This is a genomic window from Frankia sp. AgPm24, from assembly GCF_023243055.1.
GTDB lineage: Bacteria > Actinomycetota > Actinomycetes > Frankiales > Frankiaceae > Frankia > Frankia umida.
This window is the reverse complement of sequence record NZ_JALKFW010000003.1, coordinates 115,344-158,965: the sequence shown is the minus strand read 5'-3', so window position 1 is coordinate 158,965 and position 43,622 is coordinate 115,344. Positions and strand designations below refer to the sequence as shown.

The window sequence follows — 43,622 nt, the reverse complement described above, 5'->3', positions numbered from 1 at the left end:
CGCCCAGCCCCACCCGAACCGCCAGCCCCACCCGAACAGCCAGCCTCCGGTTCGGCCCGCGTCGCAGTCCTCCCCGGCGACACCCAGGTCGGCATCGCAGCCCGCGACACCGAGATCGAAACCAGCCGCCGCCCCACCACCGGCACCGGCGGCACCGGCACCGGCAGCACCGCCTCGGCCGTCGCCGGCAGCGCCGACACCGCCGCGGCCACCCACGCCCGCGCGACGAAGCGCGCTCGATCTGGGCGACGACGAGGCACCACCGTCCGTCCGGCAGGGGTCAGCGCACCCGGGGGCGGGGCGCTCCGCGCTTGATCTGGGGGGACCCACGGCCACGCGTGACGGCGGGGGCCCCTCGTCGAACGGGCAGGGGCCGCCCGGACGTCAGGGGGGCGACGGGCTCGGGCGCGGTTGCGCGGAACCGGGCCCGGCGGGTGGGGACTCCGGGGCAGGCGAGCCGTTCTCACCCACGGCCCGGGTCGGGGCGCACTCGTCGCGCCACCGTCAGCGCATCGAGCGGGTCGCCGCGCTGGACGACGACCATCCGGCCACCATCTGGACCGCGGCGAACCGGGGCACCGGTGCCATGACCGTCACACTGCGCTGGTCGGCGCTGACCACCCGCAGCGGACTTCCCCGGCCCAGCAACCTCCACCTGGGATGTCTGTGGCAGGCCGGGTCCGGTGCGGCGGGCGGGGCGTCCGGTGTGCTGCAGGAACTGGACGGGCTGGTCAGCGCGCCCGGGCGGGGAGCGCGCCGGCAGGTGCTGCGGCTGGGGCGACGCGACGAACGGGACGGGCAGACGCTGTTCGTCGATCTGGCCTCGCTGCCCACGTTCCACCGGTTCTTCGTGTACGCCTACGGTCTGCGCGGGGTGCCGCCGTGGGCGCAGCTACGGGCCGAACTGGACGTCCGCGCCGCGTCCGGCGAGCGGTTGACGGTGCGTCTGGGCGCGGCACCCGACGATGCGCCGCTGTGCGTGGTCGCGTCCTTCCACATCGTCGAGGACGATCTGGTCATCCGGCGGGAGAACGACTTCGATCCGCGCACCCAGGCCGAGGCCGCGGCCCGCTACGGCTGGGACCTCGAGTGGGGACCGACCGGCACGACCCTGGTCACCACCGGCTGAACCGCCCCAGCGGCTGAGCCCGCCCCACCGGCCGGGCCGGCTCCGGTGGAGACGACCGTCACCCGTGCGGCAGTCGTCCGTGGGGGGCGCGACGTTTCACCACGGGTCGCCATGGTCAAGGATTCCCTCATGCCCGCGACCTGGCGACAGCGCCGACGCACGCGTAGCTCCACCACGGCCACCGAGACCATCCCCGCCCAGCAGATCGCGCCGACGTCGGCATCGGCCCCCACGGCCGGAGCCGACCCCAGCGTCAGCGGTGTCGACGTCAGCGTCAGCGGTGTCGACGTCAGCGTCAGCGGTGTCGACGTCAGCGGCCAGGCGGGTGGCGCCACGTCCGGGCCAGGGGCGTCCGGTGACGCGACGATGCCGCAGCGGCCCTCGCAGCTGCGGTTCCGGTCGTGGTTCGCGGTGCTGCGGCGGACCGTGCGGGAGTTCCGCCATGACGAACTACCCGACCGCGCCGCCGCCCTCACCTACTACGGCGTGCTGGCGATCTTCCCGGCGCTGCTGGTGCTGGTGTCGATGGTCGGGCTGGTCGGTGACGACGAGGCCGACCGGATTCTGACCAACGTGCAACAGCTCGCGCCGGGTTCGGCCCGTGACGTCCTGCGCGACGCCGTCACCAACCTGCGCGACAGCCCCGGCACCGGCAGTGTGCTCGCCATCGTCGGTCTGGTCGGGGCGCTGTGGTCGGCGTCCAGTTACATCGCGGCGTTCATCCGGGCGGCGAACGTGGTCTACGACATGACCGAGGGACGTCCCGTCTGGAAGGTCGTGCCGCTGCGGCTGGCCGTGACCATCGCACTCGTCGTTCTGCTCGGGGCGAGTGCGGCCATCGTCGTGCTCTCCGGCGGGGCCGCCGAACGGATCGGGGCGATCCTCGGGGTGGACGTCGGCTCCCTGCACGCCTGGTCGTATGCGAAGTGGCCGGTGCTCGTGGTGCTGATGGGCATCACGATCGCGCTGCTGTACTGGTCGACGCCGAACGTACGGGTGCCGGGCTTTCGCTGGCTGACCCCGGGCAGCGTCCTCGCCGTGGTGCTCTGGCTCGCCGCGTCCGCCGGTTTCGCCGTATACGTGGCGAACTTCGGCTCGTACAACAAGACCTACGGCACCCTGGCCGGCGTCATCGTCTTCCTGGTCTGGCTGTGGCTGTCGAACCTGTCGATCCTGCTCGGCCTCGAGTTCGACGCGGAGATCGCCCGGGAACGCGCCCTGCTCGGCGGCCTGCCCTCGGACGCCGAACCCTACGCCGAGCCCCGCGACACCCGCGCCTGGAAACGCCGCCGCCCGCGCGGTGGCACCCCGTACCCGGCAGCCGCCGCCCGCCACACCGACGGCGGGTAGACCCAGAGCGGTTCTCGTGGATCACGGCGGCGTCCCGTCATGGCAGCCGGGACCGCGCCGGGACCGCCTCCTCGGCCTGGGCGTGCGACCAGGCGACGAGCAGGCGCTCGACGGTCAGGGGGACGGCGAACTGGCTGGCGGCGGTGCGCAGGGCGGCGTCGTGGGCGTCGCGGGAGAAGTCGGCGATGGCGTCGGCGACGAGGAACGGCGCGATGTCGCCCATGAACGCCTCACAGGCGCTGGCGTTGATGCCGATGTGCGCGTAGACGCCGCAGATCACGAGCTGGTCGCGGCCGGCGTCGGCAAGGAGGTCGGCCAGACCCGTGCGGTGGAAGGCGCTGTACCGATGCTTGGCAAGCACCCTGTCCCCGGGAGCGGGGGTGAGGTCGGCGACGACCGACTCGTTGCCGGCGCGCAGGCCAGGGCCCCAGAAGTCCCACAGCAGGCCGCGCCGCGCGGGCGGGACGTCCGGCGGCTGGGCGGTGTAGATGACCGGAACGTCCAGGGCGTTCGCGGCGGCGCGCAATCGGACGATGTTCGCCAGTAGCTCTCGCGTCGGGGACTGCCCGGCGGGATAGATCCGCAGGAAGTGCTCCTGCATGTCGTGGATGAGCAGGGCGCAGCGAGCCGGCTGGGGCGTCCAGTCAACCCGGCTGGCGGGCAGTTCGGGCTCGGTGGGCATCGGGTAGGCGCTCACGGCGGGCAGGCCCATCGGGCAGGTGCTCCTTGGATCGGCGTGCGTGGTGGAGGTGGGGACGAGAAGGTCAGGGCGTCAGGGTGGGCGCGGCGGTGGGAGTGGGCGCGGCGGCGAGCTGACGGGTCAGGGCGGCACGCAGCTCCGCACGGCTGATCTTGCCGACGGCGGTGTGGGGGAACTGGTCGACGATCTGGAAACGGTCGGGCAGCTTGTAGTCGGCCAGGCCCCGCATCCGCAGAAAACCCCGCAGCCGTGGCCCGTCCGGCGGCGGTTCCCCGGAATCAGCTGAGGCGCCAGAAGCACCAGCGGCACCAGCGGCACCAGCGGCACCAGCGGCCGGGACGACGAACGCGCAGACCCGTTCGCCGAGGTAGGGGTCGGGCATGGCGACGACGACGGCGTCGTGGACCCGCGGGTGGGCGAGCAGGTGGTTCTCCACCTCCTCCGCGGCGATCTTCTCGCCGCCCCGGTTGATCTGGTCCTTGGCCCGACCCTCGACGACCAGGTGGCCGGTGGGGGTCAGGCGGACGATGTCGCCGGTGCGGTAGTAGCCGTCGGCGGTGAAGGCCCGACGGTTGTGCTCGGCGGCGCGGTAGTAGCCGCGGATCGTGTACGGGCCGCGGGTGAGCAGATGGCCGGTCTCGCCCGGTGCGACGTCGACGTCGTCGTCGTCGACCACCCGGATCTCGTCGTCGGGGCTGATCGGACGCCCCTGGGTGGTGTGGACGATCTCGTCGGGGTCGTCGTCACGGGTGTAGTTGACCAGGCCTTCGGCCATCCCGAACACCTGCTGCAGGCGGGCGCCGAGTTCGTCCGGTACCCGAAGGGCGAGCGTCTCGGACAGCTTCGCGCCACCGACCTGGATGGTGCGCAGGCTGGTCAGATCGTGGCGGGTGGTGGCCGCCGACCGCAGCCAGGCGCCGACCAGCGGCGGCACCAGCGCGGTGAGGGTGACGCCGTGCTCGTCGATCAGCGGAAAGGCCGTGTCGGGACTGGGGTGGGTGGCCATCACGACGCGGGCGCCGGCATCGAGCACTCCGAGCAGGCCGGGTGAGCTCAGCGGGAAGTTGTGCGCCACGGGCAGCACGGCCAGGTACACGCTGTCCGGGGTCAGCCCGCAGATCCGAGCGCTTTCCCGGACGCTGTACAGGTAGTCGTCGTGGGTCCGGGGGATCAGTTTCGGCAGCCCGGTACTGCCGCCGGAGACCTGCAGCAACGCGACGTCGGACGGCTCGGGGTCGGGCAGCGCGCGCACCGGCCGGTACAGCTCGTCGAGGGCGACGGCGCCCGAGGGAAGCGCCGATGCGGCCGCGGTCATGGTCGTGGCGGTGGCGGTGGCGATGACGAGGTGCTGGAGGCTGTCGACGACGTCACGCACGCGTGCGGCCAGGGCCGCGTGGTCGAACCCGGCGTGCTGGTCGATGGTGATCAGGGCGGTCGCCTCGGTGACCGACGCGAAGTGGGTGAGTTCGCTGGCGCGGTGTCCGGGCAGGGCGAACACGGGAATCGCGTCGAGGCGGAACAACGCGAAGCAGACCGCCGCGAACTCGGCGATGTTCGGGAGTGCGACGACCACCCGGTCGCGCGGGCGCAGGCCGAGTTCGAGCAGGCCGGCGGCCAGCCGGTCGGCGCGGGCGTCCAGGTCGGCGTAGGTCCAGCGCCGGTCGCCGCAGATCAGGGCGACGGCGTCGCCGTGGGCCGCGGCGCGGGCCCGCAGCATCGCACCGAAGGTCTGCCCGGCCCAGTACCCGGCCGCCCGGTAACGCGCGGCGAACTCCGCGGGCCAGCCGACCGCCCCGTCCAGCATCACAGGTCCTCTCCCAGTCCGGCGGCGGCGCCGATCGTGCGCAGCTTCGCCGAGGTCTCGGCCAGTTCGGCACTCGGATCCGACGCGGCGACGATTCCGGCCCCGGCGTACACGGACATCGCGCCGTCCTCGGTGATCTGGGCACAGCGGATCGCCAGTGCCCACTCTCCGTCGCCGGACGCGTCGCACCAGCCGACGAGCCCGGTGTAGCAGCCGCGGTCGAACGGTTCGAGCTCGCCGATCACCCGGCGGGCGGTCGTGGTCGGCCAGCCGCACACCGCCGGGGTGGGATGCACCGCCGCGGCCAGCCGCAGCGCGGACACGTCCGGGTCGGCGAGCCAGCCACTGATCCGGGTGGACAGATGCCACATCGTCGCGGTGCGGATCAGGCTCGGTGCCGCCGGCACGTCGAGGCCCAGGCAGAACGGGCGGAGCCGCTCGGCGATCGCACGCACGACGAGGGCATGTTCGTAGGCGTCCTTGCTCGAGGCGAGCAGCGCCGCCGCACGACGGCGGTCCTCGACCGGATCGGGGCTGCGCGCCGCGGAGCCGGCCAGCGGGTTGCTGACGACCAGCGGTCCGCGCCGCGACAGCAGCAGCTCGGGGCTGGCCCCGACCAGGGTGGATCCCGGCGCCTGGAACGCCGATGCACCGGCGACCGGCCCGGTCTCGGCGCCGAAGAGGTAGGCATGCGGGTCGCGGGCGGCCAGCCGGCGCAGCAGGTGCACCGCGTCGACCGGGCCCGGCACCCGCAGCACGCGGGCGAGCACGACCTTGTCGAGCTCGCCGGCGCGTATCCGTTCGACGGCGCGGGCGACGCCGTCGGCATAGTCGGCCGGGTTGGGCAGCGACCGGGCGGGCCGGGCTCCGCCCCCACCCGGCACCGCCGCGGGGAGGGCGACGGGCCCGCGCGCGGCGGCGTTCGGGCCGGATTCCTGGATGCGGGCGGGGACGACCAGGTGGCCAGGGCGGTCGGAGTCGAAGGGCAGCACCCCGACCGCGACGACCGGCCGGGGTGTGCCGGGCACGCCGGCCCCGTCGACCTGGTCGAGGGTGTGCAGGGCGGCAAGCTCGGCGCGCAGGCCCGCGGCGGCCTCGCCCCAGGGGCCCGTGGCCACGGTCGCGGCCGTGCCCTCGGCGAGCAGGGTGCCGCGGTCGGAGGCGAAGTAGAACGATCGCCCAGGTCGATAGTCGGCCAGCAGGTCCGCGGATTCGGTCAGCAGCGGGAGCAACGGGGCCTCCTTGGACGTGGCGCACAGCTCACGTGCGGTGGACGGGTCACGCGCGCAGGGTCGCCCCGCCGTCCACGTACAGGTCATGCAGGACCACGTGGCGGGAGCGCTCGGAGAGCAGGAACAGCACGGCGTCGGCGACGTCGTGCGGGTCGGCGACCCGCCCCAGCGGGATCCCGGTGCGGTAGTCGGCCAGGGATCCGGTGATCACGCCGCGGACGCCGTCGTCGCCGGGCCAGGCCGCCCGGCCCATCGCCGTGTCGGTGGAGCCGGGGCTGACCACGTTGCAGCGGATGCCCAACGGCCCGAGTTCCAGGCCCAGGCACCGGGTGAAGTGGGCGGCGGCGGCCTTGGACGCGGCGTAGGCGGCCATGTCGCGCCGCGGGACGCCGGCGGCGTTCGACGCGATGGTGACGATCGAGCCGCGTCGGCGCGGCGCCATCCGGGCGGCCACCGCCTGGCTGAGGTGGAAGACCCCGGTGGCGTTGACCGTGAACACCTCCGCCCAGTCCGCGGCGGAGGTCGCGCAGACCGGCCCGGTGCGCAGCACGCCGGCTCCGTTGACCAGGGCGTCGATGGGACCGATGGTGCGCTCGATCCAGTCGATCAGTTCGGCGACGGCGGCCTGGGCGCCGACGTCGAGGCAACGGGTGGTGACGTCGAGCCCGTCCGCCCGGTACACCGTGGCAAGCCGTTCGAGGCGGGCCTGGTCACGGTCGACGGCGACGACCCGCGCACCGGCATGGGCCATCTGCTCGACCACTGCGGCTCCGATCCCCCCGGCAGCCCCACTGACGACGGCTACTCCCACGTCAAGATCAAGGATCTGGCGCGGGCCGGCAGTGCTCATTCCCACACACCCCTTCCGTTCATAAGGTTAAGTTAACCTAAATCAATGGGAGGAAAAAACAAGAAATAGAAGGGAAAAGGAGTAACAGAAAAAGGAGAAACGGAACGTGGCGCCTGCGCTTGGGTCAGCCACGATGCGCCCGCCATTCCCGCGACAGCAGCCAGACGAGATACAGGCCGCCCACCGATGCCGTGGCCACCCCGACCGGCAGCTGGGTGGGCGCGAACGCCCGTTGCGCCACGAGATCGCTGACGGCAAGCACGAATGCACCCATCAGTGCCGCCGACACCAGACCGGGACCGGTGGTGCGGGTCAGGCGGCGAGCGAGCTGCGGCGCGGCCAGCGCGACGAACCCGATCGTGCCGGAGGCGGCCGTCGCGACCCCGGTGAGCCCGACCCCGACGAGCACGAGCACGATCCGGGTCCGTTCCACCCGCACGCCGAGCGCCGCCGCAGGCTCATCGCCCATCTCCATCATCCGCAGCGGTCGTGCCAGCGCGAGGGCCACCGGCAGCAGCACGACGAGGGCCAGGGCGACCGGGCGGACCTGCTCCCAGCCCCGCCCGTTGAGGCTGCCGACCAGCCAGACGGTCGCCGCCACCGCCTGCTCCTGTTCGGCGCGGGCCAGCAGGTAGGCGGTGATCCCCGCGAGCGTGGCGCTCACGCCGATGCCCACGAGCACCAGCCGGTAGCCCTGCCCCCCAGCCCCGCCGCCCGGCCCGCGCCCCAGCGCAAGCAGGTAGACGACCAGGGCGGTCACCAACCCGCCGACGATGGCGGCGACCGCGGTCAGGTCGGCCCCGGCCCCGAACAGCAGAATCGCGATCACCGCGGCGGTGGCCGCCCCGTTGGTGAATCCGATGATGTCGGGGCTGCCCAGCGGGTTACGCGACAGGCTCTGGAAGATCCCACCGGCCACCCCGAGCGACGCGCCGACGAGCAGCCCGCACACCGCCCGCGGCAGGCGCAGGCGCTCGACGATGAAGCTGGCGCCCGGTGGCCCGTCGCCGAGCAGCGTCTCGATCACCTCGCGCGGGGAGAGTGTGTAGTCGCCGGTGCCGATGGCGAGCACCCCGACCCCGAGTACGCCGACTCCCAGCAGCCCGCAGACGACGACCGCCCGCACGTCCACCCGCATCGCCACCGACCGCCCGAGACGCAGCGGCATCACGACCTTTCCCGGCATCACTGCCTTTCCCGGCGTCACTGCCTTTCCCGGCATCACAGTGGCACCACCCGACGACGACGGACCAGGTAGACGAACACCGGCGCCCCGATCAGCTGGGTGACGATACCGACCTCCAGTTCCCCGGGACGGGCGACGACCCGACCGAGAATGTCCGCCACCAGCAGCAGCACCGGTGCGAGCACCACCGAGTAGGCCAGGATCCAGCGCTGGTCGGGCCCGCTGAACGCCCGCACCACATGCGGCACGACCAGCCCGACGAACACCAGCGGACCCGCGGCCGCCGTGGCGGCGCCGCACAGCAGCGTCACCACGAGTGCGGCCAGCACCCGGGTACGGGCCAACGACGCGCCGAGCGCCCGTCCGCTGTCGTCCCCGATCTCCAGCGCGTTCAACGGCCGGCCGAGCGGCACCCCCAGCAGCAGCCCGAGCAGCAGAAACGGCGCCAACTGGACGAGCACCGCATGCTCGCGGCCGGCCAGCGACCCGATTGACCAGAACCGGAACAGGTCGAAGGTGTCGGAGTCGAGCAGGACCAGCGCCTGGATGTAACCGACCAGCCCGGCGCTCAGCGCCGTACCGGCGAGGGCGAGGCGTGCCGGGTCCGCGGTGCTGCGGCCGGCCAGGCCCAGCAGGTAGACCAGCGAGGATGCCACGGCGGCACCGAGGAACGCGAACCACACGTAGCTGATCGGGCTGGTCAGCCCGAGCAGTCCCGAGGCGGTGACGATCGCCGCTGCCGCGCCCGCGTTCGCGCCGAGGATGCCGGGGTCGGCCAGCGGGTTACGGGTCAGCGCCTGCATCAGCGCACCGGCGACCCCGAGCGCCGCGCCGACGAGCACACCCAGCACCGTGCGGGGCAGCCGCTGGTCCCACAACGCCAGCGAGTCGAAGGAGTCGTCCCGGTGCAGCAGGACATGGATGACCGTGCCCAGCGACATCTGCCGGGCGCCGATCGTCACGCTGGCGACGACCGTCACCGCCAGCAGCACGCCGGCGAACGCGAGCCCCGCCGGCCTGCCGAACCGGCCAGGTCCGCGGCCCGGTCCGGATCCGCGACCGGACCGGGCCGCGGGAGCCGCAGTCGGGAGCCGGGGTTCGACGACGGTGCCCACCGCGGTGCTGTCGGTGCTCATGGCGCGTCACTCGTGGCTGCGCGCATCCGCGTCGCCGGGGGTCTCATGCCGCCGCCTCGGTCCGTAGCGCGGCGAGGATGCCCGCGCGCACCTGCGCGGCCTGGTCCACCAGGTAGAAATGGCCGCCGGGGAACGTCGTCAACGCGAAGGCGCCGCGGGTCACGCCGGCCCAGCCGATCATCTGCTCCGGCGGGGCGGCGCGGTCCGCGAGCCCTGCCATCGCGTGCACCGGCGCGGTCAGCGCGCCGTCCACGACCGGTGCGGCGCCCTCGACCAGCCGCAGGTCGGCACGCATCACCGCAACCATCCGGGCCCGCAGCTCCGGGTGGTCGAGCACCGCGGCGTCGGTACCGCCGAGGTCACGCACCAACTCGACGAGCTCGGCGTCGGATCGCTGGTGCAGGGTGTGGGAGACCTGCCAGCCGGGCGCCGGACGACCGGAGACGATCAGGGCGCGCAGGTCCGCCGGTTGCGCCAGCCGCCGGGCGACCTCATAGGCGACCAGTGCCCCCATGCTGTGGCCGAACAGGGCCAGCGGCCCCGGTGGCAACAGCGGCACCACCTCGTCGACCAGCGCCGCCATCGTCGCCGGCATGTTCTCCAGTACCCGGTTCTCCCGCCCCGGGTACTGGGCGAGCACGACCTCGACGCCGCCCTCGACATCGCCGTCGAGCTCGGCCAGCCACCGGTAGAACGTGGCGCCGCCCCCGGCATGCCCGAAGCAGACCAGACGAAGGTCCGCCTCCGGACGTGGCCGCGGGCGGCGCCACCAGCGCGACGTCATGCGCCGGCGCCCCCGTCGGCCACGTCAGGGTCGGCCTCGTGGTGATCGAGGTTGACGGTGCCGGCCTTCCAGTAGCCGTCGATGTCGGTGTGGTCGGGGTGGATACCGAGCTCGTTGCGGACGTGGCGACGGATGGGTCGCAACGTGCCGGCCTCCCCCGCGAACCAGACGAACCCGTCACCGGCCGGCGGGACGAACGCCCGCACGGCCCGCTCCAGCACGTCACTGCGCCCCGGCGCCACCCCGGCCCGGTGCAACCAGGTCAGCGACACGTCGGCCACCGAGTCGATCTTCTGCTCGTCCTCGGCATCGGCGACCTCGACGAACGCCGTGACCGGGACACCGGCGGGCAGGGACTCCAACCAGCGGGCCAGGGCCGGCAGCCCGGTCTCGTCGGCGCCGAGCAGATACCAGTCGTAGTCGAACGGGACGATCAGCGAACCACGCGGACCGACGATGCCGATCCGGTCGCCCGGCGCCGCCGCGGCCGCCCACTGCGCCGCGGCGCCGCCGACGTGCAGGACGAAGTCCAGGTCGAGCTCGCCCGCCTCCGGCCGGTGCGCCCGCACCGTGTAGTCCCGCATGATCGGCTGCGGCCGGTCGGGAGGCGTCGGCTCCATGCCGTCGTCCCCGAAGACCGGCAGCACCGGCTCGCCGTCCCCACCCGGGACCGGCAGGCAGACCTTCACGTGGTCGCCGGGGGCTGCCTGCTGGAAGCCGGCCAGGTCGGAGCCCCCCAGCGTGATCCGGGCCGTACGTGGCGTGACTCGTGCCACCCGCCGGACCTCCAGTACCCGTGGCACCAGCTCGTACCAGCGGGCGGTGGTCTCGTGCGCCATGTGAACCTCCGCGATCCTGCGGTCAGCGAACGTCGAAATTGCGATCATCGGGATCTGGATCGGTCAGGACAGCTTGGTCAGGGCCTCGTCGATCTGGCCGAGGATCAGGCCTGCGCCCTCGTAGCTGTACTGGTAGCCGTACTGGATCGGGTAGACGTGCCCGGCCTTCACCGCGGGCAGGTTCGCCCAGGCGGGGTTGTCCAGCAGCGCGGACGTGCCCTGGTCGGGCTTGCCGTCCTGACCGACGCCGTAGAACAGCACGGAGACGTCCGCCAGCTTGGAGATCTCCTCCAGCGACAGCCGCACGCCGCGTGCCTCCCGTTCACCGGAGGCCACCGACGAGAAACGCAGCCCCGCCTTCTCCATGAACAGACCCGGCCAGGACACCGGGGAGTTCGCGACGAAGCCGTCGGGACCGCCCTCGACATAGGCGAAGGTGTTGTTCGCCAGCACGCCCGCGTGCTCGGCGCGAATGGACGTCGCCTGGGCCTCGTACTCCTTGGCGCGGGCCGTGACCTCGCTGGACTTCCCGACCGCGTCGGCGATCTTCGGCAGCACGGCGAGGATCTCCGCCGGGGTCTCCGCCACGAAGAACGCTGTCGGCGCGATCTGGCGCAGCCGCTCGTAGCCGAAGTCCTCCGCGCGACGCTGGGTGCTGACGATGAGGTCGGGGCGCAGCTGGGCGACCTGCTCGTAGTTGATCTCGGTTTCGCTGGCGCCGACCACCGGGATCTTCTGGACCTTCGCCCATTCGTCGGCCGGATAGTCGCCGTCGTACTCCTGCAGCGTGCCGACGGGGGTCACACCGAGGTCGAGCAGCAGGGCGGTCGAGTACAGCAGCGAGACGACCCGGGTGGGCTTCGCCGGCACCTCGACCGAGCCCTTGTCCGTCGTGATCGTGCGGGTGCTGCCGCCGGCCTGCGGTGACGCGCCGCCGTCCGAGCCGTCCGAGCCACAGGCGCTCAGCAGGGCGAGCAGAGCGGCGGTGACGACCGCGAGGATCCGGCCCGCGCTGCCCCTGCGCCTGGCGCCGGCTCGCGGGGTGCCAACCAGGGCGCCGACACGGTGGTTTCGCATATTTCAGTCCTGTTCGGGGTGAAAGATCACCCAGTCGCAGACGAGAAAAATCTTAAGATTGCCTGAGTTAAGTATGGTTAACCTAAATTGTCAACCGGTACCTGTTGTGTCTCATCTCGTGGTCACAGGTCGTGGTCACAGGTCGTCGACCTCGCCGTGGCTCCAGTAGCCGGCGAACTCGACGTCGTCACGGGCGAAGCCGCGCACGTCCAGCAGATGCCGTCGGATCGCCCGGACCGCCGCGGACTCCGCCGCGACCCAGGCATAGCCCCGGCCGGCGGGAAGGTCGGCGGCGCGCACCGCGTCGAGCAGCAGGGTGCTGCGCCCGGCCGGGATGCCGTCGCGGTGCAGCCAGCGCAGGTCGACCTCGCCCGCACTCGGCAGCGGCTGCTCCTCTGCGGCGTCGGCGACCTCGACGAGGACCAGCGCGCGCCCCCCGGATGGGAGCCCGGCCAGGATCGGCGCAATCGCCGGCAACGCCGTCTCGTCGGCGACCAGCAGCTGCCAGTCGTCGTCCGGCCGCGGGTAGTAGGTGCCCACCGGCCCGTACAGGCCGATGACGTCACCCGGCCGGGCCTGCTGGGCCCACTGCGACCCCGGGCCCTCGCCGTGTACGACGAAGTCCAGGTCGATCTCCTGGTGTTCCGGTCGGTGCGCGCGCACGGTGTAGAGCCGCATCGCCGGCCGGACGTCGTCCGCCAGGGCCCGCAGCGCCGGATACCAGTCGGAACCGACCGGCACCACGGCGCGGCGCTGCCCCGAGGGGGGCAGGAACACCTTCACGTGCTGGTCGGGCAGATCGGGTCGGAACCGGGCGAGCTGCGCCCCGCCGACGGTGACCCGTACCGTGCGGGGCGTCACCTGCCGCACCGCACGCACCTCGACCGCCGGGAACTGCCAGTCCGGCCAGTCCCGCTCGTCGGCCAGGTCAGGATGTGGCCGGCGCACGCTGGACATCCGTTCTCACCTCGGTTCCCTCGTTCTGGATGGCGCCGGCGTGCAGCCGCACCAGGCGCGGCAGGCGGGCCACGGTGGACGGGCGGTGGGCGACCACGATCAGCGTTCGGTCGGCACGCAGTTCGGCCAGGGCGGTCTCGAGGCGGGCCGCGGTGGCCTCGTCCAGATGGGCGGTGGCCTCGTCCAGGACGAGCACCGCCGGGTCGACCAACGCGGCGCGGACCAGTCCGATCAGCTGCCGTTCGCCGGCGGAGAGACGCTCGCCGCGGGCGCCGAGATCGGTGTCGAGGCCCCCCGGCTGCTCGTCCACCCAGTCGGTCAGGCCCAGCGCGGTGACCGCCCGCTCGATCTCGGCGCGCGGTGCGCCCCCGGGTACCAGGGCGAGGTTGTCGGCGAGGGTGCCGGCAACGACGTGCACCTCCTGCGGCACCAGCACGATGTGCCGGCGCAGCGTGGCGGGCGCGAGGGTGCGCAGATCGACGCCCGCGTAGCGGACCGTCCCGCCGTCCGGTGTGTACAGGCCGGTAAGCAGCTTGACCAGGGTGGTCTTGCCGGAGCCGGTGGCGCCGACAAGACCGGCCCGGTCGCCGGCCGGGAAGGCGGCCTCGATCCGGTGCAGGACCTCGACGCCCGCCACATAGTGGTAGGTCAGCCCGTCCGCCCGCAGCTCCCCGCGGCGCGGCAGCTCGATCGGCGCGGGATCCGTCGCTGCGGCGGGGCCGGTGGCCGCGAGCAGGTCGAGCAGGCGGGCCAGGCCCGTGCGGGCATCCTCGGCGTCACCGACAAGCCGGCTGGCCTGGTCGAAGGTCTCGAACAGGGTGCGCCCGGCGAGGATGAAGACCACGACGGTGCCGACGCCGACCCGGTCCTCGGCGACCAGCCAGCCGCCGAGCGCGAGCAGCGCGGCCAGCGCCAGCCCCTCGATGATCAGGATGCCGGCGACCCGGCTCTCCACGACGACGACCCGCCGCGCGGCCGCGACCACGGCGGCGTTCTCCCGGTCGAACCGCCGCGACCACCGGCCCAGACCACCGGTGGCCCGCAGGGTCTCACCGGCGCCGAGGGTCTCGGCGAACGTCCCGGCGACCGTCGCCTCGGCGGCGGCCTGCCCGCCGAACGCCGGCCCTGCCGCGTTCCGGAACGAGCGCATCAGCAGCACCGCGGGCGGCAGGAACAGCACGACCAGTGCCGCGGTCAGCAGCGGGGAGTAGATCAGGAGCAGGACCAGCGTGAACACGCCGGTGATGACCGCGGTGAGCAGGTCGGGCAGGCTCGAGCGGACGAAGGCGGCGAGATCGGCGACCTCGCCGGTGGCCCGGCGCAGCAGCACACCGGTGCGGTGTGCCTCCAGGAAGCGCAGCGGCGCCCGGCCGAGCCCGTCGACGACCTGTTCGCGCAGCTCCCGCACGATCCGCTCACCGGCGAGGATCAGCCGCAGCTCGCTGCTGCGCGCCAGCCAGGTCTGGCCGAGGACCACCAGCAGCAGCGCGACGGCGGCGACGGCGAGGCCGTGCCGATCGCCGCGAGTCAGCGCGTCGGTGGCCGTTCCAATGATCGGCGCGATCGCCACCAGGGTGGCGGCGTCGGCGAAGCTGAGCGCGAGTGCGACGCCCACCACCCGCCGGTGCGGCCGCAGGTACGGCCAGACCCGGCGTAGCAGATGCTCGGTCGCCGGCTCGTCTGAGAGCAGTGCCAGCTCAGCCACAGGCCACCTCCACGGCTTCCACGACGGCCAGGTCGACCACCCGGTCGGCAGCCGCAAGGACCGCCTCCCGGTGTGTCACCCAGACCACCGCCGGATGGTCCGTCGTACCCGGCACGTGCAGTGCCCGGACCGCGGCGAGGACCCGCCGCTCGGTGTCCGGGTCCAGCGCGGAGCTCACGTCGTCGAGCAGCAGCACCGACGGGACGCCGACCAGGCCCCGGGCCAGCGCGAGGCGCTGACGCTGCCCGCCGGACAGCGACCCACCGCCCTCGGCGATCTCGGTGTCGTGGCCGTCGGGCAGGGCGGCGAGTTCGGTGTCGAGGGCGGCGGCGACGCAGGCGGCCTGCTCGGCGTCGGGTGCGGGGTCACGGCCCAGCCGTAGGTTCTCCGTCACGGTGCCGGAGAGCAGCACCGGGCGTTGCGGCACCAGACCGATCCGGGCCGACACCTGGTCGACGGCGGCGGTGCGCAGGTCGACGTCGCCGTAGCGCACGCTGCCGGCATCCGGGTCGTCCCAGCGGGCGAGCAGCCGCAGCAGGGTCGACTTGCCGCTGCCGATCGGGCCGGTGACGGCGACGAACTCCCCCGGCGCGACCGTGAAGTCCAGGTTGTGCAGCACGTCCCGATCACCGTGGCGGACGGTGACGCCGTGCAGCGTCAGGGGGGCCGGGCCGGTGGGCAGCGGGATCGGCTGCGCCGGGTCGGTGACCCGGGGCAGCAACGCGAGCACCTCCACCAGCCGGCTCGCGGCGGCGCCGGCGTCACCCCGGTTCACCAGCCGTTCGACGACCACCCGCAGCGCCAGGGTGAGCGTGGTCATCCAGGTGACGAACGCGACGAGACCGCCGACAGTGAGCCGCCCGTCAAGAACGGCCAGCCCGCCCACCCACACGCCGGCGACGACGGTGAGTCGCGGCACCGCGGGACCGAGCGCTGTCCACGCCGAGGCGTAGCGGGCCGCCCGGACGGTGGCCGCGGTGACCGCGGCGCTGCGTTCGTGGTGGCGAGCCACCAGCATCTGCTCGCCTCCGAGGCCGCGCACCGCGGCGCTGGCGGTGAGCAGGTCCTCGACGGCGTCGGCCCGGTCGGCGTGGGCGGCACCGAGCGCGGCGCTGGCCCGGCCGAACCGGCCGGGGAACCAGCCGTTGAGCACGGCCAGCGGTACCACCATGGCGAGCACCACCAGCAGCAGGCCGGTGTCCATCGTCGCGATGCCGGGCAGCACCAGCGCGAACGTGGTCAGCACGACCGCCCACACCGGCAGACCGTGGATCCACTGGCGGACCAGTTCGGTGTCCCGGCCGGCGCGGGTGGCCAGGTCGCCGTGGCCGTAGTCGACCAGCGCGGCCCGGTCGAGGGTGGCCAGCCGGCGCATCAGCCGGGCCCGCAGGACCTGCCCGACCCGGGCGTCGGCGAGGTTCGCCCACCATTCCCAGCCGACCAGGCCGACGAACTGGACGAGTCCGCAGGCCAGGATCGCCCCGGCCCAGGCCAGCGTCCGCCCGGTGTCATGCGCGGTGACGCCGTCGTCGAGGGCATGCTGCAGGCACCAGGGGATGGCCAGCAGGGCGAACTGGCGGACCGCGCCGGCGAGCATCGCGGCCACCACCGTCGCGCGGCAGGCCCGCACGCAGGACCACAGCAGCTGCCGTTCAGGGGCGGGTTTCATGCGCTTTCCTCCGCGGACGGCGACGGCGGTGCGGGGGCGAGGTGACGGGCGACGAGCGGACCGATGTCGGCGAGGGCCGCGGGGGTCAGCAGGTCGCCGTGGCGATGGGTGACGCTGTGGTGGGTGAGGGCTCCGTCGACGTGCTCGGCCCAGGCGAGGTAGTCCTCGGCCTCGCTGGCCGGGCGGTCCCCGAGCGCGGTGACGAACAGCAGGTCACCGCGGTAGCGCGGATAGACGGCGGTCAGCATCTGTTCGATCGCGCTGTGGTGGACGTCGGCGACAGCGTCGATCGTCTCCCGGGTGAAGCCGGCGAGCGCGCCGCCGGCGTCGCGCGCGACCCGCGTCACCCAGTCCCGGGCGTCGACGTCGGGCGGCAGGTCGTCGAGGGAGAGCCCCGCGAGCCCCAGCACGAAGTCGAGGGTCTCCCGCTCGCTGAAGGCGGCCCGGTCCTGCGGCCCCCGGGTCGGACCGTCGGTCATCGGATAGGTGTCGAGCAGGACCAGCAGGGCGACCTCGTGGCCGGCGGCGGTGAGCGCGGCGGCGCTCGCGTAGGCCAGCTGGCCGCCGAACGACCAGCCCAGCAGCTGGTAGGGCCCGTGCGGCTGGACCTCGAGGATGCGGCGGGCGTACTGCTCGCCGGCGGCGGCGAGGGTGTCCGCGCCGGCCCCGCCGGAGAGCCGTTCGGCCTGCAGGCCGTACAACGCGCGGCCCGCGTCCAGGTGTGGCACGAGACCGGCGTAGATCCAGGACAGACCGGTCGGCGGATGCAGGCAGAACAGCGGTGGCAGACCCCGGCCGCCGTCGGTGCGCAGGGGCAGGACGGGGTCGAAGGCGGCCCGTTCCGCCGCCTCCAGCACCGCCCGCGGCGCGGCGAGGTGCTCGGCGAGACGTCCCATGGTGGCGGCGGCCATCAGCGTTCCCACCCGCAGCGGCACGCCGAGCGCCGCGGCGATCCGGCTGGTCAGACGCATCGCGAGCAGCGAGTCGCCGGCCAGTTCGAAGAAGTTGTCGTCCGGGCCGACCGCGGGCAGGCCCAGAACGTCCGCGGCCAGCCGGCACAGCACCCGTTCCCGGTCGTCACGCGGCTCGCTCGCGCCGGCCGTGCGGGCACGATCCGGTGCCGGCAGGGCGCGGCGGTCCAGTTTTCCGTTGACGGTCAGCGGCAGCGCGTCGAGAACGACGAACGCGGCCGGCACCGCGTAGGACGGCAACCGCCCGGCCACCCGGGCCCGCAGCCCCGCCACGTCCACCGCACCGGCACCGGCGGGGACCAGGTAGGCGACAAGCTGCTTCGCCCCGGGGCTGTCCTCGCGCACGACCACCGCGACCTGGCCGATCTGGTTGCCCTGGTCGGCCAGGTCGGTGCCGGCGGCGGCGACGGCGGCCTCCACCTCCCCGAGTTCGATGCGGTAGCCGCGGATCTTCACCTGGTCGTCGTCGCGGCCCAGGTAGTCGAGCAGGCCGTCGCCGCGCCAGCGGACCAGGTCCCCGGTGCGGTACATCCGCTCCCCCGGCGCGCCGAACGGACAGGCGACGAAGCGGTCGGCGGTCAGGCCGGGGCGGCGCAGGTAGCCGCGGGCCAGGCCGACACCGGCGATGTACAGCTCGCCGGCGGTGCCCGGCGGCACCGGGCGCAGCTGCCGGTCGAGCACGTAGGCGCGGGTGTTCCAGATCGGCCGGCCGACGGTGGGGGTGGCGCTGTCGTCGGTGCCACCGCCGAGGGTGTTGATGGTGTACTCGGTCGGCCCGTACAGGTTGTAGCCGCACACGCCGTCGGTGTCACGCAGCGCGTCCCAGACGGCGGCGGAGACGGCCTCGCCGCCGAGCAGCACCAGCGCCGGCCGGTGGCGGCCCTCGCCGTCGGCCAGCAGCCCGCGTTCGAGCAGGTGCTGGGCGTAGGAGGGGGTCACGTTGAGGACGTCGACGCGGTGGATGTCGATGTACTCGGTGAGGGTGGCGGGATCACGGCGGTCCTGTTCGTCCAGGACGTGCACCTCGTGCCCCTCGACCAGCCAGAGCAGCTCCTCCCAGGACATGTCGAAGGAGAACGACACGGTGTGCACGATCCGCAGTCGCCGTCCGCCGGCCCCGGCGATCGCCGGGTCGAAGATGTTCACCTGGTGATTGAGCAGCATGTTGGTCAGGCCCCGGTAGGGCGTGACGACGCCCTTGGGCCGGCCGGTCGACCCGGAGGTGTAGATGACGTAGGCAGGGTGGTCCAGGCCCAGTGGGGCGCGCCGGTCGGCGTCGGTGAGGGCGGTGGCCGGGTGCTCGGACAGGTCGAGGGTGTCCAGCAGCAGCCGCGGTCCGTCGATGGTGGGCAGGGTCGCGTCGAGGGCGGCGGTGGTGACCAGGCAGGTCGGGCGGGCGTCGGCGAACAGCCAGGCGATCCGCGACGGTGGCAGGTCCAGTTCGATCGGCAGGTAGGCGGCGCCGGTCGCCAGCACCGCGAACAGGGCGGCGACCATGTCCGCGGAGCGGGGCAGGGCGAGTGCGACGATCCGTTCGGGTCCGGCGCCGGCGGCGACGAGCGCCCGGGCCAGCCGGTTGGTGCGGGCGTCGAGTTCGGCGTAGGTGAGGGTCCGGTCCGCGAAGACGAGCGCGACCTCGTCCGGGGTACGGGCCGCCTGGTCGGCGAGCAGCGCCGCGATGCCGCGTTCGGGCAGCCGATGGGCGGTGTCGTTCCAGCCGACGAGCACCTGGTGGCGTTCGTCGTCGGTGAGCAGGTCGACCTGGCCGACCGGCCTCGACAGGTCGGTGGCCAGCTGGTCGAGCAGCCGCAGGAACCGGGCGAGCATCGCCTCGGCGACGGAGCGGTCGACGACGTCGGGTCGGAACGCCAGCGCCACCTTCATCGCCCGTTCGGGCGTGACGACCAGGGTGAGCGGGTAGTGGGTGCCGTCGACGGAGTCCATCGCGACGATGCCGTGGGCGGCGGTGATGCGCTCTCGTTCGTCCTCGTCGGCGCCGAAGTTGCGCAGCACGTAGAGGGTGTCGAACAGCGGGCCGTGCCCGGCGGCGCGCTGGATCTCGCCGAGCCCGACATGCTCGTGGGCCACGACGGCGGCGCGTTCCCGGTGGACACGGGTGAGCAGGTCCAGCAGCGTCTCGTCGGCCCGGACCCGGATGCGGACCGGGACGGTGTTGAGGAACAGCCCGATCGTCTCGGCGGAACCGGGCAGGTCACCGGGTCGCCCGGCCACGGTCGCGCCGAACACGACGTCGTCGCGGCCGAGGACCCCGCCGAGCACCAACCCCCAGGCGCTGGTCATCAGCGCGTTGAGGGTGAGCCCGTGGCGGCGGGCCCGGCCGATCAGCGCCTCGGTGCGGGCCGGGGTGAGTTCGGCCAGGCACGAGTCGGGCACGACGGCGACGCCGGCCCGGTCGGTCGGGGCGAACAGGGTCGGTTCGGCGAGCCCGGCCAGGGCGTCGCGCCAGGCGTGGCGGGAGGCCGCCGCGTCCTGGCGGTGCAGCCAGCCGAGGAAGTCCCGGTAGAGCGCGGGGGTCGGCAGGCCCGTCGGGTCACCGCCGCTGTCGTACAGGGCGAGCAGCTCCTGCAGGAACAGCCCTTCGGACCAGCCGTCCCACAGGATGTGATGGTGGATCATCACCAGGCTCGTGTGGGCGGGGCCGAGCCGGATCACGGTGAAGCGGATCAGCGGCGGGCAGGCCGGGTCGAACGCCTGCGCCCGGTCCGCGGCCAGCAGCCGGGCGCGCGCCGCGGGCTGGTCCGCCGCGTCGGACAGGTCGACCTCGCGGATCGGCAGGCCCTCGGCCGGCAGCGTCCCGGCGGCACCGGTGCCATGGGCGGTGCGCGGGATGAACTGCACCGGCACCGCGCCGCCGGAGAAGAACCCGGCGCGCAGGTTCGGGTGCCGGGCGAGAAGCGCCGTCGCGGCCGTCCGCAGCCGGTCGACGTCCAGGTCACGGTGCAGTTCGAGTTCGTTCTGGACGGTGTAGACGTCCAGTTCGTCCTGCGCGGTGCGACCCTGGGCGAGCGCCGCGTGGAACAGCAGGCCCTCCTGCAGGGGGGCCAGCGGCCAGATGTCGTCGACCGGGCCGACCGCTGCTTCCAGCCGGTCGATGTCGCTCTGGTCGAGCTCGACCAGGCTCAGGTCGCCCGGGGTGAGCACGGTGCGGTCCGGCCGGTGGGCGTGGTCCACCAGGGCGGTGAGCGTGTCGACGAGCGTGGTGGCGATCGTGTCGACGTCGTCGTCGGTGAACAGCGCCGCCGGCCAGCCGAGGGTGACCTGGAACCGCGGGCCGGTCGGGGTGTCCGCGGTGACCGCGTCGATCTCGAGGACGTGGGCCATCGGCAGGTCGGCGTCGGGGCGGGCAGGTAGGTCGTCGGTGGTCGGCGCCCAGTCGGCGTCCGCGCCGACCCCGAACCGGCCCAGGTAGTTGACCAGCACGGACGGCCGGGGCGCCGCGGCGAGCAGACCCGCGGTCTGCGGGTCGAGGTAGCGCAGCATGCCCCAGCCCTGACCATCGCCGGGGACGGCGCGCCGCTGCGACCGGACGGCCTTGAGCGCCGACCCGACCTCGTCCGACGCCAGCTCCAGGCGCACTGGGAACACGGTGGTGAACCAGCCGACGGTGCCCGTCAGGTCGTGGACACCGGTGCCACGGCCGGCGACACCGCGGCCGGACGGGTCGCGGCCGTGACCTTCCAGCTCGACGAGCAGCGCGGACGGTTCCCGGCCGGCGTCGTCGCCGTGCCTGCGCAGGGCGAGAGCGAGGGCGGTGAGCAGCAGCTCCTCGACGTTCGCGCGCAGCGCCGTCGGCGCGGTGCCGACCAGTGCCGCGGACACCTTCTCGGACAGGCTCACCGTGCGGGTGCGGGCGGTGGCGACGGTGTCCCGACGCGGGTCGAGCGAGATCTGGGCGGGCTGGGCCACCGGGGTGCCAACGGTGGCGAGCCAGTGGTCGAGCTCACCGGCGCGTTCCCCCGCCTGGGCGCGTTCGGCCAGCTGCCCCGCCCAGGCCCGCAGCGGTGTGCCGGCCGTGGCAGGCGGTCGTCCGGCGTAGGCGGCGGCGAGGTCCGGCAGCAGAATCCGCCAGGACACCCCGTCGACGGCCAGATGGTGCACGACCAGCAGCAGCCGGGACCCGTCCGGGCCGGCGGCGACCGGATCGGGGGTGAACAGCACGGCCTGGACCATGACGCCGGCGTCCGGGTCGAGCCGGTCGGCGGCGGCGTCGGCCTCGGTGATCAGCTGCCGGTGCCACCCGTCGCCGGCTGGGGCTGGGGCTGGAGTGGAAACGGTGCGCAGCAGGTGTTCGGCGCGGACCGTGCCGGGTTCGGCGATGGTCGTCGACCAGACGGTGGGGTGCGGGCGGGCCAGCCGGATCCGCAGGGCGTCGTGATGGTCGAGCAGGGTCTGCAGGGCGTCGCGGATCCGATCCGGGTCGGCGCCGGCTGGCACCCGCACGACCCGGGCCTGGTGGAAGCGGCCGATCGGGCCGCCGCGTTCCCGCAGCCAGTGCACCACCGGCAGCAACGGCAGCGGCCCGCTGCGCGCCGGCGCCGCCGGTGGCATGGACGCGTCCGACCCGCCGGGGCCGCCGGGGCCGCCGGTCCCGTCACCGCCGGCCGCGGTCGTGGACGCGAGCGGCTGGGCGAGGGCAGCCAGCCCCGCCACGGTGGGATGTTCGAAGATGTCCCGTGGGGCCAGCTCGTAGCCGGCCTGGCGGACCTTCGCGACCAGGGTGATCGACAGGATGCTGTCGCCACCGAGGGCGAAGAAGTCCTCGTCCGGGCCGAGATCGGCCAGGCCGAGCACGTCCTGCATCGCCGTGGTGACCGCGGCCAGCACCGGATCGCCGACGCCGGTCGCGGCGGCCGGGGTCGCCCGGCCGGCCAGCTCGGGGGCGGGCAGCGCACCGAGGACGGTCCGGTCGAGCTTGCCGTTGACGGTCACCGGCAGGGTGTCCACCGCGACGACGACCGCGGGCACCATGTACTCGGGCAGCGCCCGGGCGGCGGTGACCCGCACCGCCGCGGCGTCCACACCGGGCGCGGCGACATAGGCGACCAGCCGACGCACGCCGGGGGTGTCCTCGCGTACGACGACGGCGGTCGGCCCGGCGATCCGGGTCAGTACGGTCTCGACCTCGCCAAGCTCGATCCGGTTGCCGCGGATCTTCACCTGGTCGTCGGTGCGCCCGAGGTATTCCAGCACCCCGTCGGCGCGCCAACGGGCCAGGTCCCCTGTGCGGTACATCCGGGTTCCCGGCGGGCCGTACGGGTCGGCGACGAACCGGTCGGCGCTCAGCGCGGCCCGGCCCAGGTAGCCGCGGGCCAGCTGGACGCCCGCCAGGTACAGCTCGCCGGCCACGCCCACCGGCGCCGGCGCGAGGGCCGCGTCCAGGACATAGGTGCGCGTGTTCCACACCGGCCGGCCGATCGGCACCGTGGGATCGTCGGGTCCGCACGTCCAGCTGGTGACGTCGACGGCGGCCTCGGTCGGCCCGTACAGGTTGTGCAGCGCCACCCCGGGCAGCACGGTCGCGAACCGGGCGGCGACCGGCCCCGGCAGGGCCTCACCGGAGGTGAACACCCGCCGCAGCCCGACACAGCCGGGCGCCGCCGGATCGGCCAGGAACACCGCCAGCATGGCCGGGACGAAGTGCGCCGTGGTGATCCGCTCGGTGCGGATCAGCCCGGCCAGATACCGCGGATCGCGGTGCCCGTCAGGCCGGGCGACGACGACGACGGCACCCTCGCACAGGGCCCAGAACAGCTCCCAGACCGAGACGTCGAACCCGAACGGGGTCTTGTGCAGCACCCGGTCGTCGGAGCCCAGCGGGTAGGTGTCCTGCATCCAGCGCAGCCGGTTGACGATGGCCCGGTGGCTGACCACCACCCCCTTGGGCGTGCCCGTCGACCCGGACGTGTAGATCACGTATGCCGGATGGTCGGGATGCGGCGGCGGCCCCTCGAACGCGTCGACATCCGCTCCGGTGACGTCCGCCGGAGGGCCGGTGAAGCCGTTGCTGCCGGCGAGCCCGGCGCGACCCCCGGCGGGATGGACCAGGGGCACGGTGAGCTCGGGAAGCTGGTCGGCGACGGTGGTGACCACGCAGACCGGCTGGGCGTCGGCGAGCATCGTGGCCAGTCGCGCCGGTGGGTGGCCGAGGTCGAGGGGCAGGTAGGCGGCGCCGGCCTCGAGGATGGCGACGACGGTCACCAGCAGGTCGACCGAGCGGGGCAGGGCGACCGCGACGAGACGTTCGGGGCCGGCGCCGTGCCGGGCGAGTTCCCGGGCCAGGCCCGCCACCCGCCTGCCCAGCTCGCCGTAGCTCAGCGTCTGCGACTCGCAGCGGATGGCCGGTGCGTCCGGGGTGCGGCGGATCTGGGCCCGAAGCCGGTCGCGCAGGGTCTGCGCGGGCAACGGGTGCTCCGTGGCGTTCCAGGTGTCGAGGACGAGCGTGCGCTCGGCCGGGCTGAGCACCTCGATGTCGGCGAGCCGGGTCTGCGGGTCGGCGACGAGCTGTCCGAGGACGTGCACCAGCCGGGCCGCGAGCCGCTCGGCGGTGTCGGCGTCGAACAGATCGAGGGCATGGTTGACGGTGAGGGCGGTGGCGCTGGCGTCGGCCGACTCGACGAACCGGAACGCGAGGTCGAACCGGGAGTCGGTACCGGTGTCGGGTTCGAGCTGGCCCTCCAGGCCGAACAGGCCGCGGTGCGCGGCGGCGGCCCGCACGTGGGCGACCATCACCTGGAACAGCGGATGCCGGGCGAGCGACCGGGCCGGATTGACGATCTCCACGAGCCGTTCGAAGGGCAGATCCTGGTGGGCGAGCGCGGCCAGGTCGGTCTCGCGGACCCGGTCGAGCAGCTCGGCCACCCGCGGATCGCCGGACAGGTCGGTGCGCAGCACCAGGGTGTTGACGAAGAAACCGGTCGGGGCGTCGGGCCCGAGCAGCGCCTCGTCGGTGCGCCCGGCGACCGCGGTCCCCACCGGAATGTCGGTGCCGGCGCCGAGCCGGTGCAGCAGCACGGCGACGGCGGTCTGCACGACCATGAACGCGGTCGTCCCGCTGCGTCGGGCCAGGGCCACGACGCCCTGGTGCACGGCCGGGGGCAGGGCGAGTTCGACACGACCGCCGCGGTGGCTGGCCCGGGCGGGCCGGGGCCGGTCGGTGGGCAGGGTGAGCTCGGCGGGCAGCCCGTCGAGGGCCTTGCGCCAGTAACCGGCCTGCTCGACCGCCAGCGAATCGGCGGCGGACTCGGCCCCGAGCAGCGTCTCCTGCCACAGCGTGTAGTCGGCGTACTGGACGGGCAGCGGTCGGCTCCAGGGCGCGCGGCCCTCCTGACGAGCGAGGTAGGCGTGGTGGAGGTCGGCGAGCAACGTGGCCTCGGACGACTCGTCGCCGGCGATGTGGTGCAACACGAGGGTCAGCACCTGCTCGTCCGGGCCGGCGACGATCAGCGTGGCCCGGGCCGGTGGCTCGGTGGCCAGGTCGAACGGATACCGTTCCAGCTCGCCGCGCAGCGCCGTGACCTCCTCCGGGCTCGCCTCCGGCGCGGTCTCCGGGGCGTCCGGGTCCGGGGCTGTGATCGTCAGTGCCGTGCCGCGCTCGAGAATGAGCTGGCGGGGCGCCCCGTCGGCGTCCGCCGGGTAGACCGTGCGCAGGATCTCGTGCCGGCCGACCAGGTCGTCCCAGGCGGCCGCAAGTGCCGCGTGGTCCAGCCGGCCTCGGATCCGCACCGCGACGGGAATGTTGTAGACCGCGCTCGGCCCGTCCAGCCGGTAGAGGAACCACAGCCGTCGCTGCGCCGCCGACAGTGGCAGCCGCGCCGGCCGTCGGCCCGCGACCAGCGCCGGGCGGTGCCGGCCGGATCCGGCGCCGGCCGCGGCCAGCCGGGCGGCCAGCGTGCGCGGCGTCGGTGCCTCGAACAGGTCGCGGATCGCCACGTCCTGGCCGAGCAGGGTCCGTAGCCGGGTCACGACCCGCGTGGCCAGCAGCGAATGCCCGCCGAGTGCGAAGAAGTCGCTGTCCACGCCCACCCCACCAGCCGGGGCGAGCCCGAGGACGTCGGCGAACACCCCGGTGACGAGTTCGACACGCGCGTCGACGAACGCCCGCACGCCGGCGGCGTCCACACCGTCGCCGTCCACCAGGTCGGCGCCGGACGGGGCGGGCAGCGCGGCCAGCGCCGCCCGGTCGAGCTTGCCGTGCACGGTGATCGGCAGGGCGGCCAGCACCACCAGCGCGGCGGGCACGGCATGCGCGGGCAGGCGCCGGGTGACGGCGTCCCGCAGCACCGCCGGCGACACGTCACCGGTGAGGTACGCGACGAGCCGGGTGACGCCCGGGGTGTCCTGGCGGGCGACGACGGCGGCCGTGGCGGCCCCCGCCCGGACCAGCTCCGCCTCCACCTCACCGAGTTCCACCCGGAACCCGCGCACCTTGACCTGGTCGTCGCCGCGGCCGAGGAACACCAGCGTCCCGTCGCCCTGCCAGCGGGCCCGGTCACCGGTGCGGTACATCCGCTCCCCCGGCGCACCGAACGGGCAGGCCACGAACCGTCCCGCGGTCAGCCCGGGCCGGCGATGGTAACCCTGCGCGAGGCCCGCACCGGCCAGGTAGAGGTCACCCGCCACCCCCGGCGGCACCGGGCGCAGCGCATGGTCGAGCAGGTGGACGCGGGTGTTCGCGATCGGCCGGCCCACCACCGGCGACGCGCTGTCCGCCAGCGGGGCACCGAGGGCGTCGACGCTGTACTCGGTCGGCCCGTAGAAGTCGTGCACGAGAACGTCCTGCACGTCGCGCAGCCGCGTCCACAGTGCCGGCGGGACGGCCTCGCCGCCGAGCAGCAGCAGCACCGGCCGGTGGTCGCCGTCGAGCAGCCCCCAGTCCAGCAGCTGGACGGCGAACGACGGGGTCACGTCGAGGGTGTCAATCCGGTCGGCGACCACCCGGGCGACCAGAGCCTGCGGGTCCCGGCGGGTCCGCTCGTCATAGAGGTGCAGCTCGTGGCCGAGCAGCAGCCACAGCAACTGCTCCCAGGACGAGTCGAAAGAGAACGAGGCGGTGTGCGCCGCACGCAGCCGGCGGCCCCCGGCCCGCGCGACGGCCTGGGCGAACACGGTGTCGCGGTGGTCGGCGCACAGGTTCGCAAGCCCCCGGTGGGTGACTGTCACCCCCTTGGGACGTCCCGTGGAGCCCGAGGTGTAGATCAGGTAGGCGGCGTGGTCGGGGTGCGGCGGCGCCCGCCGCTCGTCGTCGGTCAGCGGCAGCGCACTGAGGTCGGTGAGGTCCAGCCCGTCCAGGGCGACCGCCTTCGCCAGCACGCCGGCCGGCCCGGCGAGCCCGGCCGCGGCCTCCAGGTGTTCCCTGGAACCGTCGGTCAGCTGTTCCGCGGAACCGCTGGCGGTGAGGATGATGGTGGGCTGCGCGTCGGACAGCATGAACGCGATCCGGTCCGCCGGATGGTCCAGGTCCAACGGCAGGTAGGCGGCGCCGGCGGCGAGCACGGCGAACACGGCCACGACCAGCTCGGGCGAGCGGGGCAGGGCGAGGGCGACCACGGTGTCGGGGCCCGCCCCCCGGGCGAGCAGCCAGCGGGCCAGCCGGTTCACCCGGGCGTCCAGCTCGGCGAAGGAGAGGGTGGTGGCGTCCGCGACCAGCGCGACGTCCGCCGCATCGGCGACCGCCTGCGCGGCCAGCAGCTGCGGCACGGTGACCACCGGGGGGGGGGGCCGCGGCCCCGGCCCCCCCCCCCCCCCGGGCGACCGGCGACCGCCGGATGACCAGGAGCCGAGCACCAGGGAGCGTTCCGCCGGCAGCAGCAGGTCGCAGGCGCCGACCCGAAGCTGCGGGTTGGCGCTGAACTGGGTCAGCACGCCGGCCAGCCGGGCCGCGATCGCCCGGGCCTGGCCAGGTGCGATCAGGTCGGGCCGGTATTCCAGGGCCAGCCGGATACCGGCCCCGGGCAGGGCGACAAGGGTGAGCGGGTAGTGGGTGTAACCGCGGTTGACCACGCCGGCCAGCTGCAGGCGCGCGGCGGCCGGCAGGTCGTCCAGAGGGTAGTTCTCGAACACGAGCAGCGTGTCGAACAGCGTGCCGTGGCCGGCCAGGGCCTGTGTCTGGGCGAGGCCGAGATACTGGTGTTCCAGCAGCCGGGCCTGCTCGGCCTGCAGGTCGGTGAGCACGTCGAGCAGCGTCCGCGCGGCGGGCAGCCGCACCCGCACGGGCACGGTGTTGCTGAACAGGCCGACCAGCGTCTCCACGCCGGGCAGGTCGGTGGGACGCCCGGAGACGGTGGCGCCGAACACGACATCGTCGCGGTCGGTGAGGGCGCCGAGCAGCACCGCCCAGGCACCCTGGACCACGGTGTTGAGGGTCAGGCCGTGCCGGCGGGCGAGGGCGGCCAGGGCGTCGGCGACCGGCGCGGGCAGCTCGACGGCGAGGTCACGCGGTTCGGCCGCGGCGACGGGGACGCGGGCCGCCGCACCGGTACCGGTTGCCGCGCCGATCCGGTCCGCGCCGGCCAGGTTCGCGCCGGCCAGGTTCGCGCCGGCCAGGTTCGCGCCGGCCAGGTTCGCGCCGGCCAGGTTCGGGGCGGTCGGGAGGGTGGCGAGGGCGGCGCCGATCAGGGTGGGGCCGGGCAGGCCGGCGAGCGCCCCGCGCCAGGCGGCGATGTCGGTGTCGGGGTCGCGGGCGGCCAGCCAGCCCAGATAGTCCCGGTAGGGGACGGCCGCCGCCAGCGCCGCCGGGTCGGCGTACAGCGCGAGCAGTTCGCGTAGCAGCACCGGGGTGGACCAGCCGTCCAGGACGAGATGGTGGCTCGCGACGATCAGCCGGTGGCGGTTCGGGCGCAGGCGCACCAGGGTGGCGCGCAGCAGCGGCGGGCGGGTGACGGCGAACGGCTCGCGCAGTTCGGCCGCCAGCAGGCCGGCCAGCTCCGCGGGCACGTCGGCCGCGCCGTCGAGGTCGATCTCGCGCCAGGGCAGCTCCACCTCGGCGGCGACGACCTGGTAGGGCCGCCCGGCGGCGGTGGCGCCCGCGGGGAACGCGGCGCGCAGGCTGTCGTGGCGGGCGAGCACGGTGGCCAGCGCTCGGTGCAGCCGCTCGGCGTCGAGGGCGCCGTCGAGGTCCACCGCGAACAGCGACGTGTACGGGTCGGTCTCGCCGTCGGCCAGTTCCGCGTGGAACAGCAGCCCCTCCTGCAGCGGGGACAGCGGCAGGACGTCGACGATGCCGGGGCCGAGCGCATCGAGGTCGGTCTGCTCCAGCGCGACGAGCGGGACATCGGAGGGGGTCAGGCCGCCCGCGCCGGGTGCCCGGGCGGCGGTGGCGAGCGCCGCGAGCGCGTCGGTGAAGCGGCGGGCGAGCGCGGCGACCGTGCCCTGTTCGTCCACACCGGCGAGGCCGTCCGCGAAGACGCCCTGCGGCCAGGACCAGTGGATGCGCAGCCGCTCGCCGTCCAGCCCGTCGACCACGAAGATGTTGATCTCCAGGGCGTGGCCGGCCGGCATGGCGGGGTCGGTCTCCACCGTGAACGCCTGCGCACCCGCGGCGGTCGTCCACAGGGCCGCGTCGACGGCGCGGGCAGAGACCGGGGTGGGGGCGAACCGTCCCAGGTAGTTGAGCAGGATCGGGGGTGCGGGTCGGTCGGCGAGCGCGGCGCGCCCTTCGGGGTCGAGGTGACGCAGCAGGCCGAATCCGGCGCCACCGCCTGGTGCGGCCCGCAGCTGCTCCTTGACCCTGCGCAGGGCGTCGATGGCGGCGGGCCCACCGGCGAGGGCGGCGGTCGGGTCGATGCCGCGCAGGTCCAGGCAGACCGGATGTTCGGTGGTGAACCAGCCGAGCGTGCGGGCGGTGTCGAGGTCGGGGCGCGGCTCGCCGCGGCCGTGGCCCTCCCGGTCGACCAGCAGCGGGCCGGGTGCCGTCCCGGCGACGGCGAGCGCGAGCGCGGTGAGCAGCACCTCGTCAGGTCCGCCGCGGATGACGGCGGCGACGACGGCGAGCAGGTCACCACCCGGCACGGCGGTGTGCAGAGGAGCGGCGGTGTGCAGAGGAGCGGTGGTCACCAGGGTGGCGACGCTGGCGAGGGTGTCGTGGCGCGGGTCGAGCGGGCGGGCCACCAGGCCGGACGGCGTCGGGATGTCCAGCAGCGTCGTCCAGTAGGCCAGTTCCGGGCGGTGATCACGGGCGGCGGCGTGCAGTGCCTGGGCCCAGCGCCGGTAGGAGACGGGCACCGGGGCGAGCCGGGCCTCCCGGCCGGCGCCGACGGCCTCGGCGGCCGCCCGCAGGTCCGCCAGCAGCACCCGCCAGGACACGCCGTCGACGACCAGGTGATGCAGGGTGAGCAGCAGCCGGCCGGGCTGCTGCGGCCCGGCGTCGAACCAGACAGCCTGCGCGACGATGCCACCGGCCGGGTCCAGGCGGTCCGCGGCGGCACCGGTCTCGGCGCGGGCCAGCTCGTCGAGGTCACCGCCGGCCAGCCGGCCGTCGGCGACGTCGATCCGGGTGAGGATCTCCCGCGCCCGCACCGATCCGCGCGCTCCGGTACGTAGCGTCCAGCCGCCGGCACCGGCAGGGCGGTCGCGCCGGGCGGTCAGGCGCAGCATGTCATGGTGGTCGAGGACGGCCTGCAACGCGCCGGTCAGCGTCGCTGTGGTGAGGCCCGCCGGCACGGCGAGCACGGTCGACTGGCTGTACCGCTCGACCGGGCCGGCGAGGGCCCCGAGCCAGGCGATGATCGGGGTGGCCGGTAGCTCCCCGACGCCGTCGTCGGCATGCTCGGCGGGGCGCCCGGCCAGGTCGGTCCGACCGGCGACGGCAGCCAGGCCCGCCACGGTACGGCGTTCGAACAGCTGGCGAGGGGTGACCAGGATGCCGACCTGCCGGGCCCGGCTACCGACCTGGATCGAGGTGATGCTGTCGCCGCCGAGCTCGAAGAAGTTGTCGTGGATGCCGATGCGGTCCAGGCCGAGCACGTCGGCGAGGATCACGGCCAGGTGCGCCTCCAGCTCGGTGCGCGGCGCGGCGTCGGCGGACACCAGGGTGTCGAAATCCGGTTCGGGCAGCGCCCGGCGGTCCAGCTTGCCGTTGACGGTCAGCGGCAGTGCGGGCAGCACGATGACGGCGGCCGGCACGCCATGTTCGGGCAGCCGGTCACGCAGCCGGGCGCGCAGCGCCGCCGGGTCCGGCGTGGTGCCTGCTCCGGCGGGCACCACGTAGGCGACCAGCCGTGGGGTGGCGGCCCGCTCGTGCACGACGACCGCGGCCTGGGCGACGTCCGGCTGGTCGGTCAGCGCGGTCTCGACCTCGCCGAGCTCGACCCGGTAGCCGCGGATCTTCACCTGGTCGTCAACGCGGCCGAGGTACTCCAGGGTTGCGTCCGAACACCACCGGGCCAGGTCACCGGTGCGGTACATCAGCTCCCCCGGCGCACCGAACGGGCAGGCCACAAAACGGGCAGCGGTCAGGCCCGGCCGGCGGTGGTAGCCGCGGGCGAGACCGGCGCCGGCCAGGTACAGCTCCCCGACAGCACCGGGTGGTACGAGTTGCAGGCGATCGTCGAGCAGGTAGGCGGCGGTGTTCGCGATCGGCCGGCCCACCAGCGGCGTGTCGCTGGCGCCGAGGTCGGCGCCGAGCGCGTCGACGGTGTACTCGGTCGGCCCGTAGTAGTTGTGGCTGGCCGTGGCGGGCGCGGCGGCGCGCAGCCGGCTCCACAGCGCGTCGCCGGCCGCCTCACCGCCGATGAGGACGAGTACCGGCGGATGGTCTCCGTCGAGCAGGCCGCAGTCGACGAGCTGGGCGCCGAACGACGGAGTGACGTCGAAGGTGTCCAGGCGATGCGTGCGGGCGTGGTCGACCAGTGCCTGCGCGTCGCGGCGCAGCTCCTCGTCGCAGACGTGCAGCTCGTGGCCGCACAGCAGCCACAGCAGCTGCTCCCAGGACGAGTCGAACGCGAACGACGCGGTGTGCGCCGCGCGCAGCGTCCGCCCCCCGGCAGCGGTCGCGGCGGCCGCGAACACCGTCTCCCGGTGGTCGGCCAGCAGGTTCGCCAGACCGGCGTGGGTGACGATGACCCCCTTGGGCCGTCCGGTCGACCCCGAGGTGTAGATCAGGTAGGCGGCGTCGGCGGGGTGCAGCGGCGCGTGCCGCTCGTCGTCGGTCAGCGGCAGCGGGGAGAATCCGGCGAGATCCAGCCCGTCCAGCGCCACCGTGCGTGCGGCGATGGCGCCTGGCTGTTCCGCGGAACCGGCGGTGGTGAGGATGACGGTGGGCTCGGCGTCGGACAGCATGAACGCGAGGCGCTCGGGTGGATGGTCCAGGTCCAGCGGAAGGTAGGCGCCGCCAGCCGCGAGCACCGCGAACAGCGCCACGACCAGGTCGGGTGAGCGGCGCAGGGCCAGCGCGACCACCGTGTCCGGCCCTACTCCCTGGGCGATGAGCCAGCGGGCCAGTCGGTTCACCCGGGTGTCGAGGTCGGCGAAGGTCAGGGTGCGGCCGTCGCCGACGAGCGCCACGGCGTGCGGCGTCGCAGCGGCCTGGGCGGTGAGCATCGCGGCGACCGTCGCTGTCGCTGTCGCCGACCGGGCCGGATGGGAGCTACCGGCCCGGTCGCCTAGCAGCAGGTGCCGCTCGGCGCTGGTCAGCAGGTCGACGTCGCCCAGTGGCCGGTGCGGCTCGGCGACCAGGGCCGCGAGCAGGGCAGTGAAACGGCGGGCGTGCGCGGCGAGGTCGTCGGCGCTGTACAGCGCCGGGTTCGCGTCGAGCTCGAAGGTCAGCGCGTCGTCGGCGTCCTTGTAGACGGTGAACTCGAGGTCGTCGACGGGCCCGGCGGCAAGGTTGCGGATCCGTCCAGGGGCGCCGTGGAACTCCAGCGTGTGGTCGAAGGCCTTGATGTTGACCGCCGGCCCGTACAGCGGTCGGTCGGTGCCGACGAGGCCGAGGTCACGCTGCAGGTCCTCGCCGCGGTAGCGCTGATACCGGCGGGCCGCGGCGAGCTCGCCGGCCGCGGCGGCGGTCAGGCCCGCCAGGGTGTGCTCCCCGGTGATGTCGAAACGCACCGGCAGGACGTTGACGAGCATGCCGGGAATGCGCATCGCGGCCGAACCGAGCCGGCCGGCGAACGGCACTCCGAGCACCACCGTGGCGCTGCCGGTGACCCGGCGCACGTAGGCGGCGACCGCCGCGGTCGCCACCTCGCCCCAGGTCACCTTCACCGCCCGCGCCGCCTCCACCACCGGCCCACCCGGCACGGTGACGCGGTGGCGGTGGAACGTGGCGCCGGGCGGCGCGGTGCGACCGGTCAGCGGTGTGACCGCCGGCTGGTCGGCGTAGCGGTCACGCCAGAACGCCCGGTCCGCGTCGTGCCCGGGGGTCGCACGGTAGGCCGTGTCGACCGCCACCAGATCCTCGAGCGATCCGAACGGACTGTCCGGCACGGCCTCGCCCCCGGCCAGCGCCGAGTACACCTGCGCACCACGGCGGGCGATCAGGTTGGCCCCGTAACCGTCGACGAGGACATGGTGAAACCGCTGGAACCACAGGTGATGCTCGTCGGCCAGCCGGAACAGCACCTGGGCGGTGAGCGGGCCCGCGGTCAGCTCCACCGCGACGGCGAGCTCGGCGCGCATCGCGGCCATCGCCGCGGCGAACGGGTCGGCCTGCGCCCGCAGGTCGACGTGGCGCAGCGGCGTGGTCGGCCCCTCGCCGACGAGCTGGCGGGGCCCAGCTGGCGTCTCCACCAGCCGGACCCGCAACGCCTGCGCGTCGGTCACCGTGCGCCGTACCGCGGCGGCGAACAGCTCGCCGTCGAGCGGCCCGTCGATCTCGACGTACTGTGCGACGTTGTAGCTCGGGCTGTGCGGGTCGATCCGCTGCGCGGACCACACTCCGGCCTGCGCCCCGGTCAGCTCCAGTCCCACCTGCGGTGGTGCTGTTGTCCGCTGCCCCGTCGTCGGCGACACCGTGGTTCCTCCGTCCGGCATACGAGGATCAGGCCTTCGGCTCGGTCCAGCGCAGCCCGCTGGGGGCGGGGACGAGACCGTCGTCGAGCAGCGGCGACTCCTGGGTCTGCTCGGCGAGCACCCCGCGGGCCTGGATCTGGTTCATCTCCTGCATGACGTCGGCGACGACGGGCGTGCCGAACAGGTGGAACATCCGTTCGCCGGACTCGGTCTGCGCCGCGCCGGTGCGTTCGGCCGCCTCGGCCAGCGCCGTCGACGAGCGGGTGAACCGTTCCACCAGCGGCGATGCCGCGTCCCCCGCACCGGACGCGGCCGTCTCACCGCTGCGGCCGGCGAGCGCGACCTCCCGGGAGTGGACGCCGCCGACCAGCGTGGCGAACGCCTCGAGATCGGTCGACAGGGCGCCGGTGACCTTCTTGGCGTTCCAGAAGTACGAACCCTCGCTCTGCTGCATGTCGTAGAAGGCGCTGAGGAACTCGTAGAACACGCCGTACTCGCGGCGGTAGCGCCCGTCGAACTCGCCGAACGCCCGCCGTTCGGTCAGATCCCCCGCCAGCACGCTGTTGATCGATCGGGCGGCCAGCAGACCGGCGTAGGTGGCCAGGTGCACGCCGGTCGAGAACACCGGGTCGATGAAGCAGGCGGCGTCGCCGACGAGCACCATTCCCGGCCGCCAGAACCGGGTGTTCGTGTACGAGTAGTCCTTGCGGGTGCGGATCTGGCCGTAGATGCCCTCGGTGACCCGGGTGGCATCGGTCAGCATGTCCCGCACGATCGTCGTGCGGTCGATGAAGCCGCGCAGCGCGGCCTCCTGGTCGCCGCGCAGCTGGTCGGCCTGGTTACGACTGATCACGGCACCGACGCTGGTCAGCGTGTCCGACAGTGGGATATACCACATCCAGCCCTCGTCGAAGGCGGCGCACAGGATGTTGCCGGCGTCCGGGCCGGGCAGCCGTCTGCCACCCTCGAAGTAGCCGAACAGCGCGATGTTCTTGAAGAAGTCGGAGTAGTGCCGCTCGCCGCCGACCTCCCGGTAGAGCGCGCTCTTGTTCCCGGAGGCGTCCACCAGCCAGCGGGACGTCGCGGTGCGGGCGACGCCGTCCGCGTCGGTGTAGCGCACCCCCGCGACCCGGTCACCGTCGTGCAGGACCTCGCGCACGTCGACGCCCTCGCGCACGTCGACGCCGGTGCGGGCGGCACCGCGCAGCAGGATCTCGTCGAAGTCGGCCCGTCGTACCTGGTAGGCGTACGACGTCGGCCCGGACAGCTGCGGCGACACGGCGAACAGGAAGTTCCATGGCTGCGGGCTGGTGCCCCAGCGGAAACTCCCGCCCCGCTTGCGCATGAACCCGGCCTTCTCCAGCTCCTCGGAAACGCCGAGCAGCCGGCACACGCCATGGATCGTCGCGGGCAGCAGCGACTCACCGATCTGGTAGCGGGGAAAGACCTCCTTCTCCAGCAGCAGCACGCGGTGCCCCTCCTGGGCGACCAGCGTCGCGGCCGTCGATCCGCCGGGGCCGCCGCCGACCACGATGACGTCGTACTCCTCGGAAACCGCGTCGCCGTCATGGGCCGGATCGCGGGGGGCGGGGGTGGTCGCGGGTGGGGTCACCGTCTACTCCTCATCTACAGGGGTGGGTGCCTCTGGACGCAGCCGGGCGAGCCAACGCTGCAGCGCACCGGGCTGTGTGCGGGCGCGCCGGCATCACGCCGTCGCGCAGGCGGCACAGGGCCGGGCGGACGTCAGGTGGCTGGGCGGACGTCAGATGCAGTGGCCGGCAGCCCGCCGATGCGCGGGTGCACGGAGATGGGCGTCTGCGGGCGACAGGCTGGCATGACGCAGGCTGCTGCGCGAACACGCGCCGGTGCAGCCGTTGGACGGCAGGTGCGGGTGGGTGGGCAGGTGGGAGTGTCGGTCAGCGGTGGGCGAGTTTGCGGCCAAGCAGATCGTGCAGGCCGCGGACCGACGGGTGTTCGGCGAGCTCGACGAAGCTGATGTCGGCGCCGATCTGCCGCCAGCGCTCGACCAGGCTCATCAGCCGGATCGAGTCGAGGCCCCGGTCGAGCAGGTCGTCGTCGTCGCCGAGGGCAGCAGCAGGTTCGTAGAGCACGTCGGCGATGTCCTGGCGGATCTGTTCGATACCTGGAGTGATCGAGACTGCACGTTCAGGCGCCTCTGCGGGCTCGTTCACGGACTGCGACATCGGAGGATCGTCCGCCTTTCGCGGCTCGGATCTGCTGCCAGTTTAGGTTAAGTTAACCTACCTTCTCCATACATCACCCCACCTGTCAAGGCCTTGAAAGGGCAGACCCTCACGTAGCCCCACCACTACTGGTTCAACAGGCAAGGTTAAGCTAACCTAAAATTCTCACCGTTGCGGCGGTTACTGTCAGCTACAGCAGGCAGCGTCGGGGTGCGGACCGGCACTCCGGCCCTGCACGATTCGCGCACGTCCTGTGACACCTGACTGTCTATCTGCCTGCCCTGTGTGCTTCGTGTGCGTCCGCGTTGCCCGTCGCTCGGGCCGGCGCGTCAGATCCGCGAGCAGTGAGCGCGTGTTCCCGAGAGAGGACGACTGCATGATCGTCGTTGCCGGCCCGGTGGCGGGCCTGACCCACCCTGGGCTCATGCACCTGCTGATCCAGCTCACAGTGCTGTTGGCCGGCGCCCTCGCGCTCGGTCGGGTCGCCGCGTACCTCGGCGCGCCGCCGGTGGTCGGCGAGCTGCTCGTCGGCGTCCTGCTCGGCCCATCGGTGCTCGGCGAGGTCTGGCCGTCGTTCGCCGACCGGCTGTTCCCACCCGTGGTCGAGCAGATGCATCTGCTCGACGCGATCGGTCAGCTCGGCGTCATCCTGCTCGTCGGTATCACCGGCCTCGAAGTTGACTCCCGGCTGCTGCGGCGGGCTGGGTCCACTGCCGCCCGGGTGAGCCTCGCCGGCCTGCTCACCCCGCTCGCCCTGGGCGTCGGGGTGGGATTCCTGCTGCCCACCGTGCTGGTCGGCGACAATGCCGACCGTCCGACGTTCGCCCTGTTCATCGGCGTCGCCCTGGGCATCAGCGCCATCCCGGTCGCCGCGAAGATCCTCATCGACATGAAGCTGCTGCACCACCCGATCGGCCAGCTCACCCTGGTCGCGGCGGTCGTCGACGACGCCGTCGGCTGGCTGCTGCTGTCGGTCGTCTCCGCGCTGGCCACCACCGGGCTGTACGACCGGGACCTGCTCATCTCGATCCTGGCGGTGCCGGGGTTCGTCCTGGTCGCCGTCCTCGTGCTCCGCCCGCTCGCCGCCGCCCTGCTGCGCCGGGTCGCGCCCCAACCTGTCGGCGCCCAGCCTGTCGACGCCCAGCCTGTCGACGCGCCGGACGCCGGTGAACAGCCACACCCGGACGAGCAGGGCGGGATCTACCTGGCGCTGGTCGTGGCCTTCGTGCTCGCGTCGGCCGCGACAACCCACGCACTGCACCTGGAGGCCATCTTCGGCGCGTTCGTCGCGGGCATGGTGATCGGCTCCATCCGTGGTTTCGCCGCGCACCGGATGGCACCGCTACGAACCGTCGTTCTCGGGGTCCTTGCCCCGATCTTCTTCGCGACCGCCGGGCTGCGCGTCGACCTCGGAGAGCTGGCGAAGCCGTCGGTCCTGCTCGCCGGCGTCGTCGTGCTCGCGCTCGCGATCATCGGCAAGTTCACCGGTGCCTACCTGGGTGCCCGCGCCAGCGGGCTCGGACGATGGGAGGGGGTGGCCCTGGGCTCCGCGCTCAACGCCCGCGGCGTCGTCGAGGTTGTCCTCGCCTCGGCCGGTCTGCGCCTCGGAGTACTCACCACCGCGTCCTACACGGTCATCGTGCTCGTCGCCGTCTCCACCTCACTGATGGCTCCTCCCCTGCTACGGGCCGCGATGCGCCGGGTGGAGCAGGCCGGCCTGTCTGGCGCGTTGATGAGCACGGGTGCCGGGGCGATCCCAGCGCCGTCCCACGATCCTGCTGGTGCCGGCGACCCGGCCGCCCCGGCGGAACCGGCCGAGACGGCAGCCTCCACGGACAAGAAGCTCGGCACGTAACTCTTCCGCCAATAGGCGCGCGAGAGGTACAAAAATACCGACAACAGCATCAAAACCTCACCTGTGCGCATCGTCAAACACTCGCATTGACAGGTGAATTGACCATCCCTCACACTTGCCACATGCCCGGCGACCCGCCAGACTCCGGCCTGCCCCTTGCCCCTTGCCCGATCACCGACAAAGGCCTTCCGAGGTCCCTTCTTTCGACTTTCCTCGGGGCGGTTCCCCACATACGCCATGCGACGTGAAACTTCCGTGTCAGCCCAGGCGGTGATAGCGGGCTCGCAACGATGACCGGACACTGTCACCCACATAGGGCACGGCGAGGAATCCTCGGACTGCTGTTTCTCGTCGCACTTCTCACAGCGACGTTGCCCACGGTTCCTGCCCAGGCCGCCGTGGCGCCTGCCACACAACGCCCCCTGGCCACCGGAGTTCCCGGCAGCACCATCACAGTGGGCATCAAGCCGCTCGATCCGTTTGTCGGCCGCGCGGGCACCGGCGCGTACACCGGTTTCAGTATCGACCTGTGGAACGACATCGCGCGGCGCAACGACTGGCAACCGAAATACGTCTGGTATCCGGATATCCAGACCCTCGTCAACGCAGCCAGAGACAACACCGTCGACGTCGCGATCTCGGGAATCTCCATTACCGCCGACCGGGAGGAGAACGTCGACTTCTCCTATCCGATGTTCGACGCCGGCCTGCAGATCCTCACCGTCGACACCCCGGCCGGCCTGGATCTTTCCCACCAGCTGCGGAACCTTGTCTCCCCCTCCACCGGGCGCTATCTGCTGGTGCTGCTGCTCATGCTCGTCCTCGCCGGGGCGATCACCTCGGCGGTGACCCATGTCGGCAGCGAACACCGGTGGCACCGGCGGATGAGTGACGGCATGTTCCGGGCCGCCGCCGTCGGCCTCGCCGGCGATCTGGGCGACCCACAGAAGCCGCTGACCAAGGTCATGACATTCGCCTGGCTCATCGTCGGTCTGGTGTTCGTGTCCCTGTTCACCGCGTCGGTCACGACCCAGCTGACAGTCCGGTCCATCCGGACCGGGATCATCGGGGTCTCCGACCTCCCCGGAAAACGGGTGGTCACGGTCCGCGGATCCACGACCGAAACCTACCTGCGCCACCACGACATCACCCCGCGCACCGTGGCGTCCATCGACGACGCCTACCCCCTGCTGCACCAGGGCGACGTGGATGCCATCGTCTACGACTCACCCGTCCTGCAGCACCACATCGATGTCGCGCACGATCGCAAGGAGGCGCTCGCCGGCCCGGTCTTCGAACCCGAGGCGTACGGCATCGCCTTCCCCACCGGCAGCGCCCTGCGCAAGAAGGTCAACGCCGCTCTGCTCCAGATGCACGCCGACGGCACCTACGACGAGCTACGCGGGCGCTATTTCGACGCTTCTTCCTGATCTTCTCCTGATCCGCGTCGGCGATCGCGCGGCGGTCGGCACGCCTGGTCCGGCCGGACCAGGCCGCCCTTCAGTTGACACCAAATCGACCGCATCGATATTTTGTGTACCCAATGCGGTCTGATCGCCATGGACCGTCACCGGGTCCCGTAGGAGGCTGACCGTGAACGTCGAAGAGGCGGGACGCGTTTTCACCACACCCCAGGCCTACGCCGACGAGAAGTGGCTGCACTCTGCGACCGCACTGCTTCGCAGGGAATCGCCGGTGCACTGGGTCGAGGCCGAGGGGTTCGAGCCTTTCTGGGCCATCACGAGACATGCGGACGTGGCGCGCATCAGCCGCGCCACGGACATCTGGCTCAACGCGCCCCGACCCGCACTCGCCCGCCACTCGAGCAGCGCGGAGGTACCGGTCCGCACGCTGGTACAGATGGACGCGCCGGATCACGGGGTCTATCGGCATCTCAGTGCCGACTGGTTCAAGCCCAGTGGGGTGCGCCGGCTCACCGAAAGAGTCCAGCAGCTCGCCCGGCGCTATGTCGACCGCATGGCCGACCTCGACGGCGAATGCGACTTCGCCGCAGATGTCGCCATCCACTTCCCGCTGTATGTCATTCTGTCGCTGCTCGGCCTGCCGGAGAACGATTTCCCGCGGATGCTGAAACTCACCCAGGACATGTTCGGCGCCGAGGACGTCGACATGACCGACAAGAATCTGCTGGAAACCCTGGCAGATTTCTTTCAGTATTTCCAGGGCGTCGTTTCCAGCCGCCGCGAGAACCCGTCCGACGATCTCGGCTCGGCCATTGCCAACGCCACGATCGACGGCCAGCTGATCGGCGAACTGGAGGCGATCGGCTACTACGTGCTCATCGCCACCGCCGGGCACGACACGACCAGTGCCGCGATTTCCGGCGGCCTGCACGCTCTGGTGGAGCACCCCGACCAGTGGCGGCGGCTGTCGGACAACCTCGACCTCGTCCCGACCGCGGTCGACGAGATGTTCCGCTGGGTGTCGCCGGTCAAGCAGTTCATGCGCACCGCCGCCGAGGACACCGAGCTCCACGGCGTCCGGATCGCCAAGGGCGAGGCGGTGCTGTTGTCCTATCCGTCCGCGAACCGGGATGAGGACGTCTTCGACGAACCCTCCCGCTTCGATATCGGCCGCACCCCGAACAAGCACCTCGCCTTCGGCATCGGCGCGCACTTCTGCCTCGGCACCCACCTGGCACGTCTCGAGGCGCGCGCCCTGTTCGCCGAGCTCGTGCCACGGGTGCGCTCGATCGAGCTCGCCGGCACCCCGCAGTACATGGACACGCTGTTCGTCGGCGGACCCAAGCGCCTGCCGATCCGCTACACCATGACCTGAACACCGCGACCTGAACACCGCGACCTGATCGATGGCGTCGAGGACCCGCTCGGACGGCTCGTCCGCGGCGGACAGCGCACACATGGGGAGCACCGCCGATGAAGCTCGACGAGACCGCGACGGAGCCAGCGCCACGCGAGGACGTGATCGACCCGGAGCTGCCCATCGTCGACCCCCACCATCACCTGTGGCCGTCCGGCTACTGGATTCCCTACGACCAGCATGCCTACCTGCGTGACATCGAGCGGGGCCACCGGATCACCGCGACCGTGTTCGTGGAATGCCGGGCCGCGTACCGCCCCGACGGCGACGAGGCGCTGCGCCCCGTCGGGGAGACCGAGCTGGTCACCGCCGTCTGTCCGGCCGGTGCCACGCCGGCGCTCGCGGCCGGTCTCGTCGCCTGGGCGGATCTCACCCGTCCCGCCGACGCCGCGCGCACGATCGACGGACACCTCGAGGCGGCCGGTGGCCGGCTGCGCGGCATCCGGCACAACGTGATCTGGCACCGCAGGCCGATCGTCAAGGGTCAGGACTCCCCGCCACACCTTCTGCTCGACGACCAGTTCCAGGCCGGTATCCGTGCGGTCGGCCGCCGTGGTCTCAGCTATGACGTGTGGCTGTTCCACGAGCAGCTTCCCGAGCTCGCCGCCGCCGCCGACGCCCTGCCCGACCAGCTGTTCGTCCTTGACCATCTCGGCGGGCCCGTCCCCGACGAGCCGAACCCGCAGGCCCGGTCCGAGATCTTCGCGCGCTGGAGCTCCCTGCTGCGCCACGTCGCCCGCCGGCCGAACATCGTGGTCAAACTCGGCGGCCTGGGCATGCCCCTGCACGGCCTCGGCCACGAGGAGCTGGCGACCCGGCCCTCGTCGACGGACCTCGCCGCCGCCTGGGCGCCCTACATCGAAACAGCCATCGACGCCTTCGGCCCGGACCGGAGCATGTTCGAGAGCAACTTCCCGGTCGACAAGCAGAGCGGCAGCTACGACGCCCTCTGGAACGCCTTCAAGATCATAACTGCTTCGATGTCCGCGCCGGAACGCAGCGCCCTGTTCGCCGGAACAGCCCGGCGGGTCTACCGCCTCGACGCCGATCCCACCGGCACAGCACGATGACCGCCCGCGTGGCCTGCCGGCGGCGCGGCGTCGGCGAGGTCCTCGAGAAGGTCGGCGGCACGCTGCTCACGGCCGGCGACGACGATCTCGTCGCGTAGCCGGCCGGCGGCGACGATCGGGACGCCGTGGGCGAGCGCCAGCTGCACTCCCCCGTAGCCGCCGTTGGTGACGATCACGTCGACGTGCGCCAGCAGCCGGTCGAACGGCAGGAACGACTCGATCCGGGTGTTCGCCGGCGCCGCGGCGAACACCCTCGCCGGGTCGGCGCCGCCGGTCACGGCCACGACCAGCAGGTTCCCCTGGGCGCCGAGCGCCGCGATCGCGGGCAGCGTGTGGCCGACCGCGGGCATGGTGGCAAACAGAAAACGAGCCATCGTGGTGTCCTCGAATCATTCGGACCAATGTCATCAGCGCCATCCTGCCTGCGGCGCCACACGATCGGCAAGATCTCCTACTGTCGGCCAGGCGTCATATCCCAAGGGCGACCAGACACGGTGCGATGTCAGCCGGTGGAAAGCGGAACCGGCGCATGAATACCCTGGAGGTTCTCGTCGGTGATGAGGACGAGTTCACCCCGCATGCCGTCGGGATCGGTGAACCAGATGCTGCGAAAGGCGCCCAGATCCTCGATCTTTCCGTCGCTGGCACCGCACTCGACAAGACGGTTCCGGGCTGCCCGAAACGCCTCCGCGGAAGCCGCTGTGAGGGCAAGATGGTCGAGGTGACCACGGGTGAACATGTCCGGTACGGCCACACCGTGCGGATTTCCGGTAATTTCGGCCGGATGTAGCCAGGAATGTGGTCCGGTGCGCAGGATCGCGTGCCGGAACGCCGGCGCCTGCTCGGCGAAGACGGTCTCCAGCTCGAATATCCCGGCGTAGAAGTCGGTGAATCTGTCAAGATCCTCGGTGAGCATCGCAACATGGTTCACGCCGTGTACGAGCGTCATGGGAACTCCTTCACCTCGGTTCGTTCGCTTTCGGCTTCTGGGCCGCGACCCGGGCGCGGGCACCGTCAAGGATCAGCTCGAGGGCCAGCGCCGCGGTCTCGCCGGCCTCCGCGCCGTCCAGATCCCAGTAGTCGCGCAGGGTCTGCCAGGTGGCGGCGGCGGTCAGCGCCTGGAGGGCGGCGGCGACCCGCCGGGCGCTGGTCTCGTCCAGGCCCGGCGCCTCCTGAGCGACGACGGTCCGGGCCGTCCGGCGGCGACGGTCGTTGTCGGACAGGCGCGCGAGCAGACCCTCGGGCGCCAGCAGCAGCTCACGCACGATCGGCGCGATGTCGTCGAACCCGGTGAACACCTGCCGGACCATTGCCGCCAGCTGCGCCGCGTCCGCCGGGGCGGGGCCATCGAAGCCGATGCGCCGGTTCGCCCAGCCGAACACGGCCGTCAGCAGCGCCTCCCGGGACGGAAAGTGCCGGTAGACGGTGCGCTCGGGCACGCCGGCCGCCTTCGCGACCTTCGCAAAGGTCAGATCCTCCCCGCCGGCCAGCAGGCCGGCCACCGCCTCGACGACCCGGTCCCGGACGAGCGCCGCCCGCGCATCTGACAGTGATACTGACGCCATGACAGCCATACTGCAATCATGACAGTGCCACTGTCAAGATGGACGGTTGTCAGCCGGACGTCAGGTGACCGAGGCCGGACCGCGCCGGGCCACCCAGCACCCGACCACAACACCAAGCCAGAACCAAGATCTCGCCACATCCCCCTGATCGCTCCTCTGGAGGAGCTGATACCGCGACCGCGACCGCACGGAGCCTGGACCGCGGCAAGAGGGGCACGCGGCAACGTGGACTCGCTGCCTCATCGGACCCCTGCGCCGCGGCACGCGGCCCAGACGGCTCTTCGTGGATCAAGGAGCGGTCACGGTCAGCGGGCGAGGCGATGTGTGGTCGCCGGGCACGGCGACAGCCGGGCCGAGCGACCACGGCCCGAGGGGCGACTCCGAACCTGACAGCGGGAAGGCGGCAACCTGTGCGTCAGGGGTTACACGATGGCTTCGCGTGAAAAGCGGGACGGCCGGAGATCCGTGCGGAGCGGCTAGCCGAGCTCGACGATCCGGGTGGGTCGCAGGGTGACGGCGACCCGGTCGTTCGTCGGGATGCCGCTGCCCTCCAGGTCCGCGCCATAGTGGGCGAGCACCCGCTTCATGACCTCAAGCTCCGGATCGTCGCTGATCTCGGCGGTGGCCCGGATCTCCAGGGTCCGCTGGGAGTTGGCCGGGTCCAGGACGAACAGGGTCGCCTGCGGGTGCGCGGCGAGGTTGCGGTACTTCTGCCGGTCCTTCGTGACCGAG

The 43,622-nt window shown here is 72.9% G+C and carries 25 protein-coding genes and 1 pseudogene (1 of these 26 only partly in view); 7 read left to right on the top strand and 19 right to left on the bottom strand.

The window, feature by feature from the left end:
- The 3 genes and pseudogenes from MXD61_RS02200 to MXD61_RS02190 form a co-directional block, all read left to right on the top strand.
- A pseudogene (locus MXD61_RS02200) lies at positions 1–315 on the top strand (hypothetical protein); the annotation flags it as partial.
- A 271-nt stretch (positions 316–586) separates the two neighbouring features.
- Entirely contained in the window at positions 587–1,129 is a 543-nt protein-coding gene (locus tag MXD61_RS02195) for a hypothetical protein (RefSeq protein WP_248811194.1), read from the top strand.
- Between the two features lie 366 nt (positions 1,130–1,495).
- Positions 1,496–2,479: a YihY/virulence factor BrkB family protein gene (locus tag MXD61_RS02190; RefSeq protein WP_248811196.1), complete on the top strand. Its 984-nt coding sequence runs from the start codon at positions 1,496–1,498 to the stop codon at positions 2,477–2,479.
- 37 nt (positions 2,480–2,516) lie between these two features.
- Here MXD61_RS02190 and MXD61_RS02185 read toward each other — a convergent pair whose 3' ends face one another.
- The 15 genes from MXD61_RS02185 to MXD61_RS02115 form a co-directional block, all read right to left on the bottom strand.
- Positions 2,517–3,191 (bottom strand): isochorismatase family protein, encoded by a 675-nt coding sequence (locus MXD61_RS02185; protein ID WP_248811193.1) that lies wholly within the window; start codon positions 3,189–3,191, stop codon positions 2,517–2,519.
- A gap of 52 nt (positions 3,192–3,243) precedes the next feature.
- Entirely contained in the window at positions 3,244–4,983 is a 1,740-nt protein-coding gene (locus MXD61_RS02180; RefSeq protein WP_248811192.1) for a (2,3-dihydroxybenzoyl)adenylate synthase, read from the bottom strand.
- Positions 4,983–6,302 carry an isochorismate synthase gene (locus tag MXD61_RS02175; protein ID WP_248811191.1) on the bottom strand — a complete coding sequence of 440 codons (1,320 nt, stop codon included), beginning with the start codon at positions 6,300–6,302 and terminating at the stop codon, positions 4,983–4,985. The genes MXD61_RS02180 and MXD61_RS02175 overlap by 1 nt, the downstream gene beginning before the upstream one ends.
- Positions 6,262–7,065 carry a 2,3-dihydro-2,3-dihydroxybenzoate dehydrogenase gene (locus tag MXD61_RS02170; protein WP_248811190.1) on the bottom strand — a complete coding sequence of 268 codons (804 nt, stop codon included), beginning with the start codon at positions 7,063–7,065 and terminating at the stop codon, positions 6,262–6,264. The genes MXD61_RS02175 and MXD61_RS02170 overlap by 41 nt, the downstream gene beginning before the upstream one ends.
- A gap of 124 nt (positions 7,066–7,189) precedes the next feature.
- A complete protein-coding gene (locus tag MXD61_RS02165; protein WP_248811189.1) occupies positions 7,190–8,251 on the bottom strand; it encodes an iron chelate uptake ABC transporter family permease subunit in 1,062 nt (353 codons plus the stop codon).
- Positions 8,252–8,286: 35 nt separating this feature from the next.
- Positions 8,287–9,387 carry an iron ABC transporter permease gene (locus MXD61_RS02160; RefSeq protein ID WP_248811188.1) on the bottom strand — a complete coding sequence of 367 codons (1,101 nt, stop codon included), beginning with the start codon at positions 9,385–9,387 and terminating at the stop codon, positions 8,287–8,289.
- A 43-nt stretch (positions 9,388–9,430) separates the two neighbouring features.
- Positions 9,431–10,171 (bottom strand): thioesterase II family protein, encoded by a 741-nt coding sequence (locus MXD61_RS02155; RefSeq protein ID WP_248811187.1) that lies wholly within the window; start codon positions 10,169–10,171, stop codon positions 9,431–9,433.
- A complete protein-coding gene (locus MXD61_RS02150; protein WP_248811186.1) occupies positions 10,168–11,010 on the bottom strand; it encodes a siderophore-interacting protein in 843 nt (280 codons plus the stop codon). The genes MXD61_RS02155 and MXD61_RS02150 overlap by 4 nt, the downstream gene beginning before the upstream one ends.
- A gap of 63 nt (positions 11,011–11,073) precedes the next feature.
- Positions 11,074–12,087, bottom strand: a complete 1,014-nt coding sequence (locus tag MXD61_RS02145) for an ABC transporter substrate-binding protein (protein WP_248811185.1) — start codon at positions 12,085–12,087, stop codon at positions 11,074–11,076.
- A gap of 135 nt (positions 12,088–12,222) precedes the next feature.
- Positions 12,223–13,044 (bottom strand): siderophore-interacting protein, encoded by an 822-nt coding sequence (locus MXD61_RS02140; protein ID WP_248811184.1) that lies wholly within the window; start codon positions 13,042–13,044, stop codon positions 12,223–12,225.
- The gene (locus MXD61_RS02135) at positions 13,016–14,749 is read right to left on the bottom strand and encodes an ABC transporter ATP-binding protein (protein ID WP_248811183.1); all 1,734 of its coding nucleotides are present in this window, start codon (positions 14,747–14,749) and stop codon (positions 13,016–13,018) included. The genes MXD61_RS02140 and MXD61_RS02135 overlap by 29 nt, the downstream gene beginning before the upstream one ends.
- The gene (locus MXD61_RS02130) at positions 14,742–16,418 is read right to left on the bottom strand and encodes an ABC transporter ATP-binding protein (protein WP_248811182.1); all 1,677 of its coding nucleotides are present in this window, start codon (positions 16,416–16,418) and stop codon (positions 14,742–14,744) included. The genes MXD61_RS02135 and MXD61_RS02130 overlap by 8 nt, the downstream gene beginning before the upstream one ends.
- Positions 16,415–33,355: a non-ribosomal peptide synthetase gene (locus MXD61_RS02125; protein WP_248811181.1), complete on the bottom strand. Its 16,941-nt coding sequence runs from the start codon at positions 33,353–33,355 to the stop codon at positions 16,415–16,417. Before MXD61_RS02125 ends, MXD61_RS02130 begins: the two co-directional genes overlap by 4 nt.
- A 28-nt stretch (positions 33,356–33,383) precedes the next feature.
- Positions 33,384–34,967, bottom strand: a complete 1,584-nt coding sequence (locus MXD61_RS02120; protein WP_248811180.1) for a tryptophan 7-halogenase — start codon at positions 34,965–34,967, stop codon at positions 33,384–33,386.
- Between the two features lie 304 nt (positions 34,968–35,271).
- On the bottom strand, positions 35,272–35,559 hold the full coding sequence (locus tag MXD61_RS02115; protein WP_248811179.1) for a phosphopantetheine-binding protein: 288 nt from the start codon (positions 35,557–35,559) through the stop codon (positions 35,272–35,274).
- A 376-nt stretch (positions 35,560–35,935) separates the two neighbouring features.
- Between MXD61_RS02115 and MXD61_RS02110 the strand changes: the two genes are divergently transcribed.
- From MXD61_RS02110 to MXD61_RS02095, 4 genes are all read left to right on the top strand, one after another.
- A complete protein-coding gene (locus MXD61_RS02110) occupies positions 35,936–37,414 on the top strand; it encodes a cation:proton antiporter (protein WP_248811178.1) in 1,479 nt (492 codons plus the stop codon).
- 398 nt (positions 37,415–37,812) lie between these two features.
- Complete coding sequence (locus tag MXD61_RS02105; protein ID WP_248811177.1) at positions 37,813–38,844, top strand: transporter substrate-binding domain-containing protein; 1,032 nt, start codon at positions 37,813–37,815, stop codon at positions 38,842–38,844.
- 163 nt (positions 38,845–39,007) lie between these two features.
- Positions 39,008–40,213 (top strand): cytochrome P450, encoded by a 1,206-nt coding sequence (locus MXD61_RS02100; protein ID WP_248811176.1) that lies wholly within the window; start codon positions 39,008–39,010, stop codon positions 40,211–40,213.
- 98 nt (positions 40,214–40,311) lie between these two features.
- Positions 40,312–41,325, top strand: coding sequence for an amidohydrolase (locus tag MXD61_RS02095; RefSeq protein ID WP_248811175.1), 1,014 nt, complete (start codon positions 40,312–40,314; stop codon positions 41,323–41,325).
- Here the strand turns inward: MXD61_RS02095 and MXD61_RS02090 are convergent.
- The 4 genes from MXD61_RS02090 to MXD61_RS02075 all read right to left on the bottom strand — a co-directional run.
- Positions 41,286–41,699 (bottom strand): glycosyltransferase, encoded by a 414-nt coding sequence (locus MXD61_RS02090; protein WP_248811174.1) that lies wholly within the window; start codon positions 41,697–41,699, stop codon positions 41,286–41,288. The genes MXD61_RS02095 and MXD61_RS02090 overlap by 40 nt on opposite strands.
- Before the next feature lie 128 nt (positions 41,700–41,827).
- Positions 41,828–42,274, bottom strand: a complete 447-nt coding sequence (locus tag MXD61_RS02085; protein WP_248811173.1) for a VOC family protein — start codon at positions 42,272–42,274, stop codon at positions 41,828–41,830.
- A gap of 10 nt (positions 42,275–42,284) precedes the next feature.
- Positions 42,285–42,890 (bottom strand): TetR/AcrR family transcriptional regulator, encoded by a 606-nt coding sequence (locus MXD61_RS02080; protein WP_248811172.1) that lies wholly within the window; start codon positions 42,888–42,890, stop codon positions 42,285–42,287.
- 476 nt (positions 42,891–43,366) lie between these two features.
- Positions 43,367–43,622, bottom strand: partial view of a PPOX class F420-dependent oxidoreductase gene (locus MXD61_RS02075; RefSeq protein ID WP_248811171.1) — the 3' portion only. It continues 149 nt past the right edge of the window; 256 of the gene's 405 nt are visible here — the last part of the coding sequence; its start codon lies off the right edge, out of view; it ends in the stop codon at positions 43,367–43,369.

Coding starts and splice junctions, on each gene's coding strand:
- MXD61_RS02195 (WP_248811194.1), top strand. CDS start 587: ATGACCGTCACACTGCGCTGGTCGGCGCTGACCACCCGCAGCGGACTT.
- MXD61_RS02190 (WP_248811196.1), top strand. CDS start 1,496: ATGCCGCAGCGGCCCTCGCAGCTGCGGTTCCGGTCGTGGTTCGCGGTG.
- MXD61_RS02185 (WP_248811193.1), bottom strand. CDS start 3,191: ATGGGCCTGCCCGCCGTGAGCGCCTACCCGATGCCCACCGAGCCCGAA.
- MXD61_RS02180 (WP_248811192.1), bottom strand. CDS start 4,983: ATGCTGGACGGGGCGGTCGGCTGGCCCGCGGAGTTCGCCGCGCGTTAC.
- MXD61_RS02175 (WP_248811191.1), bottom strand. CDS start 6,302: ATGACCTGTACGTGGACGGCGGGGCGACCCTGCGCGCGTGACCCGTCC.
- MXD61_RS02170 (WP_248811190.1), bottom strand. CDS start 7,065: ATGAGCACTGCCGGCCCGCGCCAGATCCTTGATCTTGACGTGGGAGTA.
- MXD61_RS02165 (WP_248811189.1), bottom strand. CDS start 8,251: ATGCCGGGAAAGGTCGTGATGCCGCTGCGTCTCGGGCGGTCGGTGGCG.
- MXD61_RS02160 (WP_248811188.1), bottom strand. CDS start 9,387: ATGAGCACCGACAGCACCGCGGTGGGCACCGTCGTCGAACCCCGGCTC.
- MXD61_RS02155 (WP_248811187.1), bottom strand. CDS start 10,171: ATGACGTCGCGCTGGTGGCGCCGCCCGCGGCCACGTCCGGAGGCGGAC.
- MXD61_RS02150 (WP_248811186.1), bottom strand. CDS start 11,010: ATGGCGCACGAGACCACCGCCCGCTGGTACGAGCTGGTGCCACGGGTA.
- MXD61_RS02145 (WP_248811185.1), bottom strand. CDS start 12,087: ATGCGAAACCACCGTGTCGGCGCCCTGGTTGGCACCCCGCGAGCCGGC.
- MXD61_RS02140 (WP_248811184.1), bottom strand. CDS start 13,044: ATGTCCAGCGTGCGCCGGCCACATCCTGACCTGGCCGACGAGCGGGAC.
- MXD61_RS02130 (WP_248811182.1), bottom strand. CDS start 16,418: ATGAAACCCGCCCCTGAACGGCAGCTGCTGTGGTCCTGCGTGCGGGCC.
- MXD61_RS02115 (WP_248811179.1), bottom strand. CDS start 35,559: ATGTCGCAGTCCGTGAACGAGCCCGCAGAGGCGCCTGAACGTGCAGTC.
- MXD61_RS02110 (WP_248811178.1), top strand. CDS start 35,936: ATGATCGTCGTTGCCGGCCCGGTGGCGGGCCTGACCCACCCTGGGCTC.
- MXD61_RS02095 (WP_248811175.1), top strand. CDS start 40,312: ATGAAGCTCGACGAGACCGCGACGGAGCCAGCGCCACGCGAGGACGTG.
- MXD61_RS02090 (WP_248811174.1), bottom strand. CDS start 41,699: ATGGCTCGTTTTCTGTTTGCCACCATGCCCGCGGTCGGCCACACGCTG.
- MXD61_RS02085 (WP_248811173.1), bottom strand. CDS start 42,274: ATGACGCTCGTACACGGCGTGAACCATGTTGCGATGCTCACCGAGGAT.
- MXD61_RS02080 (WP_248811172.1), bottom strand. CDS start 42,890: ATGGCGTCAGTATCACTGTCAGATGCGCGGGCGGCGCTCGTCCGGGAC.